The organism is Bradyrhizobium sp. BR2003 (genome assembly GCF_009720285.1).
GTDB classification, from domain to species: domain Bacteria; phylum Pseudomonadota; class Alphaproteobacteria; order Rhizobiales; family Xanthobacteraceae; genus Bradyrhizobium; species Bradyrhizobium elkanii.
Window position 1 is genome coordinate 1 of record NZ_SMYJ01000013.1, and the last position, 57,671, is coordinate 57,671.

48 protein-coding genes (1 of these 48 running past the window's edge) are annotated in these 57,671 nt (G+C 65.7%); 24 read left to right on the forward strand and 24 right to left on the reverse strand.

Annotated features, from left to right (window positions below):
* Positions 1-148: 148 nt before the first annotated feature.
* Positions 149-1,405, reverse strand: coding sequence for an ABC transporter substrate-binding protein (locus E2I15_RS08150; protein WP_137483472.1), 1,257 nt, complete (start codon positions 1,403-1,405; stop codon positions 149-151).
* A 160-nt stretch (positions 1,406-1,565) separates the two neighbouring features.
* On the opposite strand from E2I15_RS08150, the gene E2I15_RS08155 reads away from it, so the two are divergent.
* Entirely contained in the window at positions 1,566-3,719 is a 2,154-nt protein-coding gene (locus E2I15_RS08155; protein ID WP_137483473.1) for a carbamoyltransferase C-terminal domain-containing protein, read from the forward strand.
* Here E2I15_RS08155 and E2I15_RS08160 read toward each other — a convergent pair.
* The 6 genes from E2I15_RS08160 to E2I15_RS39695 all read right to left on the reverse strand — a co-directional run bounded on the left by E2I15_RS08160 (position 3,679) and on the right by E2I15_RS39695 (position 12,200).
* Positions 3,679-4,614 carry a DMT family transporter gene (locus E2I15_RS08160; protein ID WP_137483474.1) on the reverse strand — a complete coding sequence of 312 codons (936 nt, stop codon included), beginning with the start codon at positions 4,612-4,614 and terminating at the stop codon, positions 3,679-3,681. The genes E2I15_RS08155 and E2I15_RS08160 overlap by 41 nt on opposite strands.
* An 83-nt stretch (positions 4,615-4,697) precedes the next feature.
* Complete coding sequence (locus E2I15_RS08165) at positions 4,698-5,567, reverse strand: NAD(P)-dependent oxidoreductase (RefSeq protein ID WP_137483475.1); 870 nt, start codon at positions 5,565-5,567, stop codon at positions 4,698-4,700.
* 3 nt (positions 5,568-5,570) lie between these two features.
* Positions 5,571-6,702, reverse strand: a protein-coding gene (gene prfB, locus E2I15_RS08170) for a peptide chain release factor 2 (RefSeq protein ID WP_137483476.1) whose coding sequence is annotated in 2 segments (ribosomal slippage) — positions 5,571-6,632 and positions 6,634-6,702 — 1,131 coding nt in all. Because the reading frame shifts where the segments join, the coding sequence is not laid out codon by codon here.
* A 106-nt stretch (positions 6,703-6,808) separates the two neighbouring features.
* Positions 6,809-9,310: a penicillin-binding protein 1A gene (locus E2I15_RS08175; protein WP_137483477.1), complete on the reverse strand. Its 2,502-nt coding sequence runs from the start codon at positions 9,308-9,310 to the stop codon at positions 6,809-6,811.
* Between the two features lie 236 nt (positions 9,311-9,546).
* Positions 9,547-10,857, reverse strand: a complete 1,311-nt coding sequence (locus E2I15_RS08180; RefSeq protein WP_137483478.1) for an N-acetylmuramoyl-L-alanine amidase — start codon at positions 10,855-10,857, stop codon at positions 9,547-9,549.
* Between the two features lie 614 nt (positions 10,858-11,471).
* Complete coding sequence (locus tag E2I15_RS39695) at positions 11,472-12,200, reverse strand: hypothetical protein (protein ID WP_276487477.1); 729 nt, start codon at positions 12,198-12,200, stop codon at positions 11,472-11,474.
* Positions 12,201-12,269: 69 nt separating this feature from the next.
* On the opposite strand from E2I15_RS39695, the gene E2I15_RS08185 reads away from it, so the two are divergent.
* Together E2I15_RS08185 and E2I15_RS08190 are read left to right on the forward strand one after the other, a co-directional pair.
* The gene (locus E2I15_RS08185; RefSeq protein WP_422109892.1) at positions 12,270-14,744 is read left to right on the forward strand and encodes an Rne/Rng family ribonuclease; all 2,475 of its coding nucleotides are present in this window, start codon (positions 12,270-12,272) and stop codon (positions 14,742-14,744) included.
* Positions 14,745-14,850: 106 nt separating this feature from the next.
* Entirely contained in the window at positions 14,851-16,083 is a 1,233-nt protein-coding gene (locus tag E2I15_RS08190) for an NAD(P)/FAD-dependent oxidoreductase (protein ID WP_137483480.1), read from the forward strand.
* Positions 16,084-16,096: 13 nt separating this feature from the next.
* Here E2I15_RS08190 and E2I15_RS08195 read toward each other — a convergent pair whose 3' ends face one another.
* Together E2I15_RS08195 and E2I15_RS08200 are read right to left on the reverse strand one after the other, a co-directional pair.
* Positions 16,097-17,431, reverse strand: a complete 1,335-nt coding sequence (locus tag E2I15_RS08195; RefSeq protein WP_137483481.1) for a dicarboxylate/amino acid:cation symporter — start codon at positions 17,429-17,431, stop codon at positions 16,097-16,099.
* A gap of 211 nt (positions 17,432-17,642) precedes the next feature.
* A complete protein-coding gene (locus E2I15_RS08200) occupies positions 17,643-18,830 on the reverse strand; it encodes a pyridoxal phosphate-dependent aminotransferase (RefSeq protein WP_137483482.1) in 1,188 nt (395 codons plus the stop codon).
* A 227-nt stretch (positions 18,831-19,057) separates the two neighbouring features.
* Here E2I15_RS08200 and E2I15_RS08205 point away from each other — a divergent pair, with 227 nt between their 5' ends.
* The 10 genes from E2I15_RS08205 to E2I15_RS08250 all read left to right on the forward strand — a co-directional run bounded on the left by E2I15_RS08205 (position 19,058) and on the right by E2I15_RS08250 (position 29,311).
* Positions 19,058-20,464, forward strand: coding sequence for a M48 family metalloprotease (locus tag E2I15_RS08205; RefSeq protein WP_137483483.1), 1,407 nt, complete (start codon positions 19,058-19,060; stop codon positions 20,462-20,464).
* 87 nt (positions 20,465-20,551) lie between these two features.
* On the forward strand, positions 20,552-21,319 hold the full coding sequence (locus E2I15_RS08210; protein ID WP_137483484.1) for a DsbA family protein: 768 nt from the start codon (positions 20,552-20,554) through the stop codon (positions 21,317-21,319).
* Positions 21,320-21,705: 386 nt separating this feature from the next.
* Positions 21,706-22,536, forward strand: a complete 831-nt coding sequence (locus tag E2I15_RS08215) for a DUF1236 domain-containing protein (RefSeq protein ID WP_137483485.1) — start codon at positions 21,706-21,708, stop codon at positions 22,534-22,536.
* 363 nt (positions 22,537-22,899) lie between these two features.
* Complete coding sequence (gene aroQ, locus E2I15_RS08220) at positions 22,900-23,385, forward strand: type II 3-dehydroquinate dehydratase (RefSeq protein ID WP_137483486.1); 486 nt, start codon at positions 22,900-22,902, stop codon at positions 23,383-23,385.
* Positions 23,386-23,437: 52 nt separating this feature from the next.
* Positions 23,438-23,935 carry an acetyl-CoA carboxylase biotin carboxyl carrier protein gene (accB, locus tag E2I15_RS08225; RefSeq protein ID WP_137483487.1) on the forward strand — a complete coding sequence of 166 codons (498 nt, stop codon included), beginning with the start codon at positions 23,438-23,440 and terminating at the stop codon, positions 23,933-23,935.
* Between the two features lie 24 nt (positions 23,936-23,959).
* Positions 23,960-25,318: an acetyl-CoA carboxylase biotin carboxylase subunit gene (gene accC, locus E2I15_RS08230; protein WP_069277676.1), complete on the forward strand. Its 1,359-nt coding sequence runs from the start codon at positions 23,960-23,962 to the stop codon at positions 25,316-25,318.
* Positions 25,319-25,417: 99 nt separating this feature from the next.
* Positions 25,418-26,947: a sensor histidine kinase gene (locus E2I15_RS08235; protein WP_246668428.1), complete on the forward strand. Its 1,530-nt coding sequence runs from the start codon at positions 25,418-25,420 to the stop codon at positions 26,945-26,947.
* A complete protein-coding gene (locus E2I15_RS08240) occupies positions 26,944-27,384 on the forward strand; it encodes a response regulator (RefSeq protein ID WP_016840088.1) in 441 nt (146 codons plus the stop codon). Before E2I15_RS08235 ends, E2I15_RS08240 begins: the two co-directional genes overlap by 4 nt.
* Entirely contained in the window at positions 27,381-28,472 is a 1,092-nt protein-coding gene (locus E2I15_RS08245) for a sensor histidine kinase (protein ID WP_137483488.1), read from the forward strand. Before E2I15_RS08240 ends, E2I15_RS08245 begins: the two co-directional genes overlap by 4 nt.
* 203 nt (positions 28,473-28,675) lie before the next feature.
* The gene (locus E2I15_RS08250) at positions 28,676-29,311 is read left to right on the forward strand and encodes a hypothetical protein (protein ID WP_137483489.1); all 636 of its coding nucleotides are present in this window, start codon (positions 28,676-28,678) and stop codon (positions 29,309-29,311) included.
* 25 nt (positions 29,312-29,336) lie between these two features.
* On the opposite strand, the gene E2I15_RS08255 is transcribed toward E2I15_RS08250, so the two are convergent.
* From E2I15_RS08255 to E2I15_RS08285, 7 genes are all read right to left on the reverse strand, one after another.
* Positions 29,337-29,663: a BA14K family protein gene (locus E2I15_RS08255; RefSeq protein WP_137483490.1), complete on the reverse strand. Its 327-nt coding sequence runs from the start codon at positions 29,661-29,663 to the stop codon at positions 29,337-29,339.
* A 10-nt stretch (positions 29,664-29,673) separates the two neighbouring features.
* On the reverse strand, positions 29,674-29,982 hold the full coding sequence (locus tag E2I15_RS08260; RefSeq protein WP_137483491.1) for a hypothetical protein: 309 nt from the start codon (positions 29,980-29,982) through the stop codon (positions 29,674-29,676).
* 8 nt (positions 29,983-29,990) lie between these two features.
* Positions 29,991-31,427 (reverse strand): efflux transporter outer membrane subunit, encoded by a 1,437-nt coding sequence (locus tag E2I15_RS08265; protein WP_246729373.1) that lies wholly within the window; start codon positions 31,425-31,427, stop codon positions 29,991-29,993.
* Between the two features lie 36 nt (positions 31,428-31,463).
* Positions 31,464-34,748 carry an efflux RND transporter permease subunit gene (locus E2I15_RS08270; RefSeq protein WP_137483492.1) on the reverse strand — a complete coding sequence of 1,095 codons (3,285 nt, stop codon included), beginning with the start codon at positions 34,746-34,748 and terminating at the stop codon, positions 31,464-31,466.
* A gap of 3 nt (positions 34,749-34,751) precedes the next feature.
* On the reverse strand, positions 34,752-37,859 hold the full coding sequence (locus E2I15_RS08275) for an MdtB/MuxB family multidrug efflux RND transporter permease subunit (RefSeq protein ID WP_137483493.1): 3,108 nt from the start codon (positions 37,857-37,859) through the stop codon (positions 34,752-34,754).
* Entirely contained in the window at positions 37,856-39,163 is a 1,308-nt protein-coding gene (locus E2I15_RS08280; RefSeq protein ID WP_210241923.1) for an MdtA/MuxA family multidrug efflux RND transporter periplasmic adaptor subunit, read from the reverse strand. The genes E2I15_RS08275 and E2I15_RS08280 overlap by 4 nt, the downstream gene beginning before the upstream one ends.
* Positions 39,164-39,340: 177 nt before the next feature.
* Positions 39,341-40,786, reverse strand: a complete 1,446-nt coding sequence (locus E2I15_RS08285; RefSeq protein WP_137483495.1) for a DASS family sodium-coupled anion symporter — start codon at positions 40,784-40,786, stop codon at positions 39,341-39,343.
* A gap of 223 nt (positions 40,787-41,009) precedes the next feature.
* On the opposite strand from E2I15_RS08285, the gene aat reads away from it, so the two are divergent.
* On the forward strand, positions 41,010-41,690 hold the full coding sequence (gene aat / locus E2I15_RS08290) for a leucyl/phenylalanyl-tRNA--protein transferase (protein WP_016846432.1): 681 nt from the start codon (positions 41,010-41,012) through the stop codon (positions 41,688-41,690).
* A gap of 104 nt (positions 41,691-41,794) precedes the next feature.
* On the opposite strand, the gene E2I15_RS08295 is transcribed toward aat, so the two are convergent.
* On the reverse strand, positions 41,795-42,808 hold the full coding sequence (locus E2I15_RS08295) for a DUF2155 domain-containing protein (RefSeq protein WP_137483496.1): 1,014 nt from the start codon (positions 42,806-42,808) through the stop codon (positions 41,795-41,797).
* 258 nt (positions 42,809-43,066) lie between these two features.
* On the opposite strand from E2I15_RS08295, the gene E2I15_RS08300 reads away from it, so the two are divergent.
* From E2I15_RS08300 to E2I15_RS08315, 4 genes are all read left to right on the forward strand, one after another.
* Entirely contained in the window at positions 43,067-43,846 is a 780-nt protein-coding gene (locus tag E2I15_RS08300; RefSeq protein WP_137483497.1) for an SDR family NAD(P)-dependent oxidoreductase, read from the forward strand.
* 36 nt (positions 43,847-43,882) lie between these two features.
* Positions 43,883-44,824, forward strand: a complete 942-nt coding sequence (gene lipP1, locus E2I15_RS08305) for a LipP1 family hormone-sensitive lipase (protein ID WP_137483514.1) — start codon at positions 43,883-43,885, stop codon at positions 44,822-44,824.
* Positions 44,825-44,989: 165 nt separating this feature from the next.
* The gene (locus E2I15_RS08310; protein ID WP_137483498.1) at positions 44,990-46,213 is read left to right on the forward strand and encodes an SLC13 family permease; all 1,224 of its coding nucleotides are present in this window, start codon (positions 44,990-44,992) and stop codon (positions 46,211-46,213) included.
* A 114-nt stretch (positions 46,214-46,327) separates the two neighbouring features.
* Positions 46,328-46,762 carry a hypothetical protein gene (locus E2I15_RS08315; protein WP_063616696.1) on the forward strand — a complete coding sequence of 145 codons (435 nt, stop codon included), beginning with the start codon at positions 46,328-46,330 and terminating at the stop codon, positions 46,760-46,762.
* Positions 46,763-47,012: 250 nt separating this feature from the next.
* Here E2I15_RS08315 and E2I15_RS08320 read toward each other — a convergent pair whose 3' ends face one another.
* Positions 47,013-47,231 (reverse strand): hypothetical protein, encoded by a 219-nt coding sequence (locus E2I15_RS08320; protein ID WP_137483499.1) that lies wholly within the window; start codon positions 47,229-47,231, stop codon positions 47,013-47,015.
* A gap of 122 nt (positions 47,232-47,353) precedes the next feature.
* Entirely contained in the window at positions 47,354-48,292 is a 939-nt protein-coding gene (locus tag E2I15_RS08325) for a GlxA family transcriptional regulator (protein WP_137483500.1), read from the reverse strand.
* 191 nt (positions 48,293-48,483) lie between these two features.
* On the opposite strand from E2I15_RS08325, the gene E2I15_RS08330 reads away from it, so the two are divergent.
* Positions 48,484-49,182, forward strand: a complete 699-nt coding sequence (locus E2I15_RS08330) for a DJ-1/PfpI family protein (protein WP_137483501.1) — start codon at positions 48,484-48,486, stop codon at positions 49,180-49,182.
* 43 nt (positions 49,183-49,225) lie between these two features.
* On the opposite strand, the gene E2I15_RS39810 is transcribed toward E2I15_RS08330, so the two are convergent.
* Positions 49,226-49,384, reverse strand: coding sequence for a substrate-binding domain-containing protein (locus E2I15_RS39810; RefSeq protein ID WP_210241924.1), 159 nt, complete (start codon positions 49,382-49,384; stop codon positions 49,226-49,228).
* 196 nt (positions 49,385-49,580) lie between these two features.
* Here E2I15_RS39810 and E2I15_RS39815 point away from each other — a divergent pair, with 196 nt between their 5' ends.
* Entirely contained in the window at positions 49,581-49,955 is a 375-nt protein-coding gene (locus E2I15_RS39815; RefSeq protein ID WP_137483515.1) for a LysR substrate-binding domain-containing protein, read from the forward strand.
* Between the two features lie 382 nt (positions 49,956-50,337).
* Here E2I15_RS39815 and E2I15_RS08340 read toward each other — a convergent pair whose 3' ends face one another.
* On the reverse strand, positions 50,338-50,748 hold the full coding sequence (locus E2I15_RS08340) for an NADH:ubiquinone oxidoreductase subunit NDUFA12 (RefSeq protein WP_018271393.1): 411 nt from the start codon (positions 50,746-50,748) through the stop codon (positions 50,338-50,340).
* Between the two features lie 265 nt (positions 50,749-51,013).
* Here E2I15_RS08340 and E2I15_RS08345 point away from each other — a divergent pair, with 265 nt between their 5' ends.
* Positions 51,014-51,580 (forward strand): BA14K family protein, encoded by a 567-nt coding sequence (locus E2I15_RS08345; RefSeq protein ID WP_137483502.1) that lies wholly within the window; start codon positions 51,014-51,016, stop codon positions 51,578-51,580.
* 64 nt (positions 51,581-51,644) lie between these two features.
* Here E2I15_RS08345 and E2I15_RS08350 read toward each other — a convergent pair whose 3' ends face one another.
* Positions 51,645-52,532, reverse strand: coding sequence for a DMT family transporter (locus E2I15_RS08350; protein ID WP_137483503.1), 888 nt, complete (start codon positions 52,530-52,532; stop codon positions 51,645-51,647).
* Positions 52,533-52,712: 180 nt separating this feature from the next.
* Between E2I15_RS08350 and E2I15_RS08355 the strand changes: the two genes are divergently transcribed.
* A complete protein-coding gene (locus E2I15_RS08355; RefSeq protein ID WP_026192708.1) occupies positions 52,713-53,117 on the forward strand; it encodes a response regulator in 405 nt (134 codons plus the stop codon).
* Between the two features lie 19 nt (positions 53,118-53,136).
* Positions 53,137-55,374, forward strand: a complete 2,238-nt coding sequence (locus E2I15_RS08360; RefSeq protein ID WP_137483504.1) for a CHASE3 domain-containing protein — start codon at positions 53,137-53,139, stop codon at positions 55,372-55,374.
* Positions 55,375-55,383: 9 nt separating this feature from the next.
* On the opposite strand, the gene E2I15_RS08365 is transcribed toward E2I15_RS08360, so the two are convergent.
* Together E2I15_RS08365 and E2I15_RS08370 are read right to left on the reverse strand one after the other, a co-directional pair.
* Positions 55,384-55,716: a hypothetical protein gene (locus E2I15_RS08365; RefSeq protein ID WP_246729374.1), complete on the reverse strand. Its 333-nt coding sequence runs from the start codon at positions 55,714-55,716 to the stop codon at positions 55,384-55,386.
* Between the two features lie 213 nt (positions 55,717-55,929).
* A complete protein-coding gene (locus E2I15_RS08370; protein WP_137483506.1) occupies positions 55,930-56,823 on the reverse strand; it encodes a DMT family transporter in 894 nt (297 codons plus the stop codon).
* An 819-nt stretch (positions 56,824-57,642) separates the two neighbouring features.
* On the opposite strand from E2I15_RS08370, the gene E2I15_RS08375 reads away from it, so the two are divergent.
* Positions 57,643-57,671: the start of a vitamin B12-dependent ribonucleotide reductase gene (locus E2I15_RS08375; protein WP_137483507.1), read on the forward strand. It continues 3,745 nt past the right edge of the window; the window shows 29 of its 3,774 coding nt (coding positions 1-29); the start codon lies at positions 57,643-57,645; its stop codon lies beyond the right edge, outside the window.

A 57,671-nucleotide genomic window follows, 5' to 3' on the forward strand; every position in this document is an offset into this window, starting at 1 on the left:
AAAACGACACCCGCCCTGCTCAAGGCGCTCCGGCCCTGTCCAGCTTGAGGCCACCCCCTCGTCTTCAACTCAAGCCGCCCCTTTTTGCACGGCCTGCATCGCCGGGACGACACTAGTGTTGCGGGACCGGCCTCCTCACATCAACCGCCTACCGCGACGCCTCGTGCCCGACCTCGCCTGTGATCACGTCGCCGAACAGCTCCCACGCCTCGCCGTTGAAGCGCATCAGCTGCATCTGCTCGATCGGGAAGTAGTCGTCGGGGGAGGTGTTGACCATGACGCCGGGCAGCATCAGGTCGGAGTGGAAGTTCTTCAGGCTGGCGGCCTGTTTCATCACGTTCTCGCGCGTGAGATTGTCGCCGCACTGCCTCAAGACCTGCATCATCGCCTCGGCCTGGACATAGCCATAGAGGTTGTTGGCGTTGGCCTTGTCGCCGTCGGGGTAATACTTGTCCATGAAGGCGCGCCAGCTTTGCACCGCCGGATCCTTGTCCCAAGTCGGATCGGTCGGGTCCTTCAGATAGGCGGTCGAGATGATGCCCTTGGAGAACTCGAGTCCGGCCGGTTTCAGCACCGAGGCGACCGAGGTCGCGGTGTTGGCGAGGAAGAATTTCGGCTTCCAGCCGAGCTCGCCCACTTTCCGGATCGCCTGCGCCGATCCCTTCGGCGCTGCCCAGGAGAAGAAGATGTCGGCGCCGGAATCGTGCAGCGCGACGATCTGCGAATCGATCGAGGGATCGGAGACCTCGTAGGACTTGTCGGCGATGATCATGCCGACCTTGTCGCCGAGCCCGTCCTTCAGGCCCTTGAACTGATCCTTGCCGGCATCGTCGTTCTGCCAGAACACCGCGATCTTGCTGTCAGGGAATTTGTCGCGAATGTACTTGGCGTAGATGCGCCCCTCGCTCTGGTAGTTGGGCTGAAAGCCCATCGTCCAGGGGAAGTTCTTGGGGTCGCCGAATTTGGTGCCGCCGGAGGCGACGAACAATTGCGGCACCTTCTTGGCATTCATGTATTTCATGATTGCCGAATTGGACGGCGTGCCGAGCGGCTGGAAGATCAGCAGCACCTCGTCGCTCTCGACCAGCTTGCGCGCCTGCTCGATCGCCTTCGGCGGCGAATAGGCGTCGTCATAGCTGATGAAGTTGATCTTGCGGCCGTTGATGCCGCCCTGATCGTTGATCATCCTGAAGAAGGCGGCCTCGGTCTTGCCGATCACACCGTAGGACGACGCCGGGCCGCTATATGGCATGATGTTGCCGATCTTGATTTCGCCATCACTCGCGCCGGGATCGTATTTCTTCTGCGCGGTGGCCGCGGTCGCGGTCAGTGCGACCGAGGTCGCGATCAGCGCGGCCCTTGCGAACGCCGCGATTGCGCCAATATATCCGAAACGAGCCGGCATCGTTTTCTCCCGATTTTTGTCGTTGGTTTTGGCGGCAAGTCTCGCAAGAGACGCATGTGCTGGCAAGCGCTGGGTTTTTCCGTTGGGCGAAACGGCATTGTTGCCTGGCGCTATTTATGATTGAAGGTCGATCTGGGGATCACGAGTCGAGGCGTTCTGATTGCGTAAACCGGACATCCGTACCGGTCCGCGGCATCCGCATCTTGCGGCCGCGGGCTATGGGATCACGCGCCGCCTCAGCGAGTCTGCGCTGGCGAAGCGCGGCCTGCACAAGGCCAATGGCGAGTTCGCGCAGCGCACGATCGCCTCGATCCGCGAAAAGCTGCAGCGCGGCGAGACCGTCTACATCGCCGGCCTCGCCTGCCCCGGCACGCACAATACCGGCGTCGCGCTGGTCGAGATCACCCAGAAGGACGGACCGCGCCTCATCGTCAACAACGAGGAAGAGCGCTTCTCCGGCAACAAGCACACCAACGAGTTCCCGCAACACGCGCTCGACGACATGCGCAAAGTGTTGCAGCGGATGGGCCGCGACGTCGGCGATATCGCCGCCTTCGTCACGACGTGGGACTATCCGGCGCTGCTGGCGATGCTGATTCGCACCTCGCTCGAGGAAGCGCCGGCCAGCCTCAAATTGCTGCGTGCCCCGATCGCACCGGCGATCAATCTGCGCCAGCTGGATCAGGTGCGGCGGCTGTCGCGCCGGCTCGGCAGGATGTACGGGCTCGACAAGCAATTGCCGCTGATCTGCATGCCGCATCACGACAATCACGCCTGGTACTCGTTCACCGCCTCGCCGTTCGCCGATACGCGCGAGCGTGTTGCGATCGCGGTGCTCGACGGCACCGGCGACGTCGGCTCGATCTCGCTCTATGTCGCCGAGAACGGCGAGATGAAGCAGCTCTATTGCAATGAGAGCCTGTTCGACTCGCTCGGTGCCTTCTACACGGTGATCTCGTCGAGCCAGGGCGGCTGGACCTGGCTCTCCAGCGAAGGCCGCTACATGGGCGCCGCCGCCTGGGGCGACATGAACCGCGCCACCAATCCGTATTATCAGCGCCTGAAGGCGGTGCTACAGCTCGGGCCCAATGGCAGCGTGCAGCTCAATCGCGCGATGGCCAATTGGTACGCCGATCCCGCCGACAATCCCTATCATCAGCCGCTGATCGATATTCTCGGCACGCCACTGCGGCCGGACCAGCTCTGGAATCCCGACGCCGTGCTGCGCGTCGAGGACATCAATCACCGCCCCGACACCAAGGACCGCGTCGACAAGGCGGCCGCGACCCAACTGGTGTTCGAGGACGCGATGATCCATGTCATCGACCATCTCCTGCGCACCACCGGCACCGACCGCCTGGTGCTGACCGGGGGCGTCGCGCTGAACGCGCTCGGCAACATGCGGCTGCTCGAGCATTTCGACGAGGCGTGGTTCGAGCGGGCGCAGCAGCGCAAGACGCGGCTGCATATGTGGGTGCCGCCGGTGCCCGGCGATCCCGGCGTGCCGATCGGCGCGGCCTGGCTGTTCGCGCATATGGCGGGCGCGCCGCGCGGCGCGCCGCTGTCGCATGCATTCTATTGCGGGCTGCCGCCCTCGAACGCCGACATCGCGACGGCGCTGCAGGCGGACGACGTCGCCTCGACCAAGATCGGCAATGTGGCGACTTCGGACGGGCGCGACGCGGTTGCCGACCTGATGGCGTCCATGGTCGCGCAAGGCGGTGTGATCGCGATCTATCAGGGCGCCGCCGAAACCGGCCCGCGCGCGCTCGGCCACCGCTCGATCCTCGCCAATCCCTGCGATCCAGAGGTGCGCGAGCGGCTCAACGAGCGCGTCAAGTATCGCGAGGCGATCCGGCCGCTGGCGCCGATGGCGACGCTAGAGGCAGCGCGCGACTATTTCGAGCTGGAAGACGGCGCCTCCGACGCCGACTACAATGCCTATAACTACATGGTGCTGACGGCGCATTCGAAGCCCGAGGCGCGCGCGAAGATTCCGGCGGTGGTGCATGCCGACGGCACCGGCCGTATCCAGATCGTGCGCGAGGCTGACGATCCCCTCACTCATGCCTATCTGAAGGCGCTCGGCCGCCATATCGGCGTCGAGATGTCGGTCAACACCTCGTTCAACGTCGCAGGTCCGATCGCGCAGACGCCGGCGCAGGCGATGGACACGCTGCGCCGCTCCAAGGGACTCGATGCCGTGGTGCTGGTCGCTGACGACGGCACGGTCTATGCCGCCTGGCACGGCGGCGAGCGCGACAGCGGACGCTTCAGCGGATGGTATGCGGCGTGGAAGCAGGCGCGCGGCTGAACCAGACCAGCACGCGGCCGTCGATCAAGAGCAGCGCGCTCGCGATCACCAGCGCGCCGATCACCTCGCGCAGCGCGATCGGCTCGCCGAGCACGAGATATCCGAGCAGCATCGCGGTGACCGGGATCAGCAGCGTCACCAGCATCACATTGGTCGCGCCGGAACGCCGCAGGATCTGGAAGAACACGATATAGGCCAGCGCCGTCGACAGCGCCGCAAGCCCGAGCACGGCGAGCCACGTCGTTGCGTGGGGCATCGGCAGCAGCCACGGCCGATCGACGACGGCGGCAATGGGCGCCATCAGCACCGCCGAGGCCATCATCTGGAACGTCGCAGTCCCCAGCGGCGGCACGTGCTGCGGCAGCCGCCGCCCGACCAGCGCCGCGATGCCGTAGCTGAAGGCGCCGGCGAGGCACAGCAGGATGCCGATGCCTTGCCGGCTCTCGAAGCCGAGCGCATCGCCGTGCAGGATCGCAACCCCGATCAGCCCCACCGTCACGCCCGCGACGCGGCGCGCCTGCAGCCGCTCCTCGCCGGCCGCCGCCATCACGACCACCGCGAACAGCGGCGTCGTCGCATTGAGGATCGAGGCCAGCCCGCTCGGGATATAGGTCTGCCCGAACACGATCAGCGCGAACGGCAGCACATTGTTGAACAGCCCCATCGCGGCAAACGGCGCCCAGCCGGACAGGCCACGCGGGAATTCGATTCTGGCGGCCCGCAGCAGCGGCAGCAGGATGATCGTGCCGAGCACGACGCGCAGCAGCACGAGGGTCAGCGGCGGCAGTTCGCGCAGGATCACGCCGTTGAAGAAGAACGAGCCGCCCCAGAGTACCGACAGCAGGACAAGCAGCCTCCAGTCGCGACGATCGATGCGGTTGTCGGCGGAAGGCATATCGGGCACTCACCTGCAGTCGGACAGGTGACTAGCGCGGCGCCGCGAATATTCCCACCCGATTTCCGAGATGGCGGCCCGGCCTATTTCGGCCGCGACACGATCTCGATCATCTGGCCCTCGTCGGCGTCGGGCGCATGGGCCTTCGCCTTGTCGTAAGCGGCGAGCGCGGCGCGGCTGACGGGCACGCCGGGCAGCAAGGTCTCGGCGAGCCGCACAGCGTAGTCGGCATCCTTGTGGCGCAGCGCCGCGGTGAACGATGCGCCGGAGAAGTTGCGGTCGATCATCCGCTTGCTGTGGCGGATCACCTGCGGGCTTGCCACCGCGCCAGTCGCCAGCGCCTCGGCCACCAATTGCATGTCGAGGCCCGCCTGCTCGGCGATCGCCACGCCCTCGGCGAGGCTTGCGATCTGCACCGCGCCGATCAGGTTGTTGATCAGCTTGAACACGGTGCCGGTGCCGACCGGGCCGAAGTGCCGGATCGTGCTGCCGATCGGCGCGAGATAAGGCTGCGCGCGCTCGAGATCGGCCGGATCAGCGCCCACCAGCAGCGTCAGCTTGCCGGCGGCCGCCGCCTCCGGCAGGCCGGTGACCGGACAATCGATGTAGATCAGGCCGCGGCTGTTGAGCTCGCGCGCCATCTCGAGCGTGTGCTGGTACGAGACCGTGGAGCATTCGATCGCGAGCGTGCCGGCCTTCATGTTGGCGGCAGCGCCGTCCCTGGTCAGCCAGACCGCGCGCGAGGCCTCGTCGTCGGCGACCATGGTCACCACGGCATCGGCATCGATCGCGGCATCCTCCGGCGAGGTTGCCCACAGCGCGCCGCGGGCGATCAGGTCCGCGGCCTTGGCCTTGCTCCGGTTCCACACCGCGACCGTGAAGCCGGCATCGAGGTAACGGCCGGCCATGCCGTGGCCCATGCGTCCCAATCCGATGAAAGCGACGCGCGGCATGGGCTAATCCACATCCTCGACGGAGCCGGGCCCGGTGCCGAAGGCACGCTGCGCCAAGGTCGCCGCCATGAATTCATCGAGGTCGCCATCGAGCACCCCCGACGTGTCGGAGGTCTGCACGCCGGTGCGCAGGTCCTTCACCATCTGATAGGGCTGCAACACGTAGGAGCGGATCTGGTGACCCCAGCCGATATCGGTCTTGGCGGCCTGATCGGCAGCCGCCTGCTCCTCGCGCTTCTTCAGCTCGATCTCGTACAGCCGTGCGCGCAGCATGTCCCAGGCCTGCGCACGGTTCTTGTGCTGGGAGCGGCCGGCCTGGCAGACCACCGCGATGCCGGTCGGGATGTGCGTCAGGCGCACCGCCGACTCGGTCTTGTTGACGTGCTGGCCGCCGGCGCCGCCCGACCGCATGGTGTCGGTGCGGACATCGGACTCCTTGATCTCGATCTTGATAGAGTCGTCGATCACGGGGAAAATCTGCACCGACGAAAACGAGGTGTGCCGCCGCGCGTTGGAATCGAACGGCGAGATGCGCACCAGGCGATGCACACCGGCCTCGGTCTTCAGCCAGCCATAGGCATTGTGACCGCTGATCTGGATGGTGGCTGACTTGATGCCGGCCTCTTCACCCTGGGATTCTTCGAGGAACTCGATCTTGAAGCCGTGCTTCTCCGCCCAGCGCGTGTACATGCGCAGCAGCATCTGCGCCCAGTCCTGGCTCTCGGTGCCGCCGGCGCCGGCATGGACTTCGAGATAGGAATCGAACTTGTCGGCCTCGCCCGACAGCAGTGCCTCCAGCTCGCGCCGGGCGACCTCCTTCTTGAGGTCCTTGAGCGCCTTCTCGGCCTCAGTGACCACGCCCTCATCGCTCTCGGCCTCGCCGAGCTCGATCATGCCGACCTGGTCCTCGAGCTCGCGCTCGACCTTGCCGATGCCCGAAAGCGCATCCTCCAATGAGGTGCGCTCCTGCATCAGCCGCTGGGCCTTCTGGGGATCGTTCCAGAGATTGGAGTCTTCTGCGAGCTTGTTCAGCTCAGCGAGGCGTGCCGTCGATTGTTCGACGTCAAAGATGCCTCCTCAGCAGCCCGACTGACTGCTTGATCTCTTCAACAAGGCGTTCGATTTCCGCGCGCATGGTCTTTCAGGTGTTGGCTAAAAAGGTTCCGGGGGATGTAGCGACCGGCGCGGCAAAGCGCAATCGGCTTGGCCGCACTATCCCGGCGATTTGGCCGGACAGGCTGCTAGTAAAGCCCCCCGGTTCCCGGGCGCATGAAGAATCCGCCATCCGGCTGGGCCCCATTCTGCGACGGCTGCGGGCCGGGCGCCGGGCCGCGCCCGTCGGCATCGGCGACGCCGATGACCGAATAGTTCTCCGGCGGCGCGGTGCCCGGCTTGAAGGCTTCGAGGATGGTGTTGCCGCCGTCGCCGGGACCGGCGCGCATGCCGCTCTTGGCATCGACGCGGATCAGCTTGATGCCGGCCGGCACCTTGAACGGCGTCGGCGGCTTGTCGGCGAGCGCAAGCTTGAGGAAGTCGCGGGCGATCGGCGCTGCGACGTGGCCGCCGGTGGCGGCGCGGCCGAGATTGCGCGGCTTGTCGTAGCCCATATAGACGCCGACCGCGAGATCGGGCGAGAAGCCGACGAACCAGACGTCCTTCTCGTCGTTGGTGGTGCCGGTCTTGCCGGCGATCGGCTTGCCGACCTCCTTCACGACGGTCGCGGTGCCGCGCTGGACCACGCCTTCCATCATCTCGGTGATCTGGTAGGCGGTCATCGGGTCGAGCACCTGCTCGCGGCGGTCGACGAGCTGCGGCTCCGGCTGGCTCTTCCAGCCGCCGGGCGCGTCGCAGCCGCGGCATTCGCGGGTGTCGTGCTTGAAGATGGTATGGCCGTAGCGATCCTGGATGCGATCGATCAGCGTCGGCTTCACCCGGCGGCCGCCATTGGCGAACATCGAATAGGCCGTGACCATGCGCATCACGGTCGTTTCACCGGCACCGAGCGCATAGGACAGATAGTTCGGCAATTCGTCATAGACGCCGAAGCGCTTGGCGTATTCGCCGACCAAGGGCATGCCGATGTCCTGCGCGAGGCGCACCGTCACGGTGTTGAGCGAGCGCTGCAACGCGTTGCGCAGCGTGGTCGGGCCGTAATACTTGCCGGTCGAATAGTTTTCCGGACGCCACACGCCGGCGCCCTGCCCCTGATCGATCTCGATCGGCGCGTCGATCACGGTGGTCGACGGCGTATAGCCGTTGTCCAGCGCCGACGAGTACACGATCGGCTTGAACGACGAGCCAGGCTGCCGGTAAGCCTGCGTCGCGCGGTTGAACTGGCTCTGGTCGAACGAGAAGCCGCCGACCATCGCTAGCACGCGGCCGGTCCACGGATCCATCGCCACCATGGCGCCGGACACCTCGGGCAATTGCCGCAGGCGATACTGGCCTTCGACCGCGTTGCCGTCCTTGGTCACCAGCGGGTCGGCGTAGATCACGTCGCCCGGCTGCAGCACCTGCGAAACCGCGCTCGGCGCCTTGCCCTTGGTCTTGGCCCAGCGCACGCCGTCCATCGTGATGATGCCGGTCTGCCGTTCCTTGCTGACCGCGCCGCCGAGTTCGCGGCCCGGCTGGAAGCCGATCCGCGCCGATTGATCGCTGGTCTCGAGCACGACGGCCATCCGCCACGGCGAGATGTCGGACAGCGATTTCACGTCGGCAAGCTTGACGCCCCAGTCACCCGAAATATCGAGCTTGTGCAGCGCCCCGCGCCAGCCCTGCGCCTCGTCGTAATTGACGAGACCCGCGACCATGGTCTTGCGCGCCATCACCTGGATCTTGGGATCGAGCGTCGTGCGCACCGACAGGCCGCCCTCGTAGAGCTTCTTTTCGCCGTAGCGCTCGAAGATGTCGCGGCGGACCTCCTCGGCGAAATATTCGCCGGCGAAGATGTGCGCGCCGTTCGAGCGGCTGGTGACGTTGAGCGGGTCCTTGCGCGCCTTGTCGGCGTCGGCCTGCTTGATCCAGCCGTTCTCCAGCAGACGGTCGATCACATAATTGCGGCGCTCGATCGCGCGGTCGCGGTTGCGCACCGGATGCAGCGCCGCCGGCGCTTTCGGCAGCGCGGCGAGATAGGACGCTTCCGCGATCGTCAGCTCGTTGACCGACTTGTCGAAATAGACCAGCGACGCCGCCGCGATGCCGTAGGCACCGAGGCCGAGATAGATTTCGTTCAGATAGAGCTCGAGGATGCGGTCCTTGGAATAAGCGCGCTCGATGCGCATCGCCAGCAACGCTTCCTTGATCTTGCGGCTGAACGAGACCTCGTTGGTGAGCAGGAAGTTTTTCGCGACCTGCTGGGTGATGGTCGAAGCACCCTGCGGGCGACGGTTTGAGCCGTAGTTCTGCGCATAAAGGATCGCGGCGCGCGCCATGCCCTGATAGTCGATGCCGCCGTGCTCGTAGAAGTTCTTGTCTTCGGCGGCGAGGAAGGCGTTGATCACGAGCTTGGGCACCGCCTGGATCGGCAGATAGAGCCGGCGTTCCTTGGAGTATTCGCCAAGCAGCGCGCCGTCGGCGGCATGCACGCGGGTCATCACCGGCGGCTCGTAGTCCTGCAGCTGCGAGTAGTCGGGCAGATCCTTGGAGAAATGCCAGATGGCGCCAGCGACGGCGGCGACACCGACCAGGAACACGACGGTTCCGGCGGCGAACAAGAAACCCATAAACCGCACGAGCAGGCGCATTATCGACGTTCCGTTCCTACCCTCCGGCGCTCAGTCGTCAGAAGCGCCTGTCCAAAGTGCGAAAGCCTCACACAACGAAGCTTTGGCCCAGCGAGCCACCTTGCGCACGCGAATATACAAGAGCCGCCGGACAATATGGTCGATTCTGGGGACCTGCGGTCCATTGTCTATACCGTCGCGGCTGTGGCCAAACTAGGGCTTCGGCGCAACTGCCCCGGCTTTTCAGCGGGCCGGTTTCACTTTGCCGACCCGGCAGTTGCCAGCCGTTTGGCGAAGAAGGTGTCGATCGCCTGCACCATCGAGCCTACCGCCTTGTTCCGCCAGTTCTCGGAGACGAGGTGCTCGAGGTCCCCCTTGTTGGAGACGTAGCCGATCTCGACCAGCACGGACGGCACGTCGGGCGCCTTCAGCACCCGGAAGCCGGCCGATCTGAGCGGATGCTTGTGCATCCGCACCGTGGTCTTCATCTCGTCCATCAGAAGACGGGCGAAGCGATTGGAGAACGTCTTGGTCTCGCGCTGCGCGAGGTCGATCAGGATGTCGGCGACCTCGGTCGGCTCGTCGGTCAGGTTCACACCGGCGATGGCGTCGGCCTTGTTTTCCGCCTCCGCCAGCCGTTCGGCCTCGGCGTCGGAGGCCTTGTCCGACACCGTGTAGATCGTGGCGCCCTGGGCATCGCCCTCGCGGCGCGGCAGGGCGTCGGCGTGGATCGAGACGAACAGCGCCGCCGACTGGGAGCGCGCGATCTTCACCCGGTCGTTGAGCGGGATGAAGGTGTCGTCGGACCTCGTCATGGCCACCCGATACTTGCCCGACTTCTCGATCCGGTCGCGCAGGGCAAGGCCAAAGCCCAGCACCAGGTTCTTCTCGGTCTGGTCGCCGGATTGCGTGCCGTTGTCGATGCCGCCGTGACCGGGATCGATCACGATCAGCGGGCGCGCGTCGGTGACCGCGACAGGCGGCAGCGCCGCCGAGGTGACGGCCGGAATGGTCGCGGTGGTGGATTCGGAAATCGCCGGCTTCGATTCGGACCGGCTCGCAGGCGCCAGCGACTGCACGAAGCTGGTGCGGTCGACCTCCTCGAAGTCCAGCACCAGCCGCGGCGGCTGGCCGTTGGCGGCGTCGAGCACGTAGGAGTTGGCGATCTTCACCGGTCCGGTCAGATCGAACACGATCCGCGAGCCGCCGGGCATCACGAGGCCATAGCGGAACGCCTTCACGAGGCCCCGCCCCGCCGAGCCGGTGCCGGCCGGGAGCTGGAAATCGACCTGCGGGATATCGACCACGACGCGGTAGGGGTCGGCCAGCGGAAAGGCGCGAAATTCGATCTTCTGGTCGAGGTCGAGGATGAATCGGGTCTGCTTGGCGTCGCCGGCGAGCCTGGCGCCGGATGCGATCGGGAAATTCGGGGCGCTCGCGGCCGGCGCAGGCGGGGCGTTCTGCGGCCCCTCGGCAGCGCTCGGGGCGCCGGCAATGGCAAACAGCGATGTTGCGGCGCACAACAGCCCGCATCCCAGAAAAACAAGGTGTTTTGCGCGGTTCGCCACCCGATTCGTAGCCTCCCAGCTCTTCTTACCGCATTAGAACCACACGGTTAATCGCCCCCTAATGACGCTCCGGCGAAAAGAACCGAGTGTTGCGGCGGCGTGACGCTTCCCTTGCACGCGGCGGTCAATCCACGTATGTACGAGGTGCTGACGGCTAGTACTCCCGGTTGTGTCGCGTTCAGCCTCCCGGTGCAGCGGTGGAACCTTCCTGATCGAAGATCCCGCCGTGTTTTTCCGGTCCCTCCCCAGCCAGCGCCGCGCGCGGCTGACACGGAGTGGCGGATTCAAGCCCGAGCGGCGTCCGGTCCCAGGCACACTCCCTCGCCAGAGGGACGGTTTGAGACACGGCATAACCGATTATCCGGTCCCTTGGGGCCTCGATATGCGATGGCCGGCAGGCGCTTCGGCGCCAGACGGGGCTTTCAGCAAAAGATACGGCGGTATTTGTCGCCGCCAACATGTTTAGACGGGCCGACGCTTAATGCGCCAGACTGCATTGCCGACCAGGATCCCCCGAATGATCGCGCTGACGCGAGGTGAAAGCTTCGCCCGTCGCATCATCCCGGTGAGTTCCCGTCCGGCGCTGCGCCGCGAGATGCGTTTCGGCCTTCCCCTCACCCCCGAATCAGGTGGACCGTCGCGTCACCGGGCGGCGCAGTTTGCGCGCGCCATGATCCGCGCCCGCCGCCGTCAAGAGCTCCAAAATGCCCAACAAGATGTTGATCGATGCCACCCACCCGGAAGAGACCCGGGTCGTTGTGGTCCGTGGCAATCGCGTCGAAGAGTTTGATTTCGAAACCGCCCAGCGCAAACAGCTGCGCGGCAACATTTACCTCGCCAAGGTTACGCGCGTAGAGCCGTCGCTGCAGGCCGCCTTCATCGAATATGGCGGCAACCGGCACGGCTTCCTGGCCTTCAGCGAAATCCATCCCGACTATTATCAGATCCCGGTCGCCGACCGTCAGGCGCTGATCGAGGCCGACGAGCGCGCCCATCGCGAGGCCGAGGAAGAGCACGAGAACCGCGGCCATCGCCGCCGGTCGCGCCATCGCAACGCCCGTCGCCGCGGCCACGGCGAGCGCGTCCAGAGCGAGGTGATCGAGGGTGCGAGCGACACCCAGGCGCTGCCCACCATCGAGGCTCACGAACATCCCGTCGATGCCGAGCATCATGAACATGATGCCGGGCACCACGATCACGGCGTGGTCGCCCACGAAGGCCACGAGCATGAGGCGCATGACCATGCGCATCACGAGGACCATGATCATCGGCAGGATGATCATGACCACGACGATCATGGTCACCACGATCATGGTCACGACGACCACCACGATCACGATCATGCGCATGATCACGACCACGCCCCCGAAGTGAGCGGCGCGGCGGCTGCCGACGCCCCGTCTGACCCCGTCGTGGCGGTGGTCGAAGCCTCCGCCGCGTCGGCCGCGCCCGAGACCGTCGAGACGGTCGAGGTCAACCATGAGCCCGAGCGCGCCCATGAGGAGCAGATCGAGGAAAACGCCGCACATGCCGACGATGCGCCGCATGTGACGTCCGACGACGTTCACGTCGCCACCGATGAACAGGCGGTCGGCGAATATGGCGCGCTCGCCGAGGTGGTCGCGCCCGAGACCGGGCCTGGCGACGAGGCCGGCGAAGACGACGAAGAGGATGACGGCGAGGAAGGCGAGGAAGAGGACGTGGTCGAGTCGGTCGGCGGCGACGACGTGCTCGAGGAGGTTCCGGAGCGCCCGTTCCGTCCGCGCCGCCAGTACAAGATCCAGGAAGTGATCAAGCGCCGGCAGGTGATGCTGGTGCAGGTCGTCAAGGAAGAGCGCGGCAACAAGGGCGCCGCGCTGACCACCTATCTGTCGCTCGCCGGCCGCTACGCCGTGCTGATGCCCAACACCGCGCGCGGCGGCGGCATCAGCCGCAAGATCACCTCCGCCCAGGACCGTTCGCGGCTGAAGGAAGTGGTGCAGGATCTCGACGTGCCCGAGGGCATGGGGATCATCCTGCGCACCGCCGGCGCCTCCCGCAGCAAGCCGGAGATCAAGCGCGACTTCGAATATCTGATCCGGATGTGGGAAACGGTGCGCGACCTGACGCTGAAGTCGCAGGCGCCGACGCTGGTCTACGAGGAAGGCTCGCTGATCAAGCGCTCGCTGCGCGACCTCTACAACAAGGAAATCGACGAGATCCAGGTGGCGGGCGAAGCCGGCTACCGCGAAGCGCGCGACTTCATGAAGATGCTGATGCCGGCCAATGTGCGTGCTGTGAAGCAGTATCGCGACGGCCAGCCGCTGTTCTCGCGCATGGGCGTCGAAAGCCAGCTCGACGCCATGTTCTCGCCGACCGTGCAATTGCGCTCCGGCGGCTACATCGTGATCAACCAGACCGAGGCGCTGGTCTCGATCGACGTCAACTCCGGCCGCGCCACGCGCGAGCACCATATCGAGGACACCGCGCTCAAGACCAATCTGGAAGCGGCGGAAGAAGTCGCGCGCCAATTGCGCCTGCGTGACCTCGCCGGCCTGATCGTCATCGACTTCATCGACATGGACGAGAAGCGCAACAACCGCGCGGTCGAGCGCAAGCTGTCCGACTGCCTGCGCCAGGACCGTGCGCGGATCCAGGTCGGCCGCATCTCGCATTTCGGCCTCTTGGAAATGTCGCGCCAGCGCATCCGCGCCAGCGTGCTCGAAAGCTCGACCGAGCCCTGCCCGCAATGCGGCGGAAGCGGTCACGTCCGTTCGGTCTCGTCGGTGGCGCTGCAGCTCTTGCGCGGCATCGAGGAAATCCTGATGAAGGGCGCGACCCACAATCTGGTGGTCCGCACCCGGACCGACGTCGCGCTTTACGTGCTCAACCACAAGCGCGGCCATCTGCGCGATCTGGAAGACTCCTTCCGGGTTTCGCTGTCGATCGTCGCGGACGCCACGGTGCACGGCCAGCAGTCCTACATCATCGACCGCGGCGAGCAGGTGCATACGCTCGAAGCCGCCAAGGCACTGCTCGCTGCGCAGGCTGCCGCTGCGCCGGCCCAGGCCGAAGAGGCCGATGACGAGGAAGAGCTGTTCGAATACGAGGCCGAGATCGAGACCGACGAGACCGAGGGCCTCGCCGACGAGCGGACGGCCGGTGATGAATCGGCCTCCGCCGAGGGTGAAGGCGACGGTCAGCGCCGCAAGCGTCGCCGCCGGCGGCGCGGCCGCGGTGGCACCGGCGAAGCGCGTGAAGGCGCCCAGCAGCCGCGCGAAGACGGCGATCTCATGCATGTCCTGCCCGAAGGCACCGAGGCGGTTGCCGATGCCGAAGGCGATGAGGACGAAGGCGATGAGCAGCAGGGCGCAGCGCGCGACGACCAGGCCGGCAATGGCGATCGCCGTCCGCGGCGCCGCGGACGTCGTGGCGGCCGCCGCCGGCGCGGCAGCGGCGGACCGGATGAGGGTCTCGCCGGATCGATCTCCGATGAGTTGAGCCCGGCAGCGACGCCGGAGGCCTCCAACGCAGTCGCCGATTTCGATAGCCATGATGCGGAGCCGGCTCCCTCGCTGGCGCAGCCCGAGCTGGTCGCCGAGCCGCCGGAATGGCAGCCGACCGAGGCCGCGCCTGTTGAGCCGGTCGCGGCACCTGAGCCCGAAACTGCCGCCGAGGACACGGCTGCCGAAGGCGACCGCGCGCAGCGCCGCCGCTCGACGGTGCGCGAAAAGGTCAACTTCGCGTCGAGCCCACTGCCCGAGGCGTCGGCGACGCTGGTTCAGAGCCCGGCGGAGGAAGTTGCCCCCGAGCCGGCCGCGGCTGCTCCAGAGCCGGCACCGGCCGCTGCGGCCGAGGCTCCGGCCCGCAAGGGCTGGTGGTCGCGCCGCTTCGGCGGCGGCAACTAGCACCACCTGCAAGTCAAAACGCCCGGTTCACGCCGGGCGTTTTTATTGAACAGGCAATCCGTTCGTCAGACGCCGGCGTAACGGAGGCTGACGGAGACGGATCCCAATGCAAAGCGCGATCGTTCTTGGCGGCGGCATGGTGGGCGTCAGCACGGCACTGCATCTGCAGCGTCGCGGCTGGTCGGTGACGCTGGTCGACCGCAAGGAACCGGGCCGCGAAACCAGCTACGGCAATGCCGGCATCATTCAGAGCGAGGCGGTGCGGCCCTACCCGATGCCGCGCGATCCCGCCACGCTCGCCAGGATTGCGATGGGGCGCACCAACGATGTGCGCTATCGGCTGGCGTCGCTGCCGCAGCACGCCGGCCCGCTGCTGCGCTACTGGTGGAACTCAACGCCCGAGCGGCACCGCGAAGCCACCCTCGCCTGGGCGCGCCTGATCGCCTACGCCACCGCGGAGCACGACACGCTGATCCGCGACGCCCATGCCGACAATCTGATCCGCCGCGCCGGCTATCGCCTGCTGCATCGCGACCCGGCCGCGCTCGAACAGGCCATTGCAATCGCCGAAGAGAACCAGCGCGACTTCGGCGTGACGTTTCGCGTGCTTGATGGCCGCGATCTGGCCAAGGCGGAGCCGCTGCTGCGCGACGACCTGCCCGGCGCCATTCACTGGCTTGGGCCCTGGACCGTGTCGGATCCCGGCGGGCTGGTTTCGGCCTATGCCGGATTGTTCGAGCGTCTCGGCGGCAGGCTGCTGCGCGGCGATGCGCAGACGCTGACGGAGACGACGTCCGGCTGGTCGGTCGACACCAGTGGCGGCCGGATCGATGCCGCCCATGTCGTGGTCACGCTCGGGCCGTGGTCACCGCAATTGCTGCGCAAGTTCGGCTACCGGATCCCGCTGGTGCGCAAGCGCGGCTACCACATGCATTACCAGGGCGGCCGCTCGCTCGACCTGCCGCTGGTCGACACCGCGAACGGCTACGCCATGGCGCCGATGGCCAAGGGCATCCGCATCACCACCGGCGCGGAGCTGACCAGCCCCGACGCGCCGGCGACGCCGATTCAGCTCGGCTACGCCGAAGCGGCGGCGCGCGAGCTGATCGAGATCGGCAGCCGCGTCGAGCCCGAGCCGTGGTTCGGCACCCGCCCCTGCACGACCGACATGCTGCCGGTGCTCGGCCCGGTGCCGCGCCATCGCGGACTGTGGGTCAATTTCGGTCACGGCCATCAGGGCTTCACGCTCGGCCCCGCGACCGCGCGGGTGTTGGCCGAAACGATGAACGGCGAGGCATCCTCCGTGGACACCTCGCCGTATCGGCTGGACCGGTTCTGACGTCGACGAAAAATCAGTCCGTCGTTAGCGCGGTCTCCATGTCGGTCGGGTCGATCTGCCGGGCGAGATTGGCGTTGAGCTTGTCGCGATCGAGCTCGCCCTCCCACCAGGCGACGATCACGCAGGCGACGCCGTTGCCGCACAGATTGGTCAGCGCGCGGCACTCGCTCATGAACTTGTCGATGCCGAGCACGATCGCCATGCCAGGCACCAGCCGCGGATCGACCACCGCAAGCGTCGCCGCCAGCGTGATGAAGCCGGCACCGGTGATGCCGGAGGCGCCCTTCGAGGTCAGCATCGCCACGATCAGGATCGTGATCTGCTGGCTGAAGGTGAGATCGAAGCCCAGCGCCTGCGCGATGAACAGGGTCGCCAGCGTCATGTAGATGTTGGTGCCGTCGAGGTTGAACGAATAGCCCGTGGGCACCACGAGGCCGACCACGGATTTCGAGCAGCCGAGCCGTTCGAGCTTCTCCATCAATGACGGCAGCGCGCTCTCGGACGACGAGGTGCCGAGCACGATCAGGAGTTCATCCTTGATGTAGGCCAGGAACTTGAAGATCGAGAACCCGGCGACCCGCGCGATGATGCCGAGCACTACGAACACGAACAGCGCGGCGGTCAGATAGAACGTCGCGATCAGCCCCATCAGGTTGAGGATCGCGCCGGTGCCGAACTTGCCGATGGTGAAGGCCATCGCGCCGAACGCACCGATCGGCGCCGCCCGCATCACGATCGAGATGACGCCGAACACCGCATGCGCGGCATCGTCGATGAACGAGCGGATGGTGTGGCCGCGCTCGCCGAGGCCCATGATCGCGAAGCCGAACAGCACCGAGAACAGCAGTACCTGCAGGATCTCGCCCTGCGCGAATGCGCCGACCACGGTGTCCGGAATGATGTGCAGCACGAAGTCGACGCTCTTCTGCGCCTCCGCCTGCTTGGCATAGCCCGCAACCGCCTGCGCATTCGCCGCCGCATTGCCGAAGCCGGCGCCGGGCCTGACCAGATTGCCGACCAGCAATCCGATCACCAGCGCGAAGGTCGAGACGACCTCGAAATACACCAGCGCCTTGACGCCGATGCGGCCGACCTTCTTGGCATCTTGTATATGGGCAATGCCCGACACCACGGTGCAGAAGATGATCGGCGCGATCACCATCTTGATCAGCTTGATGAAGCCGTCGCCGAGCGCCTTGATCCACTCGTTGGTGGCAAGGCCGGGCCACAACCAGCCGACCAATGCGCCGAGCACGATCGCGATCAGGACCTGGACATAGAGAACTTTATACCACGGCTTGCTGCCGGCGCTCGCCGGCGCAGCCGTGACAACGGTTGCCGTTGCCATGTGTCACTCCCCCTCAGAAATGGCGGAAACAGCCAAGATCAACTTGGCCGTTCAAGTCAAATGGAACTGTGTGGGCCATGCCGATTATCCGCGATGATCCGCCTGCCAAAGCGCCGGTGAAACCACGACGCTGCGCTGCGAAACCGATCCGAAAGGCAGAGCGAACTCCGGACGGCTCTTGAAGGCTCTTAAAGCGCTTGGAGTTCGCGGGCTATTTAAGCCAATGCGCGATCCGCGCAACTGCTTCCTGCATCTCGGCGGCCGAGCGTGCATAGGAAAAACGGATGAAGGCCCGGCCGTGGATCGGATCGAAATCGACGCCGGGGGTCGCCGCGACATGCGCCTTCTCGAGCATCTCGCTGGCGAAGGCGAAGCCGTCGGCGGTGAAGTCGGAGACGTCGGCATAGAGGTAGAACGCGCCGTCAGCGGGGAGAAATTTGGTCAGGCCGGCTTTCGGCAGCCCTTCGATCAGGATGCGGCGGTTCTCCTGATAGCCGCGTTTGATCGCCTCCATCTCCTCGCGGCCTTCGAACGCCGCTTCGGCCGCGATCTGCGACAGGGTCGGCACCGAGATCGACAGGTTCTGCTGCAGCCGCTCGATCGGCCGCACCAGCACGTCGGGAACCACCATCCAGCCGACACGCCAGCCGGTCATGCAGAAGTACTTCGAGAACGAGTTGATCACGAGTGCGTTCGGCGACAGTTCGGCGGCCGTCACCGCAGGAAATGCATAGTCGAGTCCGTGATAGATCTCGTCGGAGATGAAGCGGATGCCTGCGCTGTCGGCGGCCGCCATCAGCCTCGACAGCGCCTCGCGCGACATCATGGTGCCGGTCGGGTTGGCGGGGCTGCCGACCAGCACGCCCTTCAGCGGCGCCTTGCGATGGGCGGCAAGCAGCGCCTCGCCGGTCAGGGCATGGCGGGTGTCGCCGGAGGTCTCGATCAGCACCGGCTCGCAGCCCAGCGCGGTCAGGATATGCCGGTACGGCGGATAGCCCGGCACGGTGACGGCGACCCGGTCGCCCGGCTCGAACATCGCAAGGAACGCCAGGATGAACCCACCCGACGAGCCGGTCGTGACGATGATGCGCTCCGCGTCAACCGCGCAACCATATATGTCGCGATAGTGCCGGGCGATGCGCGCGCGCAGCGAGGGAATGCCGAGCGCCGAGGTGTAGTCGATCCGCCCGTCCGCAAGCGCGGCCTGCGCGGCCGCGATCGCCGGCTTCGGCGCGCCTGCGGCAGGCTGCCCTACCTCCATGTGGATGACATGGCCGCCGGCGGCCTCGATTCGCGCGGCCGCCGCCATCACATCCATCACCATGAACGGCGGAACATCGCTCCGTCCGGACGCTGTCAACAGGCTGCTTACACGGTCTCTCGATGTCGCTTCACGCATGGATTTCTGCTATTGCACGGCCGCTGCCGAATTCGGGTTCCCGTTGCCGGCTGCCGCCCCAGACTGGCCGCATTCGGTGGCTCCTTATAACGCTTTCAGGCCAAGTGAATACCCGGTTCGCGTGAAGAAGAACTGCAAAAACAACAGACTGCGCCACGCGCCAAATCCGGTCGGGCCCGGACCCCGGACCTGTGCCGGCGCGGCCAGTCATCGCCGATAGATCGCCCATGCTGTTCCGCCTCGCGCTTCGCACCAGGACCTTCAAGCTGACCGCGTTCATGACCGCGGTTGCGCTCGCGGTCGGCCCCGTCGTCCCTGCGCAAGCCCAGCAAAAAGGCCCGCCGGTGCTGCGCGACACCGAGTCCGAGCAGCTGCTGCGCGAATACACCAGGCCGATCCTGCGCGCCGCAGGTCTCGAGAAGCAGAACATCCAGATCGTGATCATCAACGACGGCTCGTTCAACGCCTTCGTTGCCGACGGCCGGCGCATCTTCGTCAATTACGGCGCGCTGCTGCAATCGGAGACGCCGAACCAGATCATCGGCGTGCTGGCGCACGAGACCGGCCACCTCGCCGGCGGCCATCTCGCCAAGATGCGCGAGCAGCTGGCGCAGGCCCAGACCCAGATGATCATCGCGATGCTGCTTGGCGTCGGCGCGCTTGCCGCGGGCGCGGGCGGCCGCGGTGGCGGAAACGGTCTTTCCAGCGCCGGCGCCGCGGCGATCTCGGCGCCGCAGTCGGTCATTCAGCGCACGCTGTTGTCCTATCAGCGCCAGCAGGAAGAGAACGCCGACCGCGCCGGCGTCAAGTTCCTGAACGCGACCGGACAGTCGGCCCGCGGCATGTACGAGACGTTCAAGCGATTCACCGACGAGAGCCTGTTCGCCTCACGCGGGGCCGACCCCTATCTGCAGTCGCACCCGATGCCGGTCGATCGCGTCTCCGCGCTGCAGGAACTGGCGCGCTCCAGCCCCTATTGGGACAAGAAGGACGACCCGGCGCTGCAGCTGCGCCACGACATGATGCGCGCCAAGATCTCGGGCTTCATGGAGCGGCAGGACACGGTCTACCGCCGCTATCCACTGTCCAACACCAGCCTGCCGGCGCGCTATGCACGCGCGATCACGACCTATCTGCACGGCGATCTGCGATCGGCGATCGCGCAGATCGACGGCTTGATCCAGGTGCAGCCCAACAATCCCTATTTCTACGAATTGCGCGGCCAGGCGCTGCTCGAAGGCGGCCGGCCCGCGGAAGCCGTCGCGCCGCTGCGCCGCGCGGTGCAGCTCTCCAGCAATTCGCCCTTGATCGAGATGCTGCTCGGCCAGGCGCTGGTCGCCTCCGACAACAAGGCCTACACCGACGAGGCAATCAACATGCTGCGCGCCGCCGTGGCGCGCGAGCCCGAGGCGCCGCTCGGCTATACCCAGCTCGCGATGGCCTATGGCCGCAAGGGCGACTATGCCCAGGCCGACCTCGCCTCGGCGCAGGCCGCCTATCTCCGCGGCGACACCAAGACCGCCCGCGACCTTGCGTCACGCGCCAAGACGCGGTTCGCGATCGGCACGCCCGGCTGGGTCAAAGCTGACGACATTGTGAGCGCCAAGCCCATGCCGGGTCAGAAAAACAACTAGAAATAAACCGTAGTTCCATACAACGATCACCGAAACCGGCTCACGGCCTCGCCGATTTTTCGGGCCACCGCGAACAAGGATTTTGTCATGCCAGTGCTTCGTTTTCTTGCCCCTGCCCTGCTCGCGCTCGGCGTTTGCGCCGCGCCGCTTCCGGCGTCCGCGCAGAGCTTCACCGACACCCAGCGCGGCGATATCGAGACCATCGTGCGCAACTATCTGATCGCGCATCCGGAGGTGCTCGAGGAGGCGATGAACGAGCTGAGCAAGCGGCAGGCCGCCGCCGAAGCCGAGAAGCATGAGCAGAGCGTCGCCAAGAACGCCGACACCATCTTCAATTCGCCGCGCGGCGTCATGCTCGGCAACAAGGACGGCGACGTCACTTTCGTCGAGTTCTTCGATTACAATTGCGGCTACTGCAAGCGCGCGATGTCCGACATGCTCGATTTGATGAAGGCGGATCCGAAGCTGAAGGTTGTGCTGAAGGAATTCCCGGTGCTGAGCCAGGGCTCGGTCGAGGCCGCGCAGGTCGCGGTCGCCGTGCGCATGCAGGATCCGACCGGCAAGAAATATCTCGATTTCCACCAGAAGCTGCTCGGCAGCCGCGGCGCCGCCGACAAGGCGCGCGCGCTGGCGGTCGCCAAGGAGGTCGGTCTCGACATGGCGAAGATCGAGAAGGACATGGCGAGCCCCGAGGTGAAGGCGACCATCGAGGAGAACTTCCGCCTCGCCGAATCCATGGGCATGAACGGCACGCCGAGCTACGTGATCGGCAAGCAGGTCGTGATCGGCGCCGTCGGCGTCGACAACCTCAAGGAAAAGATCGGCATCGCCCGCTGCGGCAAGGCGACCTGCTGATCGCCGCACGACAGCGCGCATCATCTCGAAAATCCGGCTGCCAGGCAGCCGGATTTTTTTATTGTCGTCACCAAACCGATTCCGCGCGGGCCGCATCCAAGGGCCGTCACCAACAACGGAACGCGGGAAGCCGAAATACAGCGCGACCCATCTCGAGATCGAAGAGTATTTGGCGGCTTCAACTTCGGTGGCGGCAACGGCCAGCTCGATCATGCGAGCATCGAGTTCGACTGGGCCTGCGGCTGAAGCAGCCGCGCATTCATCGCGCGCGTTCATCGCGCATTCACCTAAAGAACAAACCGCAAGGAACCGCAAATCAACAGGAACATCGCACAGGCTCTCTCGTTGTCGGCGCGGGCAATGCTGAAAAACGAGGAGGAATTACGATGTCTAACCGCTTTCTGATTTCGGTCGCGACGGCGGCTCTGATCGCCGGCACCGGCCTTGCGAATGCGCAGGGCGCGGGCGGCGCTAACAAGGAGTCCGGCGCCGGCGGTGGCGCAACCACGCAGCACAGCGCACCGTCCGGTGGCGCATCGTCGGGCACGATGCAGCGCGATACGGGCGGCATGAAGGGTTCCGAGCATTCGACCACCGGTGAATCCCCGAGCACCAAGGGTGCAGAGTCCGACAAGTCCGGCACGGCCACCAAGGGTGCGCAGGACAGTACCCAAAAGTCGAAGGGCATGAGCTCGGAGAACGAGCCGACCAAGGGCTCCAAGCAGGGCTCGAAGGACATGAAGGCCGAGGAACGCAGCAAGAGCGGCACCGTCGGCGAAACCCGCGAGAAGAGCAGCGGCACCGCCACCGAGAGCCGCGAGAAGAGCAGCGGTATGGAGAAGCAGAAGGGTATGGAGACCCAGAAGGGTGCAACCGAGCAGAAGGGCATGGAGACGCAGAAGGGCGCAACCGACACCAGCCGTCAGCAGACCACGACCGGCAATGCGGCAACGTCGGCGACCGCGGCTCCGCCGGCCGAGAAGCGCAGCCAGATCACGACCGCGATCAAGTCGGAACACATCACCGAAACCACCAACGTGAACTTCAATGTGGCGGTCGGCACCCGCGTCCCGGCTGACGTGCGCTTCTACCCGGTACCGGAGCGGGTCGTGACGATCTACCCGCAGTGGCGCGGCTATCAGGTCATCCTGGTGAAGGGCCGCTACGTGATCGTGCAGCCGGAGACCCATGAGATCGTCTACATCCTCGAGGGCTAGACCGGCCTCGGTGCGAGGGCGCCAAGACGGGCCCTTGACGTCGGGCCCTCGCCTTCATCTCGACCCCGTCCCCCTTCGGGGCGGGGTCTTGCTTTCGGCCGCAAGCCGCATCACGCCAGTGGATGGCGAGCCGGAGCGCCCGCGAAGGCAGCTTCCGCAAGATTTGGTTAATCAGCATTTTCCGTAGGTTAGGGCAGCCATCTAACAGGGCGGAGGAAGTTGTTGAAGACGTTCCGATTTCACCTAAAGACTTCCCCTTCGGCCGGTTGTTACCTATAACCCGGCCCACTCCACCCCTTGTCGGCCCCCCGTCGGAACCTTGGCCGGAACCCTTGGCCGGAACCCCTGGCAGGAAATTTTGGAATGGCTGCTGCCGGAACGATCTATGTGCTGAACGGCCCGAACCTCAATCTGCTGGGGACGCGCGAGCCGGAGACCTACGGCCATGCCACCCTCGCCGATGTCGAGAAGCTGTGCGCGGACACCGCGCGCCAGTTCGGGCTGAGCGCCGACTGCCGGCAATCCAACCGCGAGGGTGAACTGATCGACTTCATCCACGAGGCCCACGCCAAGAAGGCGGTCGGCATCATCATCAACGCCGGTGGCTACTCTCATACCTCGATCGCGCTGCATGACGCGCTGGTCGCGGTCAAGATCCCCGCGGTCGAAGTTCATGTCAGCAACATCCACGCCCGCGAAAGCTTCCGGCACCACTCGTTCACTGCTAAAGCCGCCTTCGCGTCACTTTGCGGCTTCGGCATCGACGGCTACCGGCTTGCCATCATCGGCCTCGCCACCAGGATCGGCGCCAGGATCGATGCCAAGATCGACGCCAAGCCAAAGACTTAATCGTCAATCCTGACGTTCCCCGTCACCAGACAGAGATTTTGGATCACAGAGCATGGCGCGCCAGCCAGACGACAAATCAGCCGCAAAAAAGAACGACTCCAAGAGCGACGACAGCGCCCTCATTCGCGAGCTCGCGCTGCTGCTCGCGGAAACCAATCTGACCGAGATCGAGATCGAGCGTGCCGGCCTGCGTGTCCGTGTCGCGCGCAACATCAGCATCGCGGCCTCGGTGCCCGCGGCCTCCGTGGCGGGCGTTGCCGCGCCGGCGGCCGTGGCCGTCCCGGTGGCTGCGGCTGCGACCGATCTCGCCAAGCACCCGGGCGCCGTGCCCTCGCCGATGGTCGGCACCGCCTATTGGGCGCCCGAGCCGGGCGCCAAGCCGTTCATTGAAGTCGGCACCAAGGTCTCCGCCGGCCAGACGCTTCTCATCATCGAGGCGATGAAGACGATGAACCAGATCCCGTCGCCGCGCGCGGGCACCGTGACGCAGATTCTCGTCGAGGACGGCCAGCCGGTCGAATTCGGCGAGCCGCTCGTCATCATTGAATAGCTTCCGTCAACACCAGGCGCTGCGATGTTCGACAAGATCCTCATAGCCAATCGCGGCGAGATCGCGCTTCGCGTGCTGCGTGCCTGCAAGGAGCTCGGCATCTCGACCGTCGCGGTGCATTCCACCGCCGACGCCGACGCCATGCATGTGCGGCTCGCCGACGAGAGCGTATGCATCGGCCCGCCGCCGTCGAAGGATTCCTATCTCAACGTGCCGGCGCTGCTCGCGGCCTGCGAGATCACCGGCGCCGACGCCGTGCATCCGGGCTACGGCTTCCTGTCCGAGAACGCGCGCTTCGCCGAGATCCTCGCCGACCACAATCTGGGCTTCATCGGACCGAAGGCCGAGCACATCCGCCTGATGGGCGACAAGATCGAAGCCAAGAAGACCGCCAAGCGCCTCGGCATACCCGTGGTGCCCGGCTCGGACGGTGCGGTGACCTCGGAGGCTGATGCGCTCGCGATCGGCAGGGAGATCGGCTTTCCGGTGCTGGTGAAGGCGGCGGCCGGCGGCGGCGGCCGCGGCATGAAGGTCGCCCACACCGAGGCTGACCTCGCGCTGGCGCTCTCGACCGCGGCCAACGAGGCCAAGTCGGCATTCGGCGACGCCTCGGTCTATCTGGAAAAATACCTGCAGAAGCCGCGCCACATCGAAATCCAGATTCTCGGCGACGGCCGCGGCGGCGCCATCCATCTCGGCGAGCGCGACTGCTCGCTGCAGCGCCGCCACCAGAAGGTCTGGGAAGAAGGCCCCTCGCCCGTGCTCGCGGCGGCGGCGCGCGCCAGGATCGGCGAGACCTGCGCCAAAGCGATGCGGGACATGAAATATCTCGGCGTCGGCACCATCGAATTCCTCTACGAGGACGGCGAGTTCTATTTCATCGAAATGAACACGCGCATCCAGGTCGAGCATCCCGTCACCGAAAGCATCACTGATATCGATCTCGTGCTGGAGCAGATCCGGATCGCCGCCGGCGGCGACCTTCCGGCCAAGCAGGACGACATCGCGATCATCGGCCACGCCATCGAGTGCCGCATCAATGCGGAGAACCCGCAGACCTTCCGTCCCTCGCCCGGACGGATCACACAATTCCATCCGCCTGGCGGCCTCGGCGTGCGGATCGATTCCGCCGTCTATCAGGGTTACGTGATTCCGCCCTATTACGACTCGCTGGTCGGCAAGCTGATCGTCCACGGCAAGACCCGCGGCGAATGCCTGATGCGGCTGCGCCGGGCGCTGGACGAGATGGTGGTCGACGGGATCGAGACGACGCTGCCGCTGTTCCGCGCGCTGGTGCGCGAGCCCGACATCATCGAGGGCGACTACCACATTCACTGGCTGGAGCAGTATCTCGCCGGTCAGCCGTCCGACGCCGCAAAATAGTTCGGAACTCCGTGGAACCCAGCCCTTCCTCAAACGTACTATAGGGTTATTGGCTTTCCACGGGGACGCGTTGAATCCCACTCCCATAGCGAGATCGTCGTGACGGTCGTTTCACGACACCGGTCGACGTTACAGATCCTGCTGCTGTCGGCGGGATTTTTCGTGCTGGTCGCGGTCAGCGTGGCGTCGGTCCTGCTGGTCAACAAGGCACGTGAGGACAACGCCTCGGTGATTCACACCGTCGAGACCGAGAGTCAGGTTGCCAATCTGCTGCTCGACGTCAGGCGCGCCGAAAGCGCGACCAGGGCGTATCTGCTGACCTCAGCACCGCAATACCTGTCCGAGTACCAATCCGCGGCAGCGGGACTCCCGGCCGCGCTCGGTCATCTCCAGATGATGACCGTCGATAATCCGGCGCAAGTCGCCAATGCCGCGAAGCTCAAGGCCGCGGTCGAGCAGCGCCTCGCCGAGTTCGCCCTCAGCATCGAGCGCGTCAAGAACAACGACGCGGCGACCAGCATCGACATCTTGCGCAAGGCCACGTCGACCGATGCGTTGGAGGCGATCGCCCGGATCGGCCGCGACATGCGCGCCGAGGAAGACCGGCTGCTCGCGATGCGCAGCGCGACTGCGGACAGGACCCAGGTGCTGGCCTCCTCCGTCACCATCGCCGGCTCCTGCATGGTGCTGGCGCTCGCCGCTCTCTCGGTGGTGCTGCTGCGGCGATCGTCGCGGGCGCGCGACGAGGCCGAGGCGAGGCTGCGCGACAGCAACATCAATCTCGAGACCATCGTCGACGAACGCACCTCCGACCTGCGCGAGGCCAACGAGGAAATCCAGCGCTTCGCCTATATCGTCAGCCACGATCTGCGCTCGCCGCTGGTCAACATCATGGGCTTCACCAGCGAGCTCGAGGAACTGCGCGGCGATATCTTCAAGCGGATCGCCACGCTCAATCGCGCCGCGTCGCTGGCGCCGGCGATGCCGGAAGACGCGACCGATGTGGCCGAGCCCGAGCTCGAAGGCTCCGACAAGCAGCTATCCGACGACTTCAACGAATCGCTCGGCTTCATCAAATCGTCGATCGCCAAGATGGACCGCCTGATCAGTGCGATCCTCAATCTCACCCGCGAGGGCCGCCGCGAGTTCAAGCCCGAACGGATCGATCTGCGCGAGCTGATCGACGGCATCGTCAAGACGGTGGCTCACCAGGCCGTCGAGGCCAACGCGACCGTCGAGGTCGGCGCGTTGCCCAATATCGTCAGCGACCGCCTCGCGCTGGAGCAGATCTTCTCCAATCTGATCGACAATGCACTCAAGTACCTCAGGAACGGCGTTCCCGGCGAGATTTCGATCGAGGGCCGCACCAAGCTCGGCTTCGCGATCTTCGAGGTCACCGACAACGGCCGCGGCATCGATCCGAAAGACCATCAGCGCATCTTCGATTTGTTCCGTCGCGCCGGAACCCAGGACAAGCCCGGTCAGGGCATCGGGCTTGCCCATGTCCGCGCACTTGTGCGCAGACTGGGCGGCACCATGTCGGTAGCATCGGAACTTCACAACGGCAGCACTTTCACGATCACGCTGCCTATCAATTGGTCAGGCAAGAATCGGGACAAAGTGACATGAGTGATCCAGTCACCATCATCATGATCGAGGACGACGAGGGCCATGCCCGCCTGATTGAGCGGAATATCCGGCGCTCAGGTGTCAACAATGAGATCATCCCGTTCACCAACGGTACAGAGGCCGTCAACTACCTGTTCGGCAAGGATGGCAGCGCCGTCGAGCGCAAGGGCCAGGCCCTGCTGATCCTGCTCGATCTCAATCTGCCCGACATGACCGGCATCGATATTCTGAAGCGGGTCAAGGAGAACAAGTATCTCAAGTCGACGCCCGTGGTCGTGCTGACCACGACCGACGACTCCCAGGAGATCAAGCGTTGCTACGAGCTCGGTTGCAACGTCTACATCACCAAGCCGGTGAACTACGAAAGCTTTGCCAACGCCATTCGCCAGCTTGGCCTGTTCTTTTCGGTGATTCAGGTGCCGCCGGCTGCCTTATGACCAACGCAACGCCGACACTGCTCTACATCGACGACGACGCGGCGCTGGCGCGCCTCGTCGAACGCGGGCTGACGCGCGCGGGCTACAAGGTCGTGCACGCCGCAAGCGGCCAGGAAGGCCTCGACCGGCTCGGCCAGGGCGGCATCGACGTCGTCGCGCTCGATCAGTACATGCCCGGCCTCGACGGGCTGGAGACGCTGGAGCAGATCCTCAAGATACCGGACGCCCCGCCGGTGGTGTTCGTCACGGCGTCGCAGGATTCGGCGATCGCCGTCACCGCGCTGAAGGCCGGTGCGGCGGACTATCTAGTCAAGGACGTCAGGGGCGAGTTCATCCCCCTGCTCCAGGTCGCGGTAAACGGCGCGATCCGGCAGGCCGCGCTCCAGAAGGCGCGCGACGAAGCCGAGGCCGAGGTGCACGCCTCGCGCGACCGCTATGCCGCGCTCGCCGCAGAGCGTGAGGTTCTGCTCCGCGAGGTCAACCACCGCGTCGGCAATTCGCTGCAGATCATCGCCTCGCTGCTGCATCTGCAGGCCAACTCCGCGACCCAGCAGGATGTGAAGGCTGCGCTCACCAACGCGATGGGGCGCGTCGCGGCCGTCGCACAGGTGCACCGCCGCCTCTACACCTCGCACGACTTCAAGACGGTGATGCTCAACCAGTATCTCGAGGCACTGCTCGAGGATCTCCGGCGATCGGCCGAAGGCAACAAGATGTCACGGCTGACCCTGAAGGCAGACCCGATCGAGATCGACCCCGACCGCGCGGTCGCGATCGGCATCATCGTCAACGAGCTGGTGATGAACGCCGTGAAGTACGCCTATCCCGACGGCGCCGGCCCGATCCATGTCGAGCTGAAGCCGCAGGGCGACGATCTGCAGCTCGCGATCAGCGACGACGGCGTCGGTTTCTCCGACAGGGCCGATCCGCGCGGCACCGGCATGGGCCAGCGCATCGTCAGCGCGATGGCGGCCAAGCTCGACGCCAGCGTCGAGCGCGACCCCGGCCACAAGGGCACCCGCTTCGTGGTGCGGTTCGCCCGCGTCAGCCCGGCGCTCGACAAATCGACAAGCGCCGCCGCCAGCTAATGCCGCAAATTTCGGCAAATTCGATTGATTTGTCCGGTTCGCTTTAACGACTACGTCATGCTGCTGATGGATCGCGGCCCGCCGAGCCCGACCGGTTAAGAAAGTTCTGGGCGTCCTTTGCGATGCTTGTGCCAACTGCTTGGCAGGAGCGGCACGCGATGTTCGGACGCAGGCCAGTTTTTGGAAAGAAGCAAGAGACGACCTTGGGCGAGCTCAAGGAGCCCGTGCGTCCGGCGCCGGGCGCCGACGGCGCGACGCCCGCTTTTCACAAGCAGCAGTGGGATCACCCGCTGATCGGCTCGATGCTGCGCGATGCGGGCTTCGCGCCCGATGACGAAGCCAGCATCATGCCGACGGCCGACAATCGCCTTGCCGTGTTCGCCGCGGCCAGCAAGCGATTGCAGGACCGTACCGAGACCTTCAACCGCGACATGACGGCGCGGCACGGCCACTGCCACGCGGTGCCGTTCCTGGTCATCGACCAGAAGATCTGGGATGGACCGCATGGCGCGTTTCTCTATGCGCAGATGGGGCTGATCGGCTACGACGAGTGGAACGTGATCATGCTGGCGGGAGACCCGCAGACCACGGCGTCATGCGGCCTGGCAGGCCATCCCGGCTTCCTTCCATCCGTGACGCAAGTCATGACCGAGCATGTGATCGCGTGGAAGACGCGGCACAACGCCCTGCTCGAGACGTACGGAATCACCGCGACCGGTGGTCGGGATATCTCGCATGAACAATACGAGATGGAAAAGGACACCCTGCGCAACGAAATCATCGACAAGGCCGGCTGGATGAAGCCGCGCATCATTGACGAGCTCTTGCGCAAGGCCTAGAGGCATCAGGCCTTTCCGAAGCGCCTCACTCGCGCCTGCCGCGATGCCGGCATGCGCGCTGCGGACGGCAATCCTGACACGGTGCGCCAAACACCACCTGCGACGGATAGGGCCGCGCAGAATGCCACGGCGTCGAGCCGAACGGGCCGGCCGCACCGAAACCTGCGCTGAAGGGATCGGCTGCGAAATTGCCGGGGAAATAGCCGTTGCTGCGAAAATCGCGGTCGTCGTCCCTGCCGTCGAAATACGCGCCGCCGGTGCTGCCGTAGCGCAGCGGCCGCTGCTGAGCCGACGCCGCGGCTAGGCTCAGCGCGATGGCAGCGCAGGCGATCAGTCCTCTCATGGCGATCATGGTCAAACCCTCATTGCGGAAGGGTGCCCCAATCGCCCTTCCAGGCGATCAGGCGCCCCTTGCCGAATTGCAGATAGAGCCCGTCGCTGCGCCTCGACAGCACGCTGCCCCTGACATTGGGCAGCGCGACGAACAATTCATTGCCCGGCGTGCCGCGCACGTAATTCAGGGGAACGCCGAGCGACTGGCTGGCCTTCGCGGCGCTCATGCCGAAGGCGAGCGGAACGCTGTTGGGCGGCCGTTGCTGCGCGCGGGATGCGTCGGTCAATGCGCCCAGCGCGATGACGAGGGCAACGAGGAGTGTCGCGAACCGCTGCATGGCTGACCTCATGGCACCGCCGCCGCCAGCGTACCGGCGGGCGTCCAGCCGCCGCCGAGCGCCTGGAACAGGCTGCTCGCCGCCAGCAGCTTATTGAGCCGAACCGTGACCAGATTGTTTTCGGCGGTGAACAGCGTCTGCTGGGCCTGCAGCACCGTGATCAAATTGACTGTGCCGCCGCGCAACTGCGTCTCGGCGACCTCGAACGCCTTGCGCGAGGCGGCGACGACGTCGGACTGCAGGCGCTCCTGCAATGTGTACTTCTGCAACGCGATCAGCGCCTTCTCGACATCGGCGAAGGCCGACAGCACCGCCTTGCGATAGGCCTGCAGGTTTTGCAGTTGCTGGCCCTTGGCGAGCTTGAGCTGGCTCTCCAGCAGGAAGCCGTCGAACAGCGGCTGGGTCAGCCCGGCGGCGAGCGTGTAGTACCAGGCGCCCGGCGCAAACAACGAGGCCAGCGCCGCACTCTGGAAGCCGGTGGTGCCGGTCAGCTGGATCTGCGGAAAGAACGCCGCGCGCGCCGCGTCGACGCTGAAATTGGACGACGCCAGTTGCGCCTCGGCCTCGCGGACGTCGGGCCGCTGGTAGAGCAGTTCCGACGGCAGTCCCGGCGTGACGCGCGGCACCGCGATCTGCGTGGTGGACCCGCCGCGCACCTTGAAATCGGCCGGCGCGCGCGCCACCAGCACGGCGAGCGCCGCGATGTTCTGCCCGACCGTGACCTCGAGCGGCGGGATCGCCGCGCGCTGCGTCGCGACCAGCGCCTCCTGCTGCGACAAATCGAGTTGCGACGCCGTGCCGCCGGCGAATTGCGACTTGATCAGCGCAAGGATGCGCTCGGCCGCCGCGAGGTTGCGGCGGGTGACCTTGATCTGGTCCTGCGCCGCCAGCAGCTGGAAATAGCTGTTGGCGACTGTCGCCATCGTGGTCAGCGCGACCACCTCGCGATTGTAGCGCGCGACGGTCGCGCTCTCCTCGGAGGCCGACAGCGTCGCCCGGTTCTTGCCCCAGAAATCGACGATGTAGCTTGCGCTCAGCCCCAGGCTGTATTGGGAGAAGGTGCCACTGGTGCCGAGCGACGAACTGGACCCCGTTGCCACACGCTGACGCTCGGCATTCGCCGATCCGGAGATGGACGGCAGCAGCGCGGCGCCGGACACGCCGACCTGGGCGTCGGCCTGCACGATCTGGGCGATCGCCACCGCGATGTCGAGATTGTAGAGCTGGGCGGATTCCATCAGCCCGATCAACTCGGGCGAGCGGAAGCCGCGCCACCAGGCGAGCGCCGGGACGGCAGCGTCGGCATCGCCTTTGGCCGCGAACTTGTAGCTCGCCGGCACTTCGAGGCTGAGCTCGGGCTTCTCCGCCCCGGGAATACAGCCGGACAGACCGAGGCTGAGGCCGCCGAACGCCGCCACGCGCAGAAACCGGATCGGCTTGCGCATCAACTGAAGATTTCGCAACGCTGCACCTGTCGGCATTTACTCGCCCGGTTGAAGTGAGGAGCCCGGCATCCGCATCGCGCCGCCGCGGCGCACGCGCTGGGCCCACAGGCGGAACCGGTCGAGATAGAGGTAGATGACCGGCGTCGTGTAGAGCGTGAGGACCTGGCTCAGGATCAGGCCACCGACGATGGCGATGCCGAGCGGCTGCCGCAGCTCGCCGCCATCGCCCATGCCGATCGCCAGCGGCACCGCCCCGAGCAGCGCGGCCATCGTCGTCATCATGATGGGGCGGAAGCGCAGCAGGCAGGCCTCCCGGATCGCCTCGAGCGGCTCCAGCCCGCGCCTGCGTTCCGCCTCCAGCGCAAAGTCGATCATCATGATGGCGTTCTTCTTCACAATGCCGATCAGCAGGATGACGCCGATCAGCGCCATGATACTGAACTCGGTCTTGAATGCCATCAGCGCCAGCAAGGCGCCCACACCCGCCGAGGGCAGTGTGGACAAGATGGTCAGCGGATGGATGTAGCTCTCGTAGAGCACGCCCAGCACGATGTAGATCGTCACCAGCGCGGCCAGGATCAGGAACGGTTGGTTGCTCAGCGAGTCCTGGAACGCCTTGGCGGTACCCTGGAAGGTGCCGCGGATCGTGGCCGGGACCCCGATCCGGTTCATGGTCGCCTCGATGCTGCCGACCGCCGTGCTCAGCGACACGTTCGGCGGCAGGTTGAACGAGATGGTGTTGGCGACCAGCAGGCCCTGGTGATTGACCGCAAGCGGCGTCGCGCCCTGCTTGAACGCTGCAACCGCCGACAACGGGATCATGGTCTCGCTGCTGGTGGAGACGGCAGATCCGGTCGAGGCCACCCCCTTCCCGGTCGAACCGATCGAATTGGTGGCCTGGTTGCGCGCCGCCTGGGCATTGGCCGCACTGGCCGCGCTGGAGTTCCCGGGCGCCACCACGGTGCCGGCCACCGCGTTGGTCGATTGCGAGCCGCCGACCGATCCGCCGGACGTGCTGATATAGACGTCCTTCAGCGTCTCCGGATTCTGCCAGTAGCGCGGCGCGACCTCCATGATGACGTGGTACTGGTTGCGCGCGACATAGATCGTCGACACCTGCCGCTGGCCGAAAGCATCGTAGAGGGTGTTGTCGATCTGGCTCACCGTGACACCGAGCCGGGCCGCGGCGTCGCGGTCGATCACGAGATCGGATTCCAGGCCCTTGTTCTGCTGGTCGCTGTTGACGTCGGCGAGATCGGGATCGCGCTGCAGGGCCGCGGCGATTTTGGGCGTCCATTCATTGAGCTCCTCCAGCGTCGATCCCTGCAGCGTGTACTGATACTGCGCGTTCGAGGCCCTGCCCCCAACCCGGATGTCCTGCACCGCCTGCAGGAACAGGCTCGCGCCCGGCACCACCGACATCTCGCGGCGCAGCCGCGCGATCACGCCGTCGGCGCCGATCCTGCGCTCATCGAGCGGGCGCAGCGAGACGAACACGAAGCCGGAATTGGTTTGTCCACCGCCGGTGAAGCCGACCGCCGTCTCCACCGCCGGATCGCGCTTGATGATGCCGACGAACTGCGCGAGCTTCTGCTGCATCAGCTGGAACGACACGCTCTGGTCGGCCTGGATCGAGCCGACCAGGCGGCCGGTGTCCTGCTGCGGGAAGAAGCCTTTCGGGATCACGTCGTAGAGATAGAAGTTGAGGCCGAACACCGCCGCCAGGATCAGCATCACCGACATTGGATGCGCCAGCGCCGCGGCCAGCGTCCTGCGGTAGAAATTCAGCATCGCCTCGAAGAAGCGCTCGCTCGCCCAATAGAGCCGGCCGTGGCCGCCGGCGTCCGGCTTTAGCAGCACGGCGCACATCATCGGCGTGGTCGCCAGCGAGACCGCGAGCGAGATCAGGATCGAGATCGAGATCACCATCGCGAACTCGCGGAACAGCCGCCCGACGATGCCGGCCATCAGCAGGATCGGGATGAACACCGCGATCAGCGAGATGCTCATCGACAGCACGGTGAATCCGACCTCGTTGGCGCCCTTCAGCGCCGCCTCAAGCGGGCTCAGGCCGTCCTCGATGTACCGGGTGACGTTCTCCAGCACCACGATGGCGTCGTCAACCACGAAGCCGGTCGCGACCGTCAGCGCCATCAGCGAGAGGTTGTCGAGGCTGTAGCCGAACAGGTACATCGCCCCGAAGGTCGCGACCAGCGAGACCGAGACCGCCACCACCGGGATGAAGGTGGCGCGCGCATTGCGCAGGAACGCGAACACCACGATGATGACCAGCAGCACCGCCAGAACGAGGGTTCGCTCGACGTCCCGGAGCGAGGTGCGGATGGTGGTCGAACGGTCGACCGCAAAGCCGATGTCGATCGCCGGCGAGACCGATGCCTGCAGCTGCGGCATCAGCCCCTTCACGAGGTCGACGGTACTGATGATGTTGGCGTTCGGCTGCCGGTAGAGGATGATCAGCACCGCCGGCTTGCCGTTGGCGAGCCCGGCATTGCGCAGGTTCTCGACGCCATCGGCCACCTCGCCGACATCGGAGAGATGAACCGGCGCGCCATTGCGGTAGGCCACGATCAGCGACTTGTAATCGTCGGCCTTGTTGGCCTGGTCGTTGGCGTAGATCTGGTAGCGCTGGTCGCCGACGTCGATGCCGCCCTTCGGGCTGTGGGCGTTGGCGCTCGACAGCGCCGCGCGGACGTCTTCCAGCCCGATGCCGTATTTGTAGAGCGCCTGCGGGATCAGATCGACGCGCACGGCCGGCAGCGAGCTGCCGCCGACCACGACCTCGCCGATGCCCTCGACCTGCGACAGCTTCTGCGCCAGCACCGTGGAGGCAGCGTCGTAGAGATCGCCGCGCGTCAACGTATCCGATGTCAGCGTCAGGATCAGGATCGGCGCATCGGCCGGATTGACCTTGCGGTAGGTCGGATTGCTGCGCAGGCTGGTCGGCAGGTCGGCCCGCGCGGCATTGATCGCGGCCTGCACGTCGCGCGCCGCGCCGTTGATATCGCGGTTCAACCCGAACTGCAGCGTGATGCGGGTCGAGCCGACCGAGCTCGACGACGTCATCTCGGTGACATCGGCGATCTGGCCGAGGTGCCTTTCAAGCGGACTTGCGACCGTCGTCGCGACGTCCTGCGGGCTGGCGCCGGGCAGCGTCGCCTGTACCGAGATGGTCGGGAAATCCACCTGCGGCAGCGGCGACACCGGCAGCTTGAAGAACGCGACGATGCCGGCCGCCGCGAGCCCGAACGTCAACAGCGTCGTTGCGACCGGCCTACGGATGAAGGGCGTCGACGGATCCATGTCTCAACGCGACCCGCTCGCCTCGCCGATCTCGTCCGCCCGCCCGGCAAACCGCAGCGCGAGACGATCGAACCAGAGGTAGATCACCGGTGTCGTGAACAGGGTCAGCAGCTGGCTCACCAGGAGGCCGCCGACGATCGAAATGCCGAGCGGATGCCGCAGCTCGGACCCCGCGCCGCTGCCGAGCATCAGCGGCAGCGCGCCGAGCACCGCAGCCATCGTCGTCATGATGATCGGCCGGAACCGCAGCAGGCAGGCCTGGTAGATCGCCTCCCGCGGCGGCTTGCCCTCGTTGCGCTCGGCATCGAGCGCGAAATCGATCATCATGATCGCGTTCTTCTTCACGATGCCGATCAGGAGGATGATGCCGATGATCGCGATGATGGTGAGATCCTGTCCGGCCATCATCAGCGCCAGCAGCGCGCCGATGCCGGCCGAGGGCAGCGTCGAGAGAATGGTCAAAGGATGGATGAAGCTCTCATAGAGCACGCCGAGCACGATATAGACCGTGATAATCGCGGCCAGGATCAGGAACAGCTGGTTGGACAGCGAGGACTGGAACGCCAGCGCCGCACCCTGGAAGCTCGTGATCATGCCGAGCGGCTGGTTGATGTCGAGCTGCGCCTGCTTGATCGCCGTCACCGCCCCGCCGAGCGAGGCGCCCGGGGCGAGATTGAACGAGACGGTCGCCGACGGGAACTGGCCGAGATGCGAGATCTGCAGCGGCGCGGTCTCCACCCGCATCTTGGCCATCACAGACAGCGGCACCGGCGTCGAGCCCACCGATGACGGCAAATAGATCGACGACAGCGAATCCAGCGAATTCTGCAGCGACGGATCGGCTTCCAGGATCACGCGGTACTGGTTCGAATTGGTGAAGACGGTCGAGACGATGCGCTGGCCGTAGGAATCGTACAGCGCGTTGTCGATCGTCGCCGGCGTGATGCCGAACCGCGCCGCCTGGTCGCGGTCGATGTCGACGAACACCGAGAGCCCCTGCGCCGAGATGTCGCTGGTGACGTCGCTGAGCTCGGGCAATTCCCGGAGCTTGTCGACCAGCTTCGGCGTCCATTCCGCAAGCTCGTTCGGATCGGCATCCTGCAGGATGAACTGGTACTGCGTCCGGCTCACCGTGCCTTCGATGGTGAGGTCCTGGACCGGCTGCATGTAGAGCGTGATCCCGGTCAGCGCCGCAGTGCTGGCCTTGATCCGGTCCATGATCGTCGAGACATTGGCCTTGCGCTGCTCATGCGGCTTCAGATTGATCAGGATGCGGCCGCTGTTCAGCGTGGTGTTGGTGCCGTCGACGCCGATGAACGACGACAGGCTCTGCACGTCCGGATCCTTCAGGATCGCGCTGGCGAGCCGCTGCTGCCGCTCGGCCATCGCCGCATAGGACACCGATTGCGGCGCCTCCGAGATCGCCTGGATCACGCCGGTGTCCTGCACCGGAAAGAAGCCCTTGGGGATGACGACATAGAGCAGCGCCGTCAGGCCAAAGGTGGCGAGCGCGATCATTAGCACGAAGGTCTGGCGATCCAGCACCCAGTTGAGCATCCGGGCGTAGATCGCGATCACGGCATCGAAGCCTTCGCGGCTGAGCCGCTGGAAGGTGTTCTCGCGCGCCATGGCCTCCGGCTTCAGCAGCTTCGCGCAGGCCATCGGCACCAGGGTCAGCGACACCACGGCGGAGATCAGGATCGTGACCGACAGCGTGATGGCGAATTCGCGGAACAGGCGGCCGACGACGTCGCCCATGAACAGCAGCGGGATCAGCACGGCGATCAGCGACACCGTCAGCGAGATGATGGTGAAGCCGATCTGCTCGGACCCTCGCAGCGCCGCCTCGAGCGGCGGCTCGCCCTCCTCGATGTAGCGCGAGATGTTCTCGATCACGACGATGGCGTCGTCGACCACGAAGCCGGTCGCGATCGTCAGCGCCATCAGCGACAGATTGTTCAGGCTGAAGCCGAACAGGTACATCGCGCCCAGCGTGCCGACCAGCGAGAGCGGCACCGACAGGCTCGGGATCAGCGTGGCGCGGGTCGAGCGCAGGAACACGAAGATGACAAGCACGACCAGGATCACGGCGAGTGACAGCTCGTATTCGACGTCGCGGACCGAGGCCCGGATCGTGACGGTGCGGTCGGTCAGGATATTGAGGTCGATCGCGGCCGGCAGCGTCGCCTGCAGCTGCGGCAGCAGGTCCTTGATGCCCTGCACCACCGAGATCACGTTGGCGCCGGGCTGGCGCTGGATGTTGAGAATGATCGCCGGCGTCTCGTTCATCCAGGCGCCGAGCTTGTCGTTCTGCGCGCCGTCGACGACGTTGCCGACATCGCTGAGGCGGACCGGCGAGCCGTTCTTGTAGGCGATGATCAGCGAGCGGTAATCGCTGGCACGGCGGATCTGGTCGTTCGCATTGATGGTGTAGGCGCGCATCGCGCCGTCGAAATTGCCCTTCGGCGTGTTGACGTTGGCATTGCCGAGCGTGGTGCGGAGATCGTCGATGTTGAGGCCGTAGGCCGCGAGCTTGCGGATGTCGGCCTGGATGCGCACCGCCGGCCGCTGGCCGCCGCTGATGCTGACGAGGCCGACGCCGGGCAGCTGCGAGATCTTCTGCGCCAGCCGCGTGTCGACGAAATCCTGCACCTGGGTCAGCGGCATGGTCTTCGAGGTCAGGCCGAGGGTCAGGATCGGCGCGTCGGCTGGATTGACCTTGGCGTAGATCGGCGGTGCCGGAAGGTCCGACGGCAAGAGATTGCCCGCGGCATTGATCGCGGCCTGCACCTCCTGCTCGGCGACGTCGAGCGAGATCGACAGGCCGAACTGCAGCGTGATCACGGACGAGCCCGCCGAGCTCACCGAGCTCATCTGGGTCAGATTCGGCATCTGGCCGAACTGCACCTCGAGCGGCGCCGTCACCGACGAGGTCATCACGTCGGGGCTCGCGCCCGGATAGAAGGTCTGCACCTGGATGGTCGGATAGTCGACCTCCGGCAGCGCCGCGACCGGGAGAAATCTGAACGCCAGCATGCCCGACAACATGATGGCGATCATCATCAGGGTCGTCGCCACCGGCCGCAGGATGAATGGCCGCGACGGGTTCATTTCTTCTGCCCGTCCTCGGACCGCTTGTGGTGGCCGCCTCCGGGATCAGCGCCGTCCTTGCTATCTCCCTTCGCCGCGCCACTCGCCGTCCCCTTGGCCGCAGCCCCCGGGTTCGCGGCGTCAGTGGCGGAACGCACGACCACCTTGGCGCCCTCGCGCAGCTTGTCGGCGCCGTCGATCACGATGCGATCGCCGGGCGCAAGCCCGGACAGCACCTCGACCCGGTCGCCGTCGGTGACGCCGAGCTTGACCGGCCGCACCGAGACCGTGCTGTCGGCGTTGACGAGATAGACGAAGGTGCCGGGGACGCCGCGCTGGATGCCGGCGGTCGACATCGTCGTCGCATCCTTGTGGGTATCGAGCAGCAGGCGGACGTTGACGAACTGATTCGGATAGAGCGTGCGCTTGTCGTTCTCGAACTGCGCGCGCAGCTTGATGGTGCCGGTGGTCGCATCGATCTGGCTGTCGAAGGTCTGCAACGATCCCTCGGCGAGCTTGTTGGCGCCGCTGCGGTCATAGGCCGCCGTCGGCAGCACCGCGCCCTCCTTCAACCGCTTTGCGACCGCCTGCAGATTGTCCTCCGGCAGCGTGAACAGCACGCTGATCGGCTCGAGCTGCGTGATCACGACGAGGCCGTTGGTGTCGCCGGGCGTCACATAGTTGCCGAGATCGACCTGGCGCAGTCCGACACGTCCGTTGATCGGCGACACGATATGACAATATTGCAAATTCACCTCGGCCGACTTCACCGAGGCGCGATCGGCTTCGACCGTGCCCTGGTACTGCGCGACCAGCGCGACCTGGGTGTCGAGCGTCTGATGCGGCACGGCGTTCTGCGCGGCGAGGTTCTGGTACCGGGTGAGATCGACCTGGGCGCCCTTCAGCTGCGCCTCGTCGCGGGCGAGCTGTCCCTTGGCCTGCGCCAGCGTCGCCTCATAGGGGCGCGAATCGATCTCGGCGATCAGGTCACCCTTCTTGACCTCATCGCCCTCCTTGAAATCGATCTTCATCAGATAGCCGCTGATCTGGCTCCTGATCGTCACGGTCGCGAGCGACGTCACGGTGCCGAGCGCATTCAGGCTGACGCCGATATCGCCCTTGCCGATCGTCTCCGGCACGATCGACATCGGCCCGGCGTTGCGCCCGCCACCGGCCTGCGGCGGCGCGGCCTGCTGCCGCGTCCACCAGACGATGCCGGCAAGCACCGCCAACACGAGACATCCCGTCAGAAACCCTCGCCAACGCGACCCTCGCCTGGTTCGCTCGGGCGCCACAATCGACGGGTCTTTGATCTGCTGGTCCATAACCTGCCCACGAAGAAACACGAATGAGCTCGCGCGGCTCTATGTGTCCCTGAACTCCGCGCGCGCCACATCCGACGAAGCATTTTGAAGGCTTCTGCCGGACAAAGCGCGTTAAGAATTGTAAAGGATAGCGGCGCTTCCCGGTCGGCCGCTGTCTCTCGCTGGATTGTGGCTATTTTACCCGATCATTTGTAACCAGGGCAACACGATCAGCAACAATCCGGCAAAGTAGATCAGGCCGAAAATCAGCCCGAATTTCCAGAAGTCGCCTTTGCCGATATAGCCGCTGCCGTAATACATCGGCGCCGGTCCCGTGGCATAAGGCGAGATCACGCCCATCAGGCCCAGCGAATAGACGCAGAGCAGCATCAGGGTCTGCACCGACAGGCCGGGAATACTGGAGCCGACGGCGAGCACCACCGGTAGCACGGCGGCGGTATGCGAGGTGATGCTCGAGAAGAAATAGTGGATCCAGAAGAAGAAGGTGACGAGCAGGATCATCCCGACCAGCGGTGACGTGCCGGAGAGCGGCTTGGCATAGCCCTCGGCCACCCATTTGATGAAGCCGATCTCGTTGAGGCCCGACGACAGCGTGAGCAGCGAGGTGAAATAGAAAAATACCTCCCACGCGCTCTTCTCCGCGACGATGTCCTCGAACGCGATCACGCCGGTCAGCAGCATCAGCGAGATCACGACGAACACGACGGTGGTCGCGTTGATGAAGTTCGAGCCGAGCAGCGGCACGCTGATATTGGGATTGGAGCCGCAGATCCACAGGAACATCGCGAGCACCACCAGCACCGCCATGATCCATTCGTGCCGCGACGGCGGCCCCATCTTGGCGAGTTCGCCCTCGCTCCAGGTCACGATCTCCGGGCTCTCCTTGATCTCGGGCCGGCAGACCAGGTAGCTGAGCAGCGGCACCAGCAGCAGCAAGAGGATGCCGAGCGGCGCGAAGCCGATGAACCATTGCGACCAGCCGACCTCGATGTTGACGAGCTTCTTGGCGATCGAGAGCGCGGCGGCATTCGGCGCCAGCGCGGTCAGGAACAGCGAGCTGGTGACGGCCGTGGTCGCGAACGCGGTCCACATCACGAAGGTGCCGATCTTGCCCGCGGTCGGGCCGGGCTCCGAGCCGTAGATGCGCGGGATGTTGCTGACGATCGGATAGATCGTGCCGCCCGAGCGCGCGGTGTTGGACGGCGTCGCCGGCGCCAGCACGAGATCGGAGAACGCCACCGCGTAGCCGAGCCCGATGGTGCGGCGGCCGAGGCCGCGCACCAGGAGCAGCGCCAGCCGGCGGCCCAGCCCGCTCTTGCGATAGCCGATCGAGAACACGAAGGCGCCGACGATCAGCCACACCGTGCTCTCGGAAAAGCCGCCGAGCATCCAGCGCAGCGACTTGTTCGGGTCGTGCTCGACATAGCCGCCGATGCCGGCGACCGTCAGGCCGATCAGACCGACCGCGCCGACCGGCATCGATTCAAGGATCAGCCCGGTGATCACGGCGGCGAACACCGCGAAATAGTGCCACTGATTGGCGTTCAGCCCCGACGGCACCGGGACCAGATAGATCACCAGCCAGACCAGCAACGGCGCAAACGTCCGCCACGACCGTTTCATGCAGCGTCCCCCTCACCTGTGTCGATTGTCGGGCGCGCAAGCCACCGTGTCCCGGCAGCGCCGCCATCTTTTTGTTGCAATCTAGCACGACCGCGCAGTCCGTCTCGGGAAACTGCGTCGGAACGGCGCGGCTTGTGGAGGAACCGGCGCGTTTCGTCAACACGTAGCGTCCCGGTGGCAGCCCCCATCGCAAGACCGCCCGCGCTTTGCTATCCTTGGCGCTATGACCTCACGCGACTCCGCCTCCTCCGAGATCACGCCCGAGGTGCTGTTGCGCGCCTATGCCTGCGGCATCTTCCCGATGGCGGAGAGCGCCGACGATCCGACCCTGTTCTGGGTCGAGCCGGAATTGCGCGGCGTGATTCCGTTCGACGGCTTCCGCGTCGCCTCCCGCCTGGCGCGCACCGTGCGCTCGGATGCCTTCACCGTCACCGTCGATACCGCGTTCAAGGCCGTGATCGCCGGTTGCGCGGCGCCACAGCCCGGCCGCGACGACACCTGGATCAACAAGCGCATCCGCGATCTCTATGTCGGGCTGTACGCGTCGGGCCATTGCCACAGCGTCGAGGTCTGGCAGGACGACAATCTGGTCGGCGGGCTCTACGGCGTCAGCCTCGGCCGCGCCTTCTTCGGCGAAAGCATGTTTCACACCACGCGCGACGCATCGAAGGTCGCGCTGGTGCATCTGGTGGCGCGGCTGATCGCGGGCGGGTTCGAACTGCTCGACACGCAATATGTGACGGAGCACCTGCGGACGTTCGGCGCGATCGAGATCTCGCGGCGCCGCTATCGCACGCTGCTCGACAAGGCGATCACGGGCGCGCCGGCGGATTTCCGCAAGCTCGACGCCACCCAGCCGGTCAAGGGCGCCGACGCGCTGGCGATCATCGCCGAGCGTAATTGAAATGACGCGTAGCCTGGATAAAGCGAAGCGCAATCCGGGGCGGTCTGTCCGCGCGAGAAGAACCCGGATTTCGCTAACGCTCCGTCCGGGCTACGCAGTGTCACCTAATTCCCGAACAATCCGCCGAACAACCCGCCCGGCCGCTGCTGTTGCTGGGGCGGCGGAGGTGGCGGCTGCTGCTGCTGGTATTGCGGCAGCGGCGGCGGACGCGGCGCGGCCTGCTTCTGCGGCGCGCGCTTCTGGGCCGGCGGCGGAGGCGGCGTCGGCGCCTTCGGCGGATCGGGCGCGGCGGTCACGATGGTCTGGTCCGGCCCTTTGCAGTCGGTCAGCCAGATGTCGTAGATCGGATGCTCGACGCCGTGCAGGCCGGGGCTCGCCGCGAACATCCAGCCCGAGAAGATCCGCTTCACCTCGCCCTGCAGCGTGATTTCGTCGACCTCGACAAAGGCGTCGGTGTTGGCGGCTTCCGTCGACGGCCTCGTGTAACAGGCATCGGTCTTCACCCGCAGCGCGCCGAACTGCACGGTCTCGCCGATATCCTCGTCGAAATTGATGATGCGTCCGGTGATCTTGTCGAGACCTGAGAAGCTCGCCTTCTTGTTGGTGATCTTGGTCGACGGCGGCTCCTGCACGACCTCGTCGCCCGGCTGCAACGCCGCAGGCGTCTGCGGCGGGGTGCCCTGCGGCGCGCCCTGGGGCGTCCCCTTGGGACGCTGCCCCGGCGGCAGCGGGTTGGTACCGGGCGGTGTGTTGGCAACGGCGGGACCGCCGGGTTGCGGCGGCTGCACGGCGACACCGGGCTGGGTGCCCTGCGGAGCCACCGTCGAGCCGGGCGGCGGCGCCAGCGGCTGCGACTGCACGCTGCCGGGCGGCGGCACCGCCTGGCCTGGCGGCAGCGCCCGCGGCTGTGTCGGCAGCAGCCGGCCGCGCGGCAGTTCCGGCACTTCCTCGTCGTCGTCGCTGGGAGGCGCCGCCTGACCACGCGGGATCGAGCCGGGCGGACGCGGCGCGGGATCGGAGAAAATCGTTCCGATCTGCGCGCGCGCGGGCGGCGCAAGCGAGATGGTTGAGGCGGCAACCAGGGCCGCAAAGCCAGTCAGGGCAACGGTTCGAAGCATCTCGCGCGGCTTTAAAGGGCGAATCGGGCTCGCGACAGTCTACCTTGATATCGGCCGCTCGCAGGCCACCGGTTAACACGCCGAATACGGCGGGGAAAGGGCACCCGGCCACCTCTCCCCGGTCCACGGGGCGGCCTTTGGCCAGCCTCTGGTCACTGCTGGGAACACGTGTGATAGTCCTCACGCTGAAGCCACGCCGCCACGCGTGAAAAACCAGGAAAATCCGGATCGAACCGGACCAGCCAGAGGAAACCCACCATGCCCGATCGCATCAGGCTCGACGGCCGGGTCGCCGTCGTCACCGGGGCTGCCGGCGTCATCGGAACCGCCACGCTCCAACTGCTCGCCGAACGGGGGGCGCGGATTGTCGCAGTCGACCGCAAGGGGGCCGATCTCAAAGCCGCCATCAAGGACCTGCCCGCCTCGGCCGAGGCCCTCGCAATCGAGGCCGACGTCACCGACGAGGACGAGGTCAAGGACTATGTCCGCGCCGCCGTCGACCGCTTCGGCACCATCGATGTTTTCTACAACAACGCCGGCGTCGAGGGCGACATCAAGCCGATCCCCGAATATTCGCTGGAGAGCTTCCGCCGGGTGCTCGACGTCAATGTCGTCGGCGTCTTCCTCGGCATGAAGCATGTGCTGCCTGTCATGCTGAAGCAGAACCAGGGCAGCATCATCAACACCGCCTCGATCGCCGGCCTGATGGGATCACCGATGATCGCGGTCTACAGCGCGAGCAAGCACGCGGTGATCGGGCTGACCAAGAGCGCGGCCTGGGAATGCACCGGCACCGGCGTGCGGGTCAATTGCGTCTGTCCCGGCATGATCGAGAGCCGGATGCTGAGCACGATCCTGCAGGGCCGCTCCGGCGGCAACGCGCCGCCGCCGATCGAGAAGATCGTCGATCGCATCCCGGCGCGCCGGCTTGGCCTCGCAAGCGAGGTCGCCTCCATCGTCGCTTTTCTCGCCTCCGACGAGGCGAGCTACGTCTCCGGCTCCGCCTACACCGTCGATGGCGGCCGCACCGCTGCCTGACATTCAGTTCAGCATCACAAGAAGGTTTTGTTGTCTATGCCCGTCGTTCTCGATCCCGATGCCGCTGCCGTCTACAAGGCGTTCCAGGAGGCCGGCCGTCCCGCCTATGAGACGCTGACCGCGCCGGAAGCGCGCGACTATTACCGAGCCGCCCGCGTCGTCTCCAATCCCGAGCCGCCCGCGCTGGAATCGAGCAAGCCGCTCGCGATCCCGGCGCCGCACGGCGCCATCCCTGCCCGCATCTACACGCCGAACACGTTGCGCACGAAAGACGGGCTCGCGCCATGCCTGGTGTTCTTCCACGGCGGCGGCTGGGTGATCGGCGATCTCGATACCCATGAGGTGGTTTGCCAGAAGCTTGCCCATGAGGGCGAGCTGATCGTGATCTCGATCGACTATCGCCTGGCGCCCGAGCATCGTTTCCCTGCCGCGGTGGACGACGCCGTCACCGCGACCCGATGGGTCGCCGCCAATGCCAGGGATCTCGGCATCGACGCCGCGCGCCTGACCGTCGGCGGCGACAGCGCCGGCGGCAACCTCGCGGCGGTGGTGGCCCTCACCTCCCGCGACGGCGGACCGAAGCTCGCCGCCCAGCTGTTGATCTATCCCGCGACCGATTTCTCGCGGAAGCATCCCTCGCACAGTGAGCCCGAGACCAGCATCCTCTTGACGCATTCGGTGATCGGCTGGTTCGCCAACCATTATCTCGGCGACGCCGACAGCAACGACTGGCGCGCCTCGCCGGCGCGCGCAAACGACTTTGCCGGATTGCCGCCGGCCTATGTGCTGACCGCCGGCGCCGATCCGCTGCGCGACGAAGGCGACGAGTATGCGAAATTCCTTGAGGACGCCGGCGTGCCGGTGACCTACCGGCATTTTCCCGGCCAGTTCCACGGCTTCTTCACCATGGGCAAGCTGCTCAATCAGGCGAATGTCGCGGTGACCGAGATCAGCGCCTGGCTGAAGACGCTCGGCTGAGCGATCAGATCAGCGGCGACGTGCCTGGCATCGTCCCCGCTCGAGGCTCGCGAGCGCATCGCGAGCCTGTTGCGGCATTAGCGCGCCTTGAAGTTCCGCACGACGCGCGATAGTGCGGCCGTCAGCGCTTTCACGCCGCCGGGCACTCCAGCCATCGAGATCGTCTTGCTCACGCCACTCCTCGTCTACGGTATCCCGCTCGATTTCATCCTGTTCGCGCTGACGCTGCTCGGCGTCGCGATCTTCCATCACCACACGCTCGCGGTGGCGCTGACGGGCCTTGCCGCGATCGTCGCCTACAAGCTGCTGTTCGCGGGCTTCGCGAAATTCGGCGCGGGCCTGCCCGGTCTCGCGCATCACATGGAGCATGAGTGGGTCACGCTCGCCAACCTGTTCCTGCTCCTGATGGGCTTTGCGCTGCTGTCGCGCCACTTCGAGGAGAGCCGCATTCCCGACGAGATGCCGGCGCTGCTGCCCGATGACTGGAAGGGCGGACTGATCCTGCTGGTCATCGTGTTCGTGCTGTCGGGCTTCCTCGACAATATCGCGGCCGCGCTGATCGGCGGCACCGTGGCCCGTCACGTGTTCCGAGGCCGTGTGCATATCGGCTATCTCGCGGCCATCGTCGCCGCATCGAATGCCGGCGGCGCCGGCAGCGTCGTCGGCGACACCACGACGACGATGATGTGGATCGACGGCATCAGCCCACTCACCGTAGTGGAGGCATATCTCGCAGCTATCGTCGCGATGCTGGTGTTTGCGGTGCCGGCCTCGCTGCAACAGCACCGCTTTTCCCCGATCGTGAAGGACGCACCGTCCGGCCTCAGAATCGACTGGGCGCGGGTTGCGATCGTGGCCGTGATCCTGCTCGCCGCGCTGACCGCCAATGTGATGGCCAAGCTGAGGTTCCCCGCGCTGCTCGATGCGCTGCCCGTGCTCGGGCTCGCGGTCTGGGCCGCGATCCTGGTCACCTCAGCGCTGCGGCGGCCGGACTGGTCGGTGATGCCCGAGACGCTGAAGGGCACCGTCTTCCTGCTCGCGCTGGTGACGGCGGCCTCGATGATGCCGGTGGAGAAATTGCCCGCCGCGTCGTGGCAGACCGCGCTCGGGCTCGGCTTCGTCTCGGCGGTGTTCGACAACATTCCCCTGACCGCGCTGGCGTTGAAGCAAGGCGGCTATGACTGGGGCTTTCTTGCCTATGCGGTCGGATTCGGCGGATCGATGGTCTGGTTCGGCTCGTCGGCAGGCGTTGCCGTGTCCAACATGTATCCGGAAGCCAAATCGGTGGTCCGCTGGATCACTCAGGGCTGGCCGATCATGGCGGCCTATGTCGTCGGCTTCTTCGTGATGCTGGCACTGCTTGGCTGGCACCCCGACGCGCCACATTGACGCAACACGATGCTGCAGTGCACAATTGCGTTCACCTCAAAACTGTGGAAAATCGAGACAAATCCGTTGACATTGCTAAACTCCATTCGCCGTAACAACTTATGGAGAGTTCGCATGAGTGTTAGTGCAGAGGTCCTCGCCCGCGCTCCGTCGGAGCAGATGGAGGACGAAATCAACACGGTGACTTCGCATCGACCACGCAGCAACATCCGGCCCCTCTCGCCGATGCCGGACTATGTCGAGCATCGCAACGGCGTCAACGAGGTGGGCAAGCTGTCGGCCGAGGCGGTCGTGCGCGAATACGAAGCGGCGGTGAAGGAAATCGAGGCCCTTGGATCGGAACTGCAACTGGCCGCCAAGAACTGCGAGGTCATGGTCGCAGGCGTCCATGACATGATCGCCGAGATCAAGGAGTTCGCTGCCGGTTACCGCGATCAGGGCAAGCGTTTCTTCCTGCAGATCGAAGCCGTCTCGTTGATGACCGCGGAGGTCAGGGATACCTGCGAAGCACTCAAGAAGAAGATCGCAACCGATACATTGAGCCAGTGATTTTTCGGTTGAAGCACGTTTCGTGATCAGCGCATCCGTGGATCTCTGCGATCGTGGGCTGATCCTGTATTGGCGAATGACTGCGCTATTCCGGCGCGGCAGAACCGTTAGTTCTATTCAAGACCAGGTCGCTCAAGACTAAGTCGCTCGTTCAACATCTTGCCCCGCTTCGGCGGGGCTTTTTTATTGCGAGACGAGTGATCTCTACCCGGGTCGCGTCCTCGACCGGGCCGGACCTCCGTCCATGACCTTAACGCGCGTCAGTTGCACGCCCGGCCGTGACCGTCGCCGGAGACAAGTCGGATAACGCGGACCAGCGGTCGCTGAAATCCCTGGCCGGGAGCGAGTCCGTGCCGGCGACGACGGTGCCGTCGGTCCGGGGCGCGTGCGACTTGATGGTCGCGGCGGTTGCGGTGACAGCCAGCAGGGCGACAGCCACGAACCCGGTAATCGTTCGATGCTTTGTCATTAGAACCTCCTCGGGTCCCCAATGCCCACTTAACGTGGGTCACGGGAACCCTCGCCAGGTTCATCGCTGCAAAGACGGCGTGGATGGCGTGAAATCGGACAACGAGCTTGTCCCAAATGCGCCTACCCCGCCCGCGCGGCACGCCGCAGCGATTGCGGCGGCTGGCCGAAGGCGCGGATGAAGGCGCGGCGCATACGCTCGGGATCGCGGAAGCCGGTGATCTCGGCGACGCGCTCGATCGCCTCGCCCGACGACTGCACGCGCTGCCGCGCGACTTCGATCCTCAGCCGCTCCACCGCTTTCGACGGCGTCGTGCCGGTCTCCGCGATGAAGGCGCGGGTGAAATGCCGCGAACTCATCCCGGCCTTGTCGGCGAGGTCCTCGACCGTCAGCGGCGCATCGAGATGCTCGCGCGCCCAGGCGAGCAGCGGCCCGAACCTTCCGTTCGGCGTCTTCAACTCCAGCAGCGAGGAAAACTGCGACTGCCCGCCGCTGCGCCGATGGTACAGCACGAGCTGCCGCGCGGTGTTCTGCGCGACCTCGTCGCCATAATCCTCGGTGATCATCGCGAGCGCGAGGTCGATGCCGGCGGTGATGCCGGCCGAACTCCAGATGTTGCCGTCGCGGACGAAGATCTGGTCCGGCTCGAGCTTGATCTTCGGATAGGTCTTCACGAAATGCGGCGTGCGCTGCCAATGCGTGGTGGCGCGGCGGCCGTCGAGCAGGCCCGCCTCGGCCAGCACATAGGCGCCCGAGCAGACGCTGGCGACGCGAATGCCGCGGCCCGCCATCCGCCGCACGAATGACAGCGTGGCCGGACAGGTCGCCGGCGTGCGCACGCCGTTGCCGCCCGCAATGATCAGCGTCGTGATCGCCGTCGACGGCTTGAAGCCGCGCGCGAGCATCTCGACGCCGGACGAAGAGCGCACCGGCCCAGCCTTCACGGCAATCGTCCTGATATCAGGCGCGTTGTTGGCGAAGCGCGCCGCGATCTCGAAGGCCGCGATCGGGCCGGCCGCGTCGAGCAGCTGGAAGTCGGGAAAGATAAGGATGCCGATCATCGCCAAATCCTCGCAGGTGACGTTACTTTCCTGGCGGCTCTCTCTCGGGGGCCTTGCGTCTCTCAGGAGCCTTGTCTCAGGAGCCTTGCATCTCTCGGGAGCTCTGCGTCCGAAAATGAGGGAAATACGCCATTTTGGACGGGAGGCCATCATGACATCGTGGTTCCGTCAAGCGCTATTTGGAGGCCCCGATGACCGAACCCCTGCAGATTGGATTGCTCGTCTTCCCGAAGGTGACCCAGCTCGACCTGACCGGTCCGCTGCAGGTGTTCTCCTCGGTCCCCGGCGCCAAGGTGCACCTGATCTGGAAACGCATCGAACCCGTTCCGACCGATTCCGTCATGGTCCTGACGCCGACCACGACCTTTGCCGATTGCCCGCAGCTCGACGTGATCTGCGTGCCCGGCGGCTTGGGCACCGACGACATGGTCGGTGACCAGGACATGCTGGCCTTCCTGCGCAGGCAGGCCGAGCGAGCGAAATACGTCACGTCGGTCTGCACGGGATCGCTGGTGCTCGGCGCGGCCGGCCTGCTCAAGGGCTATCGCGCCACCACGCATTGGAGCGCGATTGATTTCCTTTCGAGCTTCGGAGCCATCCCGACCAGGACGCGCGTCTGCGTCGACCGTAACCGCTTCACCGGCGGCGGCGTCACCGCGGGCATCGACTTCGCGCTGACGCTGGTGTCGCAGCTCGTCGACCGCAAGACAGCGGAAGCGATCCAGCTCAGGCTCGAATACAACCCGGCCCCGCCGTTCAACGCGGGCTCGCCGGATACCGCACCGGCCGAGATCCTCGCCTTCATGAAAGAGCGGATCGCGCCGTCGCAGGCGCGCCGTGCCGACTTGATGGGCCGTGCAGCGGCGCGGCTCGCCCAAGCCGTGTCCTGATAGTTCCACGCGACAATTGCTGTCGTTCCCCGAGGGCCGCGCCTCAGGGGGCAATGGGCTCCAATCCTTTGCCCCGCATGGCGGCGGCAGACGCCGGCGAGCGCAGGAACGCAATCAATGGCCCGGCAGCGTTCGGCTCGCTGGCGTCGGCGCTGATGCCGACGCTGAAGGTGGTGTAGTTCTGCAGCTCGTCCGGAAGCATTCCCGCAAGGGCGACACCCTCGACCCCGATGATTCGGCACGGTAATCACTGTTAGCTCCTAGCTCCGCTTCGCCGCGAGCGACAGCCTCTACCGGGCTCCGCCCTGCTACGGACAGGAGCTTCGGCCTCACCTCGCCCTCGATTCGGAGGCGCTTGAGCAGATGAAGAAAATAGCTCCCGCTCGCGCTGTCGCAAGCTGACGCTTTCAGAGCTCGTCGACGCACCGTGGATCCTGTCGACGCTGGAAGCAGAATCCGGATCGCCCTTCGTCGAAGCATTCCGTGCCGCGAAGCTGACGATCCCCACCGCAACGGTCTTCAGCAACTCGTTACACCTGCGCATCAGCCTGCTCGCCACCGGACGCTATCTCACGCTCGTTCCAGGCTCGGCGCTGCGGTTCGGCCCCGGCGCCGGTCTGCTGAAGGCATTGCCCGTCACGTTGCCGCGGTGGCATCTGCCGACAGCAATTTTCACCCTGAAGGGCCGGATGCTGAGCCCCGTCGCGCAAGTGTTCGCGGACTGCGTTCGCGACGTTGCGAGGCCGCTGACCCAAAACAAGCGAGCGCTTTGACGCTTTCAGCGGCCCTGCGACAGAAAAAGGCCGCCCGGTTTCCCGAGCGGCCCTTCCTGTCTCACGGTAGCCTCACATTTGCGGGCGATTTCAGGACATCTGTACCGGGGGCCTATCTCCCGGCCGCATCCAACTCGGAGGCCGCTGCTCATCGGGACAGTCGCGATCTGGAGCCCGATCCGACGCGATGGTTTCCCATCTCCGTAAGATGGCTCCATTGAGCCGCGAACCCGCCCGCGGCGCAAGCGGGCAACAGTGGCTGCCGCCGACCTGTCCCCGCTGTTACCGTTGTCCACAGGCACGCACGCGCGTGCCACGGGCGCGCGTGCCATGCACGCGCGCTCTTAGGCGCCTGCACGGCGCCGACAACCCTGCGTGAAGCTCAGCTCCCCGGCGTCCAGGCGTGATAGTCGCCGGTTGCCTTGGGGCGGCGGCCGCTCGCCAGCGTCGAGCCGGACGGACGGTAGGCCTGCGCGGTGCCGGTCAGGTTCGGCAGATGCGGCTTCTCCCATTCCCGCGCCTGGTAGTTCTGCTCGGTCGGGGGCACATCGACGGTGTGATGCAGCCAGCCGTGCCAGCCGGCCGGAATGCGCGAGGCTTCGGCGTAGCCGTTGTAGACCACCCAGCGGCGCTCGAAATGCAGCGTCGGATCGACCTCACCGCCCTTGGTGCGGTAATAGCGGTTGCCCTGCTCGTCCTCGCCGACCAGTTCGCCGAATCGCGAGGTCCACAATTGCGTGCCAAAGGTCTGGCCATTCCACCAGGTGAAGAATTTCAGCAGGAATTGTTTCATGCGTGGCCGGTCGTCGGTTCGAGGCTATGCGGCTCTGATGCCACCTCATTCCCGAAATGTCCAGCCGCCGCCAAGGTAGCCCCGCACCCCTCGGACAGCCCCCGGTTTATGCGCCGGTTTGGCGACCAAATGACGCGCTCACGAGGAGTTTTGTTCAGCTGCCATACATGAGCCGCCGGCTACGCAAAGATGACAATCAATGTGGAGCACGGGAACGTCCGACCGCAGAGATGGTTAGACATTCACCGTTTTGATGGAGTCCAAAATGATCAATATGAAGGTTCTGAGCACCGCCGCGGCTCTGGCGCTTGCGCTGCCGTTGGCTGTGGCGCCGACCGTTTCGTTCGCCCAGTCTGCCGCCCAGATGGGCGCGATGGGCGGCGGCGGTGGTCACGTTGGTGGCGGCGGCGGCGGTGGTGGCTTTGGCGGCGGCGGCCGCGGAGGCGGAGGTGCCATGGGCGGTGGCGGCGGCGGCGGCTGGCACGGCGGCGGTGGCGGCGGTCACTGGGCCGGCGGCGGCGGCGGCGGCGGTTGGCGCGGCGGTGGCGGCTGGCACGGCGGTTACCATCGTGGCGGCGGCTTCTGGCCCGGCGCGGTGGCCGGTGCGGTCGTCGGCGGCGCCCTCGCCTCGGGCGCGTATTACGGCTCCGGCTATTATGGCTACGGCCCCGGCTACTATGACGACAGCTACGGCTATTACGATGAACCGTCCGTTGCCGTGGAGGTGCCGAGTGGCGGCGATGCCAGCTACTGCGCGCAGCGCTACAAGTCCTACGATCCGGCCTCGGGCACCTATCTCGGCTATGACGGCCGGCGGCACCCCTGCCCGTAATGGAGGCTTGAATTCCTAGTTGCAAGGGCGGCGCCAGCGCCGCCCTTTTTCATGTTCGCAAGTCTCATGTCCGCAAGGCAACCGCGACGGCTACGAAGGTCACCACGAGCGCTGCGATGTCGCTCGCGCTGAGCGGCTCGCGCAACATCGCCGCTGCAGCAAGCACGCCGACGACGGGGACCAGCAGCGTGCCGATCGACGCGGTCGCCGCCGGCAATCGCTCGAGCGCGGCAAACCAGCAGACATAGCAAAGGCAGAACTGGATCAGCGTCATGTAGATCATCGACGCCCAGCCGAACTGCGACAGCGCGGCGAGCTGCGGCTGCTCGATCAAGACGCCGATGATCGCGATCGGCACGCAGCCGATCGCAAGCTGCCAGGCCGCCAGCGACAGCGGCGGCATCGCGAGCTTGAAGGATTTGGTCAGCACCGTGCCGAGCCCGACGCAGATCGCGCCGGCGAGCGCGAACAGAATCCCCGGCAGCTTGCCGAGGCTCGCGTCGATGCCGCCGCCGCCGATCAGCGCCGCGATCCCGGCGAGCGCGACGCAGAGCGCAAGCGCACGCGGCAGCGACACGCGCTCGCCGAGCACCGGCCAGGCCACCAGCGCGACCCACACCGGAATCGTTATCCCGAGCACGGCCGCCTCGCTGGCCCGCAGCCAGATCAGCGCGAGGCCCATGGACGCGACCCAGCCGCCGATCGCCAGCGTCGACACCAAGGCAAGCCGCAACCACATGCCGTCGGGCACGCGCAGCGTCTGTCCCCGCACCAGCGCGACCAGGCCGAGCGCAACCGCGCCGACCACGCCGCACAGCCCGCGCGACGACAGCGGCGGCCACTCCGTGAGCAGGAACTTCATGATCGGGAAGTTGAGTCCCCAGCCGGTCGAGGCGACCACCAGGAATGCGAGGCCAAGCGGGGCGCGGCCGGCGACGGGAACTGCGGTCATGGACCTGTCGTAAAGGGGATGGACAAATACAGGTGATGTGTCACGGCTAGCTGGAAATCCGCTTGTCAGCAAACAGCATATGCATTCTATGATACAGACTTTCCGTCTAGGTTCCGCCTTAATTGACGAACAGGCCAAGCGAGTCGCCGGCACGCGAGGCCGTTAGAGAGAGGATGCGTCGTGCCGAGCGTTCTCGTGGTTGATGACGACCCGATGGTGTGCGTTGCCATCGAGGTGTGCTTGCAACGCCAGGGCTTCGAGGTCACCGTCGCCGATGGCGGTGAAGCCGGCATGCGCGCGCTGGAGCAGGCCACCTTCGACGTCATGCTGGTCGACGTCTTCATGCCGCATATGCGCGGGTTCGAGGCGATCCGCGTCTTCCACGAACGCGCGCCCGATATTCCCGTGATCGCGATGTCCGGCTATGCCTTCGCCAATGCCGACCGCGCGCCGGACTTCCTGCGGATGACGATCGAGCTCGGCGCATCCGCCTGCCTGCGCAAGCCGTTCACCCCGCAGGCGCTGATCGCCGCCGTTAACGAATGTCTTGCGAAGTATGCACCTTCCGCTCGTCTTTCGAAATAATTGCTCGTACTAATCGTCGATGGCTTCCCAGCGTCTCATTCTCGGCAGCGGCCTTGCGATCCTCCTCGTCATCAGCGCGGCGTCGATCGGGTTGGATGTCAAATCGCGCAGCGAGATTGATTCGGTCGATCGCACCCTCAGAATCCTCAAATGCATTTCGGATGCGCGTCCGCTGCCGCGGGGCGTCGAGAGCGCGGCGCGCGGTTTCGCGCTGACCGGCGACGCCTCCTTCGCCGACGAGTTTCGCGAGCAGAGCGCAGCCCTCACCGCCGCCTTCGACGAACTGATGGCCGCGGTGAAATCGGCGCCCGCGGAAGCGCAGCTGATCACGGGCACCAGGGCAGAGGTCGAACGCGCCATTGCGCAGGGCGCCGAACTGATCCGGTTGCGCACGGCGGGCGACACGACCGGCGCCGCGGCGCTGATCTCCGCAGGCGAGAGCCGCGCCCTGATGGACAAGGTCGGAGGCGCGCTCGACCGCCTCGTCACCGAAGAGCGCCGCCTGCTCCGGATTCGCACCGACCAGTCGAAGACCAACGGGCGGCTGCTGCTGGCGATCGACCTCGCCGGCGTGGCGATGATCCTGCTGCTCGCGGTCGCGCTGACGCTGACGGCCCGGCGCGCCAGCCGCGAATTGCAGGGCGCGCTCAGCGCGACCAAAGCGACCAATCTGTCGCTCGAGGGCAAGGTCGCCGAACGCACCAAGGATCTCGGCGCCGCGCTCGAGGAACTCCGCCGTTCCACCGCGGTGATGGAAACCACCTTCCGCACCATGGCGGAGGCAGTGCTGGTGATCGACGGCGCCGGCACCGTGCTGCTGTCGAACCCGGCCGCCGAGAAGATGCTGCGCTACAAGCCGGGCATGACGGTCCGGCAGCTGCGCGCCATGAGCAACGTGTTCCAGGCCAACGGCGTCACGCCGATGAAGGCCGACGACATGCCCTCGGCCAAGGCGCTGCGCGGCGAGGAGTTCGACGGGCTGGAATTCGTCGCCCGGCCGGTGCGCGGCGCGCCGGAAATCCACCTCGTGGTGTCGGGCCGACCGCTGCGCGACGACGACAACACCGTCACCGGCGCGGCGCTGATCTATCACGACATCACCGCCTCGCGCGAAACCGAGCACAAGCTGCAGCAGGCGCAGAAGCTCGACGCCATCGGCAAGCTGACCGGCGGCGTCGCGCACGACTTCAACAACATGCTGACGGTCATCACCGGCACCACCGAGACCCTGGTCGACAGCCTGCGCAGCCAGCCCAAGCTTGCGCAAACCGCCGAGCTGATCGACCGCGCCGCCGAGCGGTGCCGTGAGCTGATCCAGCATCTGCTCGCCTTCGCGCGCCGCCAGCCGCTCGAGCCGCGCACCGTCGACATCAACGGCACCGTGGTCGACATCGCCAAGCTGCTGCGGCCGACGCTCGGAGAGCAGATCGAGATCAATTCGGTGCTGGCGCCCGACGTCGCCAGCGTCCATATCGATCCGTCGCAGCTCGCCAATTCGCTGCTCAACATGGCGATCAACGCCCGCGACGCGATGCCGAACGGCGGCAAGCTGCTGTTCGAGACCAGCAACATCGTGCTCGACGATGCCTATGCGGCCACCAATCCCGACATCACGCCGGGCCGCTACGTGCTGCTCGCGGTCAGCGACACCGGCACCGGCATGTCGCACGCGGTGCAGGACAAGGTGTTCGAGCCGTTCTTCACCACCAAGGAAGTCGGCAAGGGCTCCGGCCTCGGCATGAGCATGGTCTACGGCTTCGTCAAGCAGTCCGGCGGCCACATCAAGATCTACAGCGAGGAAGGCCACGGCACCACGATCAAGCTCTACCTGCCCCCTGCCCGCGGCCAGGTCGAGGTGGAAGCGCCCGCGCCGGAGCCGGTGCGGCGCGGCAGCGAAGTCATCCTGGTGGTCGAAGACGACCAGCTGGTGCGTAACTATGTGGTCACGCAGCTGGGCAGCCTCGGCTACAAGACCATCGCCGTGCCCGACGCCCGCGCCGCACTGGCGCTGGTCGACAAGGGCGAGAAGTTCGACCTCCTGTTCACCGACGTGATCATGCCCGGCGGCATGAACGGCCGCCAGCTTGCCGATGAGGTGCAAAAACGCCGCCCCGGCATCAAGGTGCTCTACACCTCGGGCTACACCGAGAATGCGATCGTGCATCACGGCCGCCTCGACGAAGGCGTGCTGCTGCTGGCCAAGCCCTACCGCAAGGCGCAGCTCGCCGGCATGCTGCAGCAGGCGCTCGGGGAGTGATTTGCCGGACTACATCGCGCAGCGCGAATAGCTCAACTGCATCCCCGTCATATCCGGGTCGGTGAAGATTCTCGAAATGTTGTCTTGATCGACGATCTTCAGGTGAAGCTCGATGGCGGACGTCATGATGTCGGACGCGCAGAGCGCCCGGAGCTCGATCGAATCGCCGATCTCTTTTCGCGACTTGATGACACAGTGCGCGGCCGAGCCTCTGATCGCCTTGTCGTCGGCAACGAAGCCGCCGCCGAACTCGTCGGAAAACCTGGCGAAGCTGATCTGATTGCCCTTCTTGACGAAGATCTTACTGCACTGATCGGCGTTGGTTGCCCAGGCGCCGTTCAAATCGAATGCCTTCGCCTGAGAGGGTAGCAGAGCTCCCGTGCAGGCCAGGAGGGCGCATAATCTTGCCGTTCGCCGAGCAGACATTTTAGGGCTCCTTCAGCCAAAGCGAATTGCTTCCAGTCGCGGCAGCTTGCTCCAGTCCAAGCATATTACCGGCGGGCTCGACGACGGCACTTGAGATAGATCAACGGTGAAGGGGTGTCGACCGAGCAGCTACCTCGTCGCCAGCGCGACGCCGGCGAGCGTGAAGAGCAGCGCGACGATCTGGCTCGGCCCCAGCGGCTCGTGCAGCGCGACCGCGGAGGCCACCACGCCGATCACAGGCACCGCCATGGTGCCGATCGCCGCGACCGAGGCCGGCAGGCGCGCGAGCGCGGCAAACCACGCGACATAGGCGACGCAAAACTGGATCAGCGTCGAATAGACCAGCAGCCACCAGCCGACCGTCGTGATGCGGTCGAGATGCGTGGTCTCGATCAGGAGGCCGACGATCGCGATCGGCACGCAGCCGAGGCCGATCTGCCAGGCCGCGGCCGGGATCGGCGGCATCACCAGCGGATATTTCTTTGCCAGCACGGTGCCGAGCGCAAAGCCGAAGGCGCCGCCGAGCGCCATGATGATTCCCGGCAGCTTCTCTTTGCTAGCGCTGATGCCGCTGCCGCCCATGATCGCGGCGAGGCCAGCAAAGGCCATCACCAGTGCGATGGTGCGCAGCAACGTCGGCCGTTCGCCGAGCACCGGCCAGGCCAGCAGCGAGGCCCATACCGGCATGGTGTAGGCGATCAGCGCGGCCTCGCTCGCCGGCAGCCAGAGCAGCGCCAGTCCCATCAGCACCATCCAACCGGTGACGTTGAGCGCCGCATACAGCACGAGCCGCGGCCACAGCCGTTTCTCGACCTGCAGGCTCTGGGCGCGGATCAGCGCCAGCGCCGCCAGCAGCACGGCGCCGATCACCCCGGTGGTGCCGCGCAGGGTCAGCGGCGGCAGCTCGCTGAGCAGGAACTTGGTGGACGGCCAGTTGAACCCCCAGCCCACCGAGGTGATGGCGAGGAACATCAGGCCGGCGGGCGCAAGGCGCAGCCGCGCTTGAGGCTTCTGGACTGTCATGGAACCCGGCAAGGGTGTGAAGAGGATGTGAGTCGGCCTCACCTTGCCCGCGATTTTGTCGCCCGACCATCACGGCTCTGACATGCCTGATCCGTAGTTTGCCCGTAGGCTTACGTGAGTCCCCAAAATTCAATCCGGCAGCGCGAATAAAAACTTCGCCTGTGAACAGCGGGGCGAAGCTCCGATCCACAGGCGATAGGAATATTTTTGGCTTGGGAATCCCTGAGGACTCACCGATAGTTGGCTCGATCACAGGCGCGGCACCGACCCCTGTTATCCCCCTCTTTCCACCATATTTAGTGTTTGATTCAGAAACTCGTACTAGTCCTTGACGGGCGTGACAGACATGGCCTAGCTTTCAACCTGTTCGGCGCGAGTGTGTTTGGGTCCCCGCCGGTCGCTCCCACAAGGGTTCCAAAATGACCACTCCGCCAGGCCTTCGGGCCGCGGGTGAAGGGCTTCTCTGCCCTGATTTTGGCCACTGTCGGGACGACGGAACGGGCCGCGAAGGACCCGGAAACAGAGGCCGTAACCGGCCCGCAAAGAAGCGTACGCGTGACGTGTCGCGTGAAGCGTTTTGGGGCGTTGAATGCATGACCCGGAGCACCCGACCAGTCGGGCGGCGCGCCGGGACGATGCCGCCGCAGGGCCGGTCATACCGGCGCCCAGCGGATGAGAGAAAACAGGCCGGATCCACCGGCTGAGCTGCGGACGACGGGAGGCGTGCTGACGCGTGTTCCCTCAAGTCCGCGAACAGATAACATTCCGGCACCTGCGGGGAAACGTGGGGCCGGGCAGAAGAAGAGACGGGGCTCGACCATGCGAATCGAACGACGCAACACCACCAG

Bases quoted from the DNA above. Each gene is read 5' to 3' on its own strand.
- E2I15_RS08150 (WP_137483472.1), bottom strand. From the start codon at position 1,405: ATGCCGGCTCGTTTCGGATATATTGGCGCAATCGCGGCGTTCGCAAGG.
- E2I15_RS08160 (WP_137483474.1), bottom strand. From the start codon at position 4,614: ATGCCTTCCGCCGACAACCGCATCGATCGTCGCGACTGGAGGCTGCTT.
- E2I15_RS08165 (WP_137483475.1), bottom strand. From the start codon at position 5,567: ATGCCGCGCGTCGCTTTCATCGGATTGGGACGCATGGGCCACGGCATG.
- E2I15_RS08175 (WP_137483477.1), bottom strand. From the start codon at position 9,310: ATGCGCCTGCTCGTGCGGTTTATGGGTTTCTTGTTCGCCGCCGGAACC.
- E2I15_RS39695 (WP_276487477.1), bottom strand. From the start codon at position 12,200: ATGATCGTGATCGTGGTGGTCGTCGTGACCATGATCGTGGTGACCATG.
- E2I15_RS08190 (WP_137483480.1), top strand. From the start codon at position 14,851: ATGCAAAGCGCGATCGTTCTTGGCGGCGGCATGGTGGGCGTCAGCACG.
- E2I15_RS08195 (WP_137483481.1), bottom strand. From the start codon at position 17,431: ATGGCAACGGCAACCGTTGTCACGGCTGCGCCGGCGAGCGCCGGCAGC.
- E2I15_RS08200 (WP_137483482.1), bottom strand. From the start codon at position 18,830: ATGCGTGAAGCGACATCGAGAGACCGTGTAAGCAGCCTGTTGACAGCG.
- E2I15_RS08205 (WP_137483483.1), top strand. From the start codon at position 19,058: ATGCTGTTCCGCCTCGCGCTTCGCACCAGGACCTTCAAGCTGACCGCG.
- E2I15_RS08210 (WP_137483484.1), top strand. From the start codon at position 20,552: ATGCCAGTGCTTCGTTTTCTTGCCCCTGCCCTGCTCGCGCTCGGCGTT.
- E2I15_RS08215 (WP_137483485.1), top strand. From the start codon at position 21,706: ATGTCTAACCGCTTTCTGATTTCGGTCGCGACGGCGGCTCTGATCGCC.
- aroQ (WP_137483486.1), top strand. From the start codon at position 22,900: ATGGCTGCTGCCGGAACGATCTATGTGCTGAACGGCCCGAACCTCAAT.
- accB (WP_137483487.1), top strand. From the start codon at position 23,438: ATGGCGCGCCAGCCAGACGACAAATCAGCCGCAAAAAAGAACGACTCC.
- accC (WP_069277676.1), top strand. From the start codon at position 23,960: ATGTTCGACAAGATCCTCATAGCCAATCGCGGCGAGATCGCGCTTCGC.
- E2I15_RS08240 (WP_016840088.1), top strand. From the start codon at position 26,944: ATGAGTGATCCAGTCACCATCATCATGATCGAGGACGACGAGGGCCAT.
- E2I15_RS08245 (WP_137483488.1), top strand. From the start codon at position 27,381: ATGACCAACGCAACGCCGACACTGCTCTACATCGACGACGACGCGGCG.
- E2I15_RS08255 (WP_137483490.1), bottom strand. From the start codon at position 29,663: ATGATCGCCATGAGAGGACTGATCGCCTGCGCTGCCATCGCGCTGAGC.
- E2I15_RS08260 (WP_137483491.1), bottom strand. From the start codon at position 29,982: ATGCAGCGGTTCGCGACACTCCTCGTTGCCCTCGTCATCGCGCTGGGC.
- E2I15_RS08265 (WP_246729373.1), bottom strand. From the start codon at position 31,427: ATGCGCAAGCCGATCCGGTTTCTGCGCGTGGCGGCGTTCGGCGGCCTC.
- E2I15_RS08270 (WP_137483492.1), bottom strand. From the start codon at position 34,748: ATGGATCCGTCGACGCCCTTCATCCGTAGGCCGGTCGCAACGACGCTG.
- E2I15_RS08275 (WP_137483493.1), bottom strand. From the start codon at position 37,859: ATGAACCCGTCGCGGCCATTCATCCTGCGGCCGGTGGCGACGACCCTG.
- E2I15_RS08280 (WP_210241923.1), bottom strand. From the start codon at position 39,163: ATGGACCAGCAGATCAAAGACCCGTCGATTGTGGCGCCCGAGCGAACC.
- E2I15_RS08285 (WP_137483495.1), bottom strand. From the start codon at position 40,786: ATGAAACGGTCGTGGCGGACGTTTGCGCCGTTGCTGGTCTGGCTGGTG.
- aat (WP_016846432.1), top strand. From the start codon at position 41,010: ATGACCTCACGCGACTCCGCCTCCTCCGAGATCACGCCCGAGGTGCTG.
- E2I15_RS08295 (WP_137483496.1), bottom strand. From the start codon at position 42,808: ATGCTTCGAACCGTTGCCCTGACTGGCTTTGCGGCCCTGGTTGCCGCC.
- E2I15_RS08300 (WP_137483497.1), top strand. From the start codon at position 43,067: ATGCCCGATCGCATCAGGCTCGACGGCCGGGTCGCCGTCGTCACCGGG.
- lipP1 (WP_137483514.1), top strand. From the start codon at position 43,883: ATGCCCGTCGTTCTCGATCCCGATGCCGCTGCCGTCTACAAGGCGTTC.
- E2I15_RS08315 (WP_063616696.1), top strand. From the start codon at position 46,328: ATGAGTGTTAGTGCAGAGGTCCTCGCCCGCGCTCCGTCGGAGCAGATG.
- E2I15_RS08320 (WP_137483499.1), bottom strand. From the start codon at position 47,231: ATGACAAAGCATCGAACGATTACCGGGTTCGTGGCTGTCGCCCTGCTG.
- E2I15_RS08325 (WP_137483500.1), bottom strand. From the start codon at position 48,292: ATGATCGGCATCCTTATCTTTCCCGACTTCCAGCTGCTCGACGCGGCC.
- E2I15_RS08330 (WP_137483501.1), top strand. From the start codon at position 48,484: ATGACCGAACCCCTGCAGATTGGATTGCTCGTCTTCCCGAAGGTGACC.
- E2I15_RS39810 (WP_210241924.1), bottom strand. From the start codon at position 49,384: ATGCTTCCGGACGAGCTGCAGAACTACACCACCTTCAGCGTCGGCATC.
- E2I15_RS08340 (WP_018271393.1), bottom strand. From the start codon at position 50,748: ATGAAACAATTCCTGCTGAAATTCTTCACCTGGTGGAATGGCCAGACC.
- E2I15_RS08345 (WP_137483502.1), top strand. From the start codon at position 51,014: ATGATCAATATGAAGGTTCTGAGCACCGCCGCGGCTCTGGCGCTTGCG.
- E2I15_RS08350 (WP_137483503.1), bottom strand. From the start codon at position 52,532: ATGACCGCAGTTCCCGTCGCCGGCCGCGCCCCGCTTGGCCTCGCATTC.
- E2I15_RS08360 (WP_137483504.1), top strand. From the start codon at position 53,137: ATGGCTTCCCAGCGTCTCATTCTCGGCAGCGGCCTTGCGATCCTCCTC.
- E2I15_RS08370 (WP_137483506.1), bottom strand. From the start codon at position 56,823: ATGACAGTCCAGAAGCCTCAAGCGCGGCTGCGCCTTGCGCCCGCCGGC.